Origin of the sequence: Kitasatospora sp. NPDC005748, from assembly GCF_040630735.1 — a bacterium.
Lineage (GTDB): Bacteria > Actinomycetota > Actinomycetes > Streptomycetales > Streptomycetaceae > Kitasatospora.
The window spans coordinates 168,676-223,744 of record NZ_JBEXYD010000006.1; the positions used below are offsets into that span (position 1 = coordinate 168,676).

The following is a 55,069-nucleotide window of genomic DNA, read 5'->3' on the forward strand; positions in this document are numbered from 1 at the left end:
CCAGCGAGACCTTCCTCCGCGCCCTGCGCCGGATCGGCACCTTCACCTGGCAGGGCCGCGACTTCGGCGCCTGGCTGGTGACCATCGCCCGCAACCTGGTGGCCGACCACTTCAAGTCCAGCCGGTTCCGGCTGGAGGTCACCACCGGGGAGATGCTCGACTCCAACGAGTGCGAACGCAGCCCGGAGGACTCGGTGCTGGAGTCGCTCTCCAACGCGGCGCTGCTGGACGCGGTGCGGCGGCTCAACCCGCAGCAGCAGGAGTGCGTCACGCTCCGCTTCCTGCAGGGACTCTCGGTGGCCGAGACGGCCCGGATCATGGGCAAGAACGAGGGCGCCATCAAGACGCTCCAGTACCGCGCGGTACGGACGCTGGCCCGGCTGCTGCCGCCCGACGCGCGGTGAGCGGCGCGAAGACCGGGGGCGGTGCCGCGGACGGCACCGGCGAGATATCCGGCGGGCCGTCACCGACGGCGGCGGTCCGACACGTCCGGGTGAACGGTCGATCCGATGATCAGCCGTGCGTAACCGACCGCCCGCACCGCTCGTTGGCCAGCGTGCAAGCCTCCACCAGGCGTACGGTCAAGTCGAATTGCGACCTCTCACCCGATGGAGTGGCTTTGGCCCGCCGAGGCAACCGTCCGGCAGGCCGGGGTGTCGACAACGACGAAGGGAGGTGTGGCCCGTGACGGCAAACGTGCTGGAGCACCGGCGGGCGAAGGCCTTCGCCGAGGCGCTGGAGGCCCACCAGGCAGAGGAACACGGCGCCGCCGGTTCCGCGGCGGCCAACGCCGCTTCCACCGGCGCCGGTTCGGCCGCGATGGCGGAGCTGGTCGGCATGGTCGGCGCACTCGGCGCGCTGCCCGGACCGGCACTGGACCAGGAGGTCCGAACGGTCCAACGCGCTCAGCTGATGGCCGCGTTCGAGCAGGTCTTCGCCGGTGGGCCGGGTGCCGCGGTGCCCCGCCAGCGCGGCCACCGGGCAGTCCGGACCGCCCCGCGCGGCCGCTGGAGCCGCCGGTTCGCGATCGGCGGCCTGGTCGCCGGGCTCGCCGTCGGCAGCCTCGCCGGCGCGGCCGCCGCGAGCGCCAACGCCCTCCCCGGGGACACGCTGTACGGCATGAAGCGCGGTCTGGAAGGGCTCCGGCTCGACCTCGCGGACACCGACAGCGAGCGCGGCGAGCTGCTGCTGGACAACGCGGCCACCCGGCTCGGCGAGGCGAAGAGCCTGGTCGGCCGGACGGACCCGGGCGGCTCGCTCAGCCCGGGCACCGTCGACCAGGTCCGCAGGGCGCTCGACGACATGCACGCCGACGCCCTCAAGGGCCGCGACCTGCTGCGCTCGGTCTACCGCAGCAACGGCTCGCTGGACCCGATGCGGGCCCTGGCCGGTTTCGCCCAGGACGAGGACGGCCACTGGACGGAGCTGCAGAGCAAGCTGCCCGTCCAGCTGACCTCGCAGGCCCACCTGGTGGACCAGCTGTTCGACGACATAAGCGAGGACGTCGCGCCCCTGCGACTGGCCCAGCCTCCCGCCAAGAGCGGTGGACCGGCCGGCAGCGGGGCGGGCGGCGGCGCGGGCCATCCGGCCGACGGCGGCTCGCAGGGCGACGCCCCGGCCGTCGGCGGCAACGCCGCACCGGGCGCCGGGACGGCCCAGGGCGGCGCGGGCAGCGCGAACGGTGGCAAGCCCGGCAGCACCGAGCGGGCACCGTCCGCCGGGGCGAGCACGCCCGGTGGCGGCGCCGGTGCGCCCAGCAGCGCACCGAGCAACGCGGCGGGCGCGGTCGGCGGGCTGGTCGACAACCTCACCAACGGGCTGACCGGTCCGAAGCCCTCGCCGAGCGCGGACCCGGCACCGGACCAGGCGGCCCCGCAGCCGTCCGGCTCGCCCAGTGCCGCGCCCGGCACGGCACCGCAGGGTGTCGACGTGCCGCCGCTGATCCCCGGGCTGCTGCCCGGTCTGCGGATCCTCGGCGGCTGAACGGGCTGCATCGGCTGCATCAGCTCGACCGGCCGGACGGGCCGATCCGGCCGGTCGACCGGATGGTCGACGGGCCGGTGGTGCGGTACGGCGTGAGCCGCCCCGCACCACCGGCCCGTCGACGCGGGAGGGGTCCGGCGGTATCCGCCGGGCCCCTCCCGCGTCCGTGCCTCACGGGCACCGGCGGACAACCTCAGAAGAACACCGAACGCCGCTGCACCAGCAGCTTGTAGAGGGTGTGCTGGATGGTCTCGCGCACCTCGTCGGCGAGGTCGAAGGTCAGCATCGGATCGTCCGCCGCCTCCACCGGGTGGCCGTCGGTGGCGATCGGCTCGCCGAACTGGATCGTCCACTTGGTCGGCAGCGGCACCGCGCCGAGCGGCCCGAGCCACGGGAAGGTCGGCGTCACCGGCACGTACGGCAGCCCCAGCAGCCGGGCCAGCGTCCGGAAGTTGCCGATCATCGGATAGGTCTCCTCCGCCCCGACGATCGCGCAGGGGACGATCGGCACCCGGGCCCGCAGCGCCGAGGAGACGAAGCCGCCGCGCCCGAAGCGCTGCAGCTTGTACCGCTCGGAGAACGGCTTGCCGATGCCCTTGAAGCCCTCCGGCCAGACCCCGACCAGCTCGCCGCGCTCCAGCAGCGCCTGGGCGTCCTCGTTGCAGGCCAGCGTGTGACCGGCCTTGCGGGCCAGCTCGTTGATGCCGGGCAGCACGAACACCAGGTCGGCGGCGAGCATCCGCAGGTACCGCCGGCTCGGGTGGTGGTCGTGGATGGCGACCTGGGTCATCAGGGCGTCCAACGGGATCGTCCCGGAGTGGTTGGCGACGATCAGCGCGCCGCCCTCGGCCGGGATGTTCTCGATCCCGCGCACCTCGACCCGGAAGTACTTCTCGGCGAGCGGGCGCAGCAGCGAGAGCAGCACCTCCTCGGTGAGCTCGCGGTCGAAGCCGAACTCGTCCACCTCGTAGTCACCGGTGACCCGGCGGCGCAGGAAGGCGAGGCGCTCGGCGGCCCGGCCCTCCCAGCCCTTGCCGAACAGCCGGGTGGCGGCCGGGCCGAGCCGGCCGGCCAGCGCCCCGCCGACGGCGTCGGCGAGCTGGTCGGCCAGGCCGGCGGGGCGGTCGGGCTCGCTCCAGCTCGGCGCGGACTCGATCGGGATGACCTTGGCCTGGCCCGGCGCGTTCTCGGCAGCGGCACTCATCGCGGGTTCAGCTCCTGGGTCGGCTGGCATGGGAACGGGCGGCCCGCGCGTACTCCGGCCCGAGCAGCGCGGCCAGCCCGTCGGTGACGGCGGCGAGCCGCGCGGGCGGCAGCAGGCCGGCCGACTGGGCGGCGGCGAAGTCGGCGAAGGCCTCGGCGGTGGTGAACCGCGGCCGGTAGCCGAAGGTCTCGCGCAGCCGGGCGGTGTCCACCACCCGGCCGTGGGTGAGCAGCCGCAGCTGCTCCGGCGAGAAGTCGACCATCCTGGTCTGCCGGGCCAGCGCCGCCATCCAGCTGATCGCGGGCCGCAGCAGCGGCAGGGTCGGCCGGCCGAGCCGGCGGGCGCACTGGGAGAGCAGCAGGACGCCCTCCCCCGCCACGTTGAAGGTGCCGGTGTTGACGGTGCCCGGCTCCGGCGGCAGCGCCGCCCGGCAGAGCACCTCGACGACGTCGTCCTCGTGGGCGAACTGCAGCCGGGGGTCGTAGCCGAGGACGGTGGGCAGGACCGGCAGCGCGAAGTACTCGACGAGCGGGGTGTCCGCGCCGGGGCCGACGATGTTGGCGAACCGCAGGACGGTCACCGCGACGTCGGGGCGGCGGCGGGCGAAGCCGCGGACGTAGCCCTCGACCTCCACCGCGTCCTTGGCGAAGCCGCCGCCCGGCAGATTCTTGGGCTGGGTCCGCTCGGTGAACACGGCCGGGTCGCGCGGCGCCGAGCCGTACACGCCGGTGGTCGACTTCACCACCAGCCGGCGCACTCCGGGGGCCTTCTGGCAGGCACCGAGCAGCTGCATGGTGCCGATGACGTTGGACTCCTTGACCGAGGAGCGGTTCGTGGAGCCCAGTCCGGTGGCACTGACGGCGAGGTGGACGACGGTGTCGACCCGGTGCTCGGCGATCACCCGGGCGACCGCCGGGCGGCGCAGGTCCAGCTGGTGGAAGCGGTACGGGGCGGCGGGGCCGTCCGGTTCCTCGACGGGGTGCCGGGGCGGCTGCACGTCCACGCCGACCACCAGGTCGACGTCGGGCCGGCGGCGGAGCTCCGCGACGAACCGGGCTCCGAGGTGGCGCGCCACGCCGGTGACGAGCACGACCATGCCCACAGTGCTGCACCCCATTCCTCGGCCTCGGCGGGCCTGCGTGCACCGTACCGCGCCGCCGTGGCGGGCCGTGAGACGACACCGCCCGCCCGGGCCACGAGGGCCTGGACGGGCGGTGGAAGCACCGGGCGCGCAGGGCGCGGCGGGCGCTTACTTCTTGTTGCGACGCTGCACGCGGGTGCGCTTCAGAAGCTTGCGGTGCTTCTTCTTGGCCATACGCTTACGACGCTTCTTGATGACAGAGCCCACGGAACAACCCTCGCTCACTGAGACTCCCGTCCGTGAGAGACGGAGTCCATACGACTGACGGAGGGCCTAGCCTACCGTCCACGCGGCCAGGGCCGTAATCGTGCTCCCCGGACCGGGAAACTCGCGGGAAATCCGCGGCAAACGAGCGCGGGGGCCACCGGCTGTGACCCCCGCCCACGTCAGCCGAGTCCTACGCGCTTTCGAGCCGCACGTAGGACTCCTTGAGGTACTCGTGCACCGCCTGCTGGGGCACCCGGAAGGACCGACCGACCCGGATGGCCGGCAGCTCTCCGCTGTGCACCAATCGGTACACCGTCATCTTGGACACCCGCATGACCGCGGCCACTTCGGCCACGGTCAGGAAGACGACTTCCTGCAGGGGGCGTTCGCCGGAACTCATGACCATCACCCGACCCTTACCCGTGTGCAAGGCACCGGCTTCCCCTCCGGTGACTCCACCGGCACACGTGTATCCCCAGAGTAGTTATGGGTGGTACCAGTGGGAAGAGGGAGAAGCCCAGTCCTCGTACGGTGAGAGATAGTCCTGTTGCATTACGTAGTCACTCGGCGGTCTGTCGCAGGGGTCGTGCGCACCGCCCGGCGCCTCCACAACCGGGGGCCGGGATTCAGGGCAGCAGGCCGTGGTGCGGCAGCACGGCGCGGCGGCTGGCCAGGATCGCCTGGTCGAGGCGGTCGGCCGGATCGTATCCCGCGTCGAAGTCCCGCCAGACCGGCCGGGCGCCGTCGGTCATCCGCAGCGGGGCCGGCCGGCGGGTGCGCCGGTAGACCTCGGCGCGCCAGGCCTCCGGGGTCTCGGTGGCCGGGTCGACGGGCCGGCCGGCGGCGGTGGCGACCAGATGGGTCCAGGTCCGCGGGACGACGTCCACGACGGCGTACCCGCCGCCGCCCAGCGCGATCCAGCGGCCGTCGGCGTGCTCGTGGGCCAGGGCGTGCAGTTCCTCGGCGATCATCCGCTGGGCGTCCACGGTGACGGCGAGGTGGGCGAGCGGGTCCTCCAGGTGGGTGTCCGCGCCGTGCTGGGTGACCAGCACCTGCGGGCGGAAGGCGGCCAGCAGTTCGGGCACCAGGGCGTGGAAGGCGCGCAGCCAGCCGGAGTCACCGGTACCGGCCGGCAGCGGCAGGTTGGCCGCCGAGCCGGGCGCGGCCGGGCCGCCGGTCTCGGTGGCCCAGCCGGTCTGCGGGAAGAGCGTGGCGGGGTGCTCGTGCAGCGAGACGGTGAGCACCCGGGGGTCGTCCCAGAACGCCTGCTGGACGCCGTCCCCGTGGTGGACGTCCACGTCGACGTAGGCGACCCGCTCGGCGCCGAGTTCGAGCAGCCGGGCGATGGCGAGCGCGGGGTCGTTGTAGATGCAGAAGCCGGACGCCCGGGCGGGCATCGCGTGGTGCAGTCCGCCCGCGAAGTTGACGGCGTGCGGGGTCTCGCCGCGCCAGACCGCCTCGGCGGCGGCGACCGACTGCCCGGCGATCAGCGCGGAGGCGGAGTGGACGGCGGGGAAGGCCCAGTTGTCGTCGGTGCCGAGCCCGTGCCGCAGGTCCACCTCCTCGGGGTGGGCGGCCGCGTGCTTGACCGCCGCGACGTACTCCCGGGTGTGCACCAGCCGCAGGGTGGAGTCGCCGGCGGGCGGTGCGGACCGGACGGTGACGCCGGGCCCCGCGCTCAGCCCGAGGGACTCCACCAGGCGCATGGTGAGCGCCAGCCGGTCCGGGTCCATCGGGTGGCCGGGACCGAAGTCGTAGGCGGTGACGGCCTCGTCCCAGAAGAGGTGCAGGCCGCAGGGGGTGTCACGCTCGGCTTCGGGCATGGCGTCCACGGTAGTGCGTGCGCGCGCCGCGACCGCCGCCAGGTCACACCCCCGGGGGTCGGTGAACTGCCCGCCCGGGCGCGGGCCTACCTCCGGGAGAGCCGGGCGGCCGGGCCCGGCGCGGGTGTCGGTACGGGCGCGGCGGCGACGCCGGTGCGGCCCGCCAGCCGGCAGCCGAGGCAGTCGGCGTGGCCGGCCCGGGCGGCGGTGTCCCGGGTGCGCCAGTGCCGGCCGCCGGCCGGGCGGGGCCCGGTGGCCTTGCCCCAGCCCGCGAGGTGCAGCAGCCAGGCGGCGGGCGCCCCGGCCGCGGCGACGGCGAGGCCGGTCCAGAACGCGGCGGCCGAGCCCGCCGCGAAGGCCACCCCGGCGACCGCGCTGCCGGCGATCGCGATCGCGACACCCGTCCAGCCGGCGACGGTGTGACCCATGTCGTGCTCGTCGTGTGCGCCCATGTCTCCCTCTTTGGTGTGATGGGGTTCCGCTGTGATGGGCTTCGCGGACGGTCGGCGCGCCCGGGGAGCGGGCCGCGACCGATGTTTTATCTCGCGAGCTAAGTAACTTAGATACTAAGGAGATGCTCCGTGGAGGGCAAGCCGCGCCCGCGGGCGACGACCGAGCAGGCGCAGTACGCGATGGACCGGATGATCGCGCTCGCCCAGTTCGGACAGCAGGACGTCGCCGCCCGGCTCGGGCTGAACGTCACCGACCTCACCTGCCTCGGCTTCGTCATCGAGGCGGCCATGGCCGGGGAGCCGCTCGCCGCCGGCGACCTCGCCGAGCGGGCGCAGCTCACCACCGGCGCGGTGACGGGCGTGCTCAACCGGCTGGAGAAGTCCGGGTACGCCCGCCGCGAGGCCGACCCGGCCGACCGCCGCCGGGTACGGGTGGTGATGGAGGACTCCGCGCAGGCCCGCATCCTCCAGGTCTACGGCCCGATGTACGAGCGGTTCGGCCGCCTGTTCGCCGACTACACCCCGGACGAGATCGCCGTGCTCGCGGACTGGTTCACCCGCGCCAAGGCCCTGATGCGGGAGTCGCTGGACGAGATCCGCGAAGGCTGAGCGCCACGCGGCGCGGCGCCGCCGTCAGGCCCGCGCCGGGACGAGCGCCGGGGCGGGGGCGAAGCGGTCGGCCAGCGGGAGGACGGCGAGCACCAGGAGCATCGGGGCGAGCAGCGCCCAGCGGTACGAACTGGCGTCGGCGATCGCGCCCACCAGCGGCGAACCGATCAGGAAGCCCACGTAGTTGAAGAGGTTGAGCCGGGCCACGGCGGCGTCCGAGTCGTCCGGGAGGAGCCGCCCGCCGGCCGCGAAGACCTGCGGGATGATCGCGCAGATCCCGAAGCCGAGCACGGTGAACCCGGCGATGCCGGCGGCCGCACCGGGCGCGGCGGCGGCGATCGCGAAGCCCAGCGCGGCCAGCGCGGCGCCGCCGCGGACCACCGGGACGGCGCCCCAGCGCTGCACCGCGCGGTCGCCCAGCGCACGGCCGAGCAGCATCGCCACCATGTAGCCGAGGTAGGACAGCTTCGCCACGTCCTCGGCGCTGCCCAGGCCGTCGGTGAGGTACTTGACGCTGTAGTTGGAGACCGAGGCGTCGGCGATGTACGCGAAGGCCATCGCCAGGCAGAGCGGCAGCAGCGGCCGCCACGGGACGCTCCGGGCCGCGGCCTCGGCGGCCTCCCGGACGGCGTCACCGAGCTCGGCGGGCCCGGCGAACCGCGTCCCGGCCAGCACCGCGAGCGGGGCGATCACCACGGCGGCCGTCCCGAACAGCACGGGCAGGCCGAGGTGGTAGTGCGAACCGAGGCCGGTGACCACCGTGCCGAGGATGCCGCCGAGGCTGAACGCGGCGTGGAAGCCGAGCATGATCGAGCGCCCGTAGCGGCGCTGCAGGCCGACCCCGAGCATGTTCATACTGGCGTCCAGCGCGCCGACCAGCAGGCCGAACGCGCCGAGCGCGAGCGCGAGTTGCCAGAGCGTGCGGCCGAACCCGGCGCCGGCCAGGCTGAGGCAGACGGCGGGCTGGACGACCCGCAGCACCGCCCGCGCGCCGGCCCGCCGCACCAGCTGCTCGGAGACGATCGACCCGACGCCGGCCAGGATCGGCACGGCGGCCAGGAAGACCGGCAGCAGCGCGTCGCTCAGCCCGTACCGGTCCTGGATCTCGGGGATGCAGGTGACCAGCAGCGCGAAGGTGACGCCCTGGAGCAGGAAGCTCGCGGTGAGCGCGGCCCGGCCCGCCCGCAGCCGTGGCGGTGCCGCGGCACCGGGCGCCGTCCCGATCTTCACGCACACCTCGCTACTGGCCGGTACAACGATGTTGGCGAGAGCGTAGGGGGTGGCGCGGCTTTTGGGGAGGGGGTGCGCACGCCGGTACGGGCCCGGCCGCTCAGCCGAGCAGCGCGGCGGCCTCGGCGAGGTCCCCGATCAGCCCGGTGGCGCCCGCCGCCGTCAGCCGCGCCGGGTCGGTGAGCGCCGTGTAGCCGTAGACGTCCATCCCGGCCGCCCGGGCGGCCAGCACGCCGTTGACGCTGTCCTCCAGCACCAGGCAGCGGGCCGGGTCGACGCCGAGGGCGCGGGCGGCGTGCAGGAAGAGGTCGGGGGCCGGCTTGCCGACGCCGACGTCCTGCGCGCTGAAGATCCGCTCCTCGGCGAAGTACCCGCGCAGACCGGTGACGTCGAGGGCGGTGCGGATCCACGCGTGGTGCGCCGAGGAGGCCAGGCAGAACGGCACGGAGCGCTGCCCGAGTTCCTTCAGCAGCGTCTCCGCGCCCCGCACGGCGGTGAGTTCGGCGTCGAAGGCGGCGAACACCCGGCCGTGGAACAGCTCGTCGAAGCCCTCCGGCAGCTTCGCGCCGTCGTGCCGCTCGGCGATCACGTCGTGGATCCGGTGGGCCGCGGTGCCCATGAAGTCCCGGTAGGAGTCCTCGATCGTGGTCGGGTAGCCGAGTTCGGTGAGGTACTCGGCGAGCAACCGGTTGGAGAGCGGCTCGCTGTCCACCAGCACGCCGTCGTTGTCGAAGATCACCAGGTCGTAGGCCATGCGGCCGAGCCTACTGGGCGGCCTACCGGCCGCCGGAGGCCAGCTCCCGGGAGCGGTCCCGGGCCGCCTCCAGGGCGCCCAGCAGCGCGGCCCGCACCCCGTGGTTCTCCAGCTCGCGGATGGCCGCGATGGTGGTGCCGGCCGGCGAGGTGACCGCCTCGCGCAGCTTCACCGGGTGCTCGCCGGAGTCCCGCAGCATCACCGAGGCGCCGATCGCGGACTGCACGATCAGGTCGTGCGCCACGTGCCGGGGCAGGCCGAGCAGGATGCCGGCGTCCGTCATCGCCTCGACCAGGAAGTAGAAGTACGCCGGGCCCGAACCGGAGAGCGCGGTCGCCGCGTCCTGCTGGGACTCCGGCAGCCGCAGCGCCTTGCCGACCGAGCGGAAGATCTCCTCGGCCCGCTCCAGGTGCGCCTCGGTCGCGTGCGAGCCGCCGGAGATCACGCTCATGCCCTCGTCCACCAGGACGGGCGTGTTGGGCATCACCCGGACCACCGGGGTACCGGGCGCCAGTCGCTCCTCGAACCAGGCGGTGGGGATGCCGGCCGCGGCCGAGATGACCAGCCGGTCCGCGCCGACGTGCGGCGCCAGTTCGTCCAGCAGGGTGCCCATGTCCTGCGGCTTCACCGCGAGGATCAGGGTGTCGGCGAGCTTGGCGGCCTCGTGGTTGGCCACCACGCCGACGCCGTACTTCGCGGCCAGCTCGGCGGCCCGCTCCGGCCGGCGGGCGGTCACCAGGACGTCCGCCGGGTCCTTGCCGGCCCGCAGCAGACCGGAGAGCAGGGCCTCCCCGATCTTGCCCGTCCCGAGGAAAGCGATCTTCTGCCCGTGCGCCGCGCCGCTGCCCATGCCCGCTCCTTGCATCCGTTCCTGCCGCCATCCTCGCACCGCTCCCGCGCCCGCGGCGGGACCGTCCACCCTGCGGAAGTGCACGGCGGCGTCCGCCCCGGGACCGGGCCCGGGGGCGTCCGCCCTAGGGAGAAACTCGGGGTTCTCCCCTATGGCTTCGGGCCGTGCGCGGGCGCACCGTGGAGGCATGGCACACGGAGAGATGTCCCGACGTGAGAACCGGCAAGCCGCCGTCGCCGCCGCGACGCTGGGGCCGTGGCGGACGGCCGCGGGAGTCGGTGCGGTGGTGGGGGCGACCGCCCTGGGGATCGACGCGATCACCGGCGACTGGTCGCTGAGCATGCTGGCCGGACCGGCCGGCTGGGCCCTGTTCTTCTTCTTCCTGGTCGGCACGGTGGGCGGCCAGCTGCGCAAGGACACCACCGACCGGCGGCTGCGCCGGTGGGCGGACGCGCATCCGTGGAAGTCGGCGCTGCCGGCCGCGGGCGGGCTGCTGGTGCTGAACATGCTGGCGCAGACGATCCTCGGGGACGCGGGCCTGTTCGGCGCGTTCTTCCTCTCGCTGCTGCCGGCCGGTCTCCTGCTGGCCGTCGCGGGCGTGGTCGGCTCGGTGAAGCAGGCCCGCGGCAAGGGCTGAGCACCGGCCCGCGAGCCGGACAAAACGGGGTGATTCCCGCACGCCGCACCCGAGTTCACCACACGGTGTGCCCCCGATCGATTCCCTGTCACACCCCGTCGGCATACTGGCGCGATGCCGATAGCCGAAGATCCAGAACCGCGCCCGTCCGAGGGCCGGGCCCCGGACGGGGCGGACCCGTCCGGAGCGGGCGGGAAGGACCCGTTCGCCGACCTCGTCCTGGACGAGGAGTTCGTCCGCGGGGCCGCCGTCAAGGAGCCCGCGGGCCGCACCCGGATGCTCTCCGCCCGGTGGCAGCACACCCCGCCGGTCGACCCGGGCGGCCGGCGCTCGGTGAACGACGGCCCGAGGAAGGCCGGGCGCTTCGGGCGCGCCCCGAAGCCGGTCGACCCCTGGGGCAACGCCCGCCCGCGGCCGCGGTGGCAGGCGCCGCTGTACGTGCTGCTGACGGTGGTCGTGCTGCTGGGCGCGCTCAACGTCGACGGCGTGCGCTCCTGGTTCTCGACGACCTTCGGCGCCGCCCCGGACCGGTCCGGCACGTCCGCCGCGCCGGTCGCCCCGGAGACCGCGCGGCCGACCGGCGCGCCCTCACCGGTCGACGAGGAGCAGCCCACCGTCGACCGCCCGTGGGCCGGCTCCCCCGCCAAGGACTGGCCGACCACGATGGACGCCTTCGACCTGCCGCAGGCCCCCGGCGCCATCGGGGTGTTCGGCGCCGAGCAGGCGGCCGCCCAGGTCAAGCTGGTGAAGGACTACCTGGCGGCGGCCAACCTGGATCCGAAGGTGATCGCGGGCGGCCGGCCGGACGCCGCGCTGGCGATGCTGGAGCGGGAGAGCCGGGACAAGCTGGAGATCGCGCTGGCCCGCCCCAGCAAGGAGGACGACCCCACCTCGGCGTTCGACCGCTTCGATCCGCGCGAGGCGGTCCAGGTGGCCGACGGGGTCAGGCTGCAGGGCCGGATCAGCGTCGAGGGCGACGGCGAGAAGGGGGTGGTGGTGCACACCGACTTCACCTACGTCTACGCGCTGCGTCCCGGCCCGGAGGCGGCCCAGCGCGCCACGGCCCAGCGGCCGACGCCGGGCGCCCCGGCGCAGTCCCCGCGGTCGGCGCCGCCCGCGGCGCCCGCGCCCGGGGACGGCGCGGTCAAGCCGGTCGGCCTGCTGCTCCCGGTGGCCGACGTCCCCGGGGACACCCGGACCGCCCGCACCATCGTGCGCAAGACGGAGGACTTCCGGTTCTACGACCCGGGCAAGTACCAGAACAGCCCGAAGAAGATCAACTTCGGCAAGCGCCGGTCCGAGGTCGGCAACACCGCCTGCGAGGTCTACGACGGCTTCCTCCACCCGCGGTTCCCCCAGTTCGCCCAGCCGGACCCGGAGCGGACCGGACCGGCCACCGACCCGTACGACCGCTCCAAGGAGCTGACCGTGCGGGGCGAGTGCGGCACGATCACCCGCAGCTGACCGCTCAGCGCTTGCGCCCGCCCCGGCCCGGCGCCGCCTTCTTCGCGCCGGGCCGGCCGCCGCGGCCCGCCTGCCGCCGCCCGTACTGGGCGGTGGCGCGCTCGTACCGGGCGCGCTTGACGGCCTCGCCGGGGGCCTCGACCAGGCCGCGCAGGAAGTAGGCGAACAGCGCGCCGACCCCGCCGATGACCCAGACCACGCCGAGCGACTTGTCCTCGGCCATCCAGCCGGTCAGCTGGTCCCTGCCCTCGCTGAGCAGCTTCCAGTTGCGCAGCCCGGCCAGGCAGGAGCAGATCGCCACGGCGGCGACCAGCAGGCCGTTGACGAACCCGCCGTTGTCGGACAGCTGGACGCCCTCGACGGCGAAGCGCAGGACGAACGCCCCGGCCACCGCCGCGAGCAGGGCGCCGAGCGGCACCACGACCCGGCGCAGCCGGTAGTCGGTGCCACGGCCGACCCAGCTGGTGCCGAACCAGCGGATCGGTTCCGGCTCGGGGGCGCCGGCGGGCCTGGGGGTGGGGGTGGGGTCCTCGTTCACACGGCCGATTATCACCCGGCGCCCCGCCCGCGAGACAGCATCCGGCGGCCGACGCGGGAGGAGCCGTCCCGCCCGGGGCGGAACGGCTCCTCGTGGCGCGGGGGTGTCAGCCGAGCTTGGAGACGTCGCGGACGGCGCCCTTGTCGGCGGAGGTGGCCATCGCGGCGTAGGCCCGCAGCGCCTGGCTGACCTGGCGCTCGCGGTTCTTCGGACGGTAGCCGCCCGCGGCCTCCAGCTTCAGCCGGCGCTCGTGCAGCACCTCGGCGGGGACCTCCAGCGAGATCGTCCGGCCGGGGATGTCGATGGCGACGATGTCGCCGTCCTCGACCAGCGCGATGGTGCCGCCGGAGGCGGCCTCCGGGGAGGCGTGGCCGATCGACAGGCCCGAGGTGCCGCCCGAGAAGCGGCCGTCGGTGACCAGGGCGCAGGCCTTGCCGAGCCCCCGGCCCTTGAGGAACGAGGTCGGGTAGAGCATCTCCTGCATGCCGGGGCCGCCCTTGGGGCCCTCGTAGCGGATGACGACGACGTCGCCCTCCTTGATCCGCTTGGTGAGGATCGCGTCGACGGCGTCCTCCTGGGACTCGACGACGACCGCGGGGCCGCTGAAGGTCCAGATCGACTCGTCGACACCGGCGGTCTTCACGATGCAGCCGTCCTCGGCGAGGTTGCCGTACAGCACGGCCAGGCCGCCCTCGACCGAGTAGGCGTGCTCGACGCTGCGGATGCAGCCATTGGCGGCGTCGGTGTCCAGCGACTCCCAGCGCTCGGACTGGGAGAAGGCCTCGGCGGAGCGGACGCAGCCGGGGGCGGCGTGCCAGAGCTCGACGGCCTCGGCGGACGGCGAGCCGCCGCGGACGTCCCAGGTCTTCAGCCACTCGGCGAGCGAGTCAGAGTGGACGGTGGTCACGTCCTCGTGGAGCATGCCGCCGCGGTAGAGCTCGCCGAGGATGGCGGGGATGCCGCCGGCCCGGTGGACGTCCTCCATGTAGTAAGAGCCGTTGGGCGCGACCTTGGAGAGGCAGGGCACCCGGCGGGAGACCGCGTCGATGGCCCGCAGGTCGAAGTCCAGCTCGGCCTCCTGGGCGGCGGCGAGCAGGTGCAGGATGGTGTTGGTCGAGCCGCCCATCGCGATGTCCAGCGCCATGGCGTTCTCGAACGCGGACCGGGTGGCGATCGAGCGGGGCAGGACGCTGTAGTCGTCCTGCTGGTAGTGCCGGTTGGTGATCTCGACGACGGTCCGCCCGGCCTTCTCGTACAGCGCCCGGCGGGCGGTGTGGGTGGCGAGCACCGAGCCGTTGCCGGGCAGCGAGAGGCCGATCGCCTCGGTCAGGCAGTTCATCGAGTTGGCGGTGAACATGCCCGAGCAGGACCCGCAGGTCGGGCAGGCGTTCTCCTCGATGATCGCGATGTCCTCGTCGGAGACGTTCTCGTTGACCGCCTGGGAGATCGCGTCGACCAGGTCCAGCCTGCGCACGGTGCCGTCGACCAGGGTGGCCTTGCCGGCCTCCATCGGGCCGCCGGAGACGAAGACGGTCGGGATGTTGAGGCGCAGGGCGGCCATCAGCATGCCCGGGGTGATCTTGTCGCAGTTGGAGATGCAGATCAGGGCGTCCGCGCAGTGCGCGTTGACCATGTACTCCACCGAGTCGGCGATCAGGTCGCGCGAGGGCAGCGAGTAGAGCATGCCGCCGTGGCCCATCGCGATGCCGTCGTCCACCGCGATGGTGTTGAACTCGCGCGGGATGCCGCCCGCCTGCTTGATCGCCTCGGAGACGATCCGGCCGACCGGCTGGAGGTGGGTGTGCCCGGGGACGAACTCGGTGAAGGAGTTGGCGACCGCGATGATCGGCTTGCCGAAGTCCTCGCGGGCTACGCCGGCGGCCCGGAGAAGCGCCCGGGCGCCTGCCATGTTGCGACCGTGGGTGACCGTACGGGACTTCAGCTCGGGCACTGTGCTCCACTCCTTCGGAGGCTGCTGGCGGCCCCGCCGGTGAGGAGGGTGCGCGGCCGCTGTGTCTTTCGAGACTACGCCCGACGTCCGGCGGGCGGACACCGCGTCCGCGATGCGGTCAGGCCGTGGCGTCCGGGGTCCGGGCCACGGTGAGGTCCAGGACGTACGGCTCGACCACCCAGCCGTCCGGGAACTCCGCCAGCAGCGCCTCGCGCTCGACGGCCAGCAGCGGCGCCCGCTCCTCGGGGGCGAGGGAGGCCAGGTAGGAGCGCGAGACCAGGTCGGTGATCACGTGGTCGACGGTGACCCGGCGCTCCCAGCGCAGCGTGGCGGTGCCGATCCGCAGGTCGTGGGGGGCGAGGCGCGAGACGATCTCGTTGACCGCGCCGTAGCCGTGGTACGTCCCGGTGAGCGCCTTGGCGAGCCGCTCGCCCATCGCCGCCACCCAGGCGACGCCGCTGTCCTTCACGTTCCACCAGGTCGCGAGCGCGCCGCCGGGGCGCAGCACCCGGATCGCCTCGGGGACGGACCGCTCGGGGTGCGTCCAGTGGAAGGCCTGGGCGTAGGTGACGAAGTCGGCCGAGCCGTCGTGGAAGGGCAGGTCGTCGCCGTCGCCCCGGACCAGCGGCAGGCCCGGCGAGGAGGTGAGGAACTGGGCGCCCATGCCGGGGGTGGGCTCGACGGCGATCACGTCCGCGCCGCGGCCGGCCAGCAGCCGGGTGGCGATACCGGTACCGGCGCCGACGTCCAGCACCCGGGCGCCCTTCAGGGTGCGGCCGGCCAGGCGCTCCAGCGCGTCGAAGAGCTCGTCGGGGTACGAGGGACGGGCCCGGTCGTACTCGGCGGCCACCGCGCCGAACGAGCCGGCGAGCCGCCGGTAGTCCGTGCTGTCCGTCATATGTCCCCCTCGGTACGGCAGTTCGTGGTCAGCGTACCCGGGCGGGGGTGGCCAGGTGCAGACGGGTGAAGGCGAGCGCCTCGGCGAGATCGGCCTCGCGTTCGGCGGGGGACGCGGAGCGCCGGGTGTTGACCTCCAGCACCACGTGGCCGTCGAAGCCGGTCCGGGCGAGGTGCTCCAGCAGTTCGGCGCAGGGCTGCTTGCCCCGGCCGGGGATCAGGTGCTCGTCCTTGCCGGAGCCGCTGCCGTCGGCCAGGTGGATGTGCGCGAGCCGGTCGCCCATCCGGTCGACCATGGCGAGCGCGTCGATCCGGGAGGTCGCGGCGTGCGAGAGGTCGATGGTGAAGTGCCGGTACTCCTCCTCCGTGACGTCCCAGCCGGGTGCGTAGGCCAGCATCTCGCGGTCGCGGTAGCGCCAGGGGTACATGTTCTCGACGGCGAAGCGGACGTCGGTCTCGCCCGCCATCCGGTTGATGCCCTCGACGAAGTCCCGGGCGTACTGGCGCTGCCAGCGGAACGGCGGGTGGACGACGACGGCGCTCGCGCCGAGCTTCTCGGCCGCCGCGCGGGCCCGGACGAGCTTGGTCCACGGGTCGCTGGTCCAGACCCGCTGGGTGATCAGCAGGCAGGGCGCGTGCACGGCCAGGATCGGCATCCGGTGGGCGTCGGAGAGCCGGCGCAGCGCCTCGACGTCCTGGCTGACCGGGTCGTTCCAGACCATCACCTCGACGCCGTCGTAGCCGAGCCGCTCGGCCAGCTCGAAGGCGATGGCGGTGTTGGCCGGGTAGACCGAGGCGGTGGAGAGGGCGACCTTGGTGTCGGGGATGTGCAGGCCGGGGTGCGGGGGCAGGACCAGGCGGTCGGTGGTGCGCAGCAGCGGGGCCGGGTGGGCCGCGGCCTGCCGGGCAGCCTTGACGGACTTCACCGACTGGACGGCGGCCTTGGCGGCGCCGGCCGCCCGGGCGGTCCGGGTCCCGCGGGGCGCCGCGCCGGTCCCGCCGGTCGCGGTCCCCGCCGCGGGTGGCTGCCCGGGGGCCTTCTTCGTCGCCTTCTTGGCGGCCTTCTTCGCCGCCTTCTTCACCGCTCCGCCGGTGGCCTTCCGGGCCGCCCGGGCGGACTTCGCCGCGGCCGCCGCCCCAGAAGTACCAGAATCCCCGGAAGCCCCGGCCGGCCCGGCGCTCTTCGCGCTCTCGGCACTCCGCGCGCTCTTCGCGCCCTTGCCCAGCTTGCGGGCCCGTCCGGCACCGCCGGTCCCGGTCGGCTCGCCGCCGGCGGCCGCGGGCGGCGGGTCCGTGCGGCGCGGGGTGTCCGGCCGCGGCTGCCCGTCCCCGGGAGCGCGGCCCTCCCGCGTCCCGTCCTCGTCCGCTGGTTGCGCCACGGGAGACAGCGTAAGCGGACCGCGCCCGGAACGGGGAGCGGCCCTCCCGGCGCGGGCCGGCCGGACCGCCCCTCAGGTGGCGAGCGCGGGCCGGCGGCGGTCGACCGCGCCGTCCATGGTGTCCAGGCGGCGCAGGATGATGCCCTCGCGCAGCGCCCACGGGCAGATGTCGAGCTCGTCCAGGCCGAAGAGGTCCATCGCGGCGTCGGCGACCAGGGCGCCGGCCAGCAGTTGCTTGGCGCGGCCCTCGGAGACACCGGGGATCTGCGCCCGCTCGGCGACGGTCATCGCGGAGAGCCGGGGCAGCCAGGCGGAGAGGTTGCTGCGGGTCAGCCGGCGGTCGGCGTACGGGCCGGCGTCGGCGGGGGCCGCGCCGGTCATCCGGGCGAGCTGCTTGAAGGTCTTGGAGGTGGCGACCGCGTGGTCGGGGGAGCCCAGCCGGGCGATCTCGCCGACGACGGTGGCCATCTCGGCCCGGATGTGGCGTCTGAGTTCGCGCAGGCCCTCCGGGTCGGCGACGTCCCCGGGCAGCCAGCGGCCGGTGAGCCGGCCGGCGCCCAGCGGCAGCGAACAGGCCACGTCGGGCTGCTCGTCCAGCCCGCAGGCGATCTCCAGCGAGCCACCGCCGATGTCCAGGTTGAGCAGCCGGCCGGAGGACCAGCCGAACCAGCGGCGGACGGCGAGGAAGGTGAGCCGCGCCTCGTCCTGCCCGGAGAGCACCCGCAGTTCGACCCCGGTCTCCTCGGCGACCCGGCGCAGCACCTCCTCGCCGTTGGCGGCCTCCCGGACGGCGGAGGTGGCGAACGGCAGGATGTCGAGCACGCCCTTGTCCTCGGCGACCCGCAGCGAGGAGGCGACCATGCCGACCAGCTTCGCCACCCCGGGCTCACTTATCACGCCCCGGTCGTCGAGGAGTTCGGCGAGCCGCAGCTCCGCCTTGTGGGAGTAGGCGGGGACGGGGGCGGCACCGGGGTGCGCGTCCACCACGAGGAAGTGGACCGTGTTGGAACCTACGTCGAGAACACCGAGTCGCATAGCCCTTCACGCTACGCGATCCCGCCTCCGGACAGACCTGGCGCGTCGGTATTCGTGCTGGTCCGGCGGTCCGGGCCCGGTGACTTGGTCCGGACCAGCGGCGCCGGCTCAGGGCCCGTGGGTGCCCCGCGGCGCGGCCGGGTGGAGGGTGCGGCAGCCGGCGTCGGCCCAGCGGCGGGCCCGGCCGGGGGCGTTGGTGATCAGGCCGTCGGCGTCCCGGTCGGTCATCAGCTGCCAGGACGCCTCGTCGTCCAGCGTCCAGACGTAGACCTCGCGGCCGGCCGCGCGCTCGGCGGCGATCCGGTCGGCGGTGGCCAGCGCCCCCTCCAGGGCGATGCCGTGCAGCGGCAGGTCACCGGGGTCGTCGGCGAGCGAGGCGCCCTGGATGAGGACGACCGGCAGGGCGGGGGCGGCGGCGTGGGCCTGGCGCAGGTGCTCGGCGGAGAACGAGTACAGGTAGACCCGGGCGCCGCTGCCGGCGGCGATCCGGGCGATCCGGACGACGTCCTCGGCCCGCTGCCACTTGATCTCCATCAGCAGCGTCACGGGGCTGCCGGCGAGCCGCTTCAGCAGGTGCTCCAGCGTCGGCACGGCCTCGGCCGGGCCGGGGCCGACGGTCACCCGCAGCCCGGCGACCTGAGCGGCGGTCAGGTCCGCGACGGCGCCGTGGCCGTCGGTGGTGCGGTCCACGGTGGGGTCGTGCATCAGGACCGGCACGCCGTCCCGGGTGGTCTGGACGTCGGTCTCCAGCCAGTCGGCGCCCTGGTCGAGGGCCGTCTCGAAGGAGCCCATGGTGTTCTCGGGGGCGTCGAGCGGGGCGCCCCGGTGGCCGATCACCGTCGGGGCGTCGCAGCTCCGCTCGGCCGCGACCGGGTGGGCGCGGAGCTCGGGGGCGGGGGCGCAGCCGCCGGCCAGCACCGCGAGGGCGGCGAGGACGGCCGCGTGGGCGGTGCGGGGCGAGGCGGTCACGGCTCGGGCTCCAGCTCTGGTTCGGACGCCGGGCGGACGCGGGTGTCCGGCGGGGTGCCGGGCGTCCGGGACTTCGTCGACGCGTCGGCGGGGGATCAGCGAACCGGTCCGACAACCTGACCGTGCCGGCGGTCGCCTCCAGCGTGCGCCCGCCGCCCGCTCCGGCCCGGCGGCGGCGCACCGCGGGTCACCCGGACGCGCCGCCCCGGCGTCACAGCAGACCGTCCCACAGCTGCTCGACGATGACGGCCCACCAGTTCTCCGGGTCGTCGAAGACCGTCGGGTCGATCGCCGCCAGCGCGCGCTGCAGCTCGGCGACGGCGGTGCCGGCGGCCCGCGGGTCCAGCCCGGGCAGCCCGGGCAGCCACCCGGCGAACAGGGCCAGGCTGCGGACGAAGGCCGCCGGCCCGGCGTTGCAGTGCCGGGCGGTGGCGTAGTCGGGGTCGACGGCCCGGACGGCGCCGCAGGCGGTGTCCAGGGCGATCAGCGCCCAGCCGTCCGTCCCGAGCAGCAGTTGTGGGGCCAGTGCGAGGCGCTCCCGCTCGGCCACCCGGGTGCCGCGGCCGGTCTGCGCCAGGTGGGCGGCGAGCGACGGCAGCACCGTACCGGGCCGGGTGCCGTCGGCGATGGCGTCCGGCCGCGGGTGGTGCAGCGCGAAGAAGCCCTCGACCGCGACGGGCACGCCGACCGTCAGCAGTACCCGGGCGGTTTCCTCCGGCAGGTCGGCCCGGGCGACGTCGGCCGGGTCGAAGCGCCGGACGCCGCCGGCGCCGAAGCGTTCCACCAGCAGCGCCGCGAGCCCGTCGTCCGCTCCGGCGGCCGGGGCCGGGCCGCCGCGCGGGAAGGGCACCCGGTTGCGGACCGGTCCGCCGGGCTCGGCCGGGAGCGCGCGGACGGCTGCCGCCCGGTGGTCGAAGCGCGGTCCGTAGGACAGCTCGGCCTCCACCCGGGCGCCCGGCAGCTCGGCGGCCAGCGCGTACGCCCAGTAGCCGCCGGGCAGCGCGCTCAGCCGCAGGTCGGTGCGGACGGCCAGCACGTCCTCCGGGCGGACGCCCCGCTCGCGCAGCCACCACCAGCCGCGCAGCGCCGGGTGCGGCAGCCCGGGCGCCGAGCGCAGCGCCAGCGAGCGGACCTCGCCGAGGTCGTCACGGTAGGTCAGCTCGGCCCGGGTGCCCCGGCCGGTGGCCGGTGGCAGGGCCGGGTCGTGGGCGCCGGCGCCCACGAAGTCCCGGTAGAGCGCGGTCACCTCGTCCACCGGTACGGACGGCCAGACGGTGAACCGCCCGGTGATCCGGTCCACCACCGCACAGGCCGCCCCCACCTCCTCGGGTGCGCGCCGCTCCCCCGTCAGCGGGTCGACCCCCACCGGCGAGGGCTCCGCCCAGACCACCCAGCCGAGGTCGAACTCGTGCGAGTGCACCCGCCGGCTCCCGGTCGAGCCGTCGGCGGAGGCCCTCGGCAGCTCGCCGTTGATCCAGCGGTGGGCGGCCTCGACCGCCTGCGCGCGGGTGGTCACAGGGTGGTGCTCCTTGCATGGGCGCGGCCCGGGAGGGGCGCGCGGGCGGAGAGGGGCGGACGGAGGGTCACCGGGCACCGCCGGTCAGCGCCCCGACGCGGCGCCCGGTGGCGGGCCACCGGCCGGCGGTCGCCGCCGGCTCGGGACGGCTCAGGACGGCGGTCACCGGGCGCCGCTCGTCGCCGGCTCCGGACGGCGCGCGGCGAGGTCGAGCGGGCACCCGTCCGGGTCGAGGGCGATCGCCCAGAGGCCGTGGGCGGCGTCGTGCAGCGGCTCGGCCCCCCGGCGGCCGACCTGGTGGTCGAGGTAGGTCACGGTGTCCCGGTGGTTGACGGCGTTCCAGGCGTGCGGACGACCGAAGCCGTCCAGGGTGAGCAGCACGGCCTGGGCGCCGTGGCCGGCCCGCCGCAGTTCGCCGGTGAGACGGCCGAAGGCCGGGCCGCCGTCGCCGAGGTCGCGGAAGGGCGCGCCGAGTTCGCGTTCGGCACGGTCCCGGCCGCCGCGCTCCCCCGCGTCGCCCTCGGTGGGGATCCGGGGCGCGGCGCAGGTCGGGCGGCCGGTGAAGGTGTCGACGGCGGACAGCGCGATCTCCAGGCTGTTGTTCGCCCGGCCCGGGGCGTGCGGGCCGTCGGCGTTGACCACCTCCGTCCAGCCGCCGGCCGCCGGGTCGGGGTGGCGGACGGGCAGACCGGCCGCGTCCCGGGGCGCCCGGCGCTCGACCTCGCGCTGGTGCTCCGGGTCGACCGGGGCCAGGCCGCCGGGCAGTCCGTAGGGGCGGCTGTCGGCGATGGTCCGCAGGCGCGCCTGGAACTCCTCCTCGGCGCCGCCGCCGCGCAGGGCGCGCCGGGCCAGCTGGAGCGCCAGGGCGTGCGCGGTGGCGACCGGGACGGCGGCCCAGGCCAGGCTGTCCCCGCCCTCGGCCGGGGAGCCGCCGGGGCGCCGGCGGTGGTCCTCCGGGTGTTCCTCGGGGCGGCCGGGGCCGGCGACCGGCGGGGCCGACGGCGGCAGGACGGTCACCGGGCCGGGCGCGGCGACCGGGTGCGGGGTGCCGGTGGCCCCCCGCGGGGCGCCCGCGCCCACCCCGGCGCCCGGCCGGCCCTCGGCGGGCGCCTGCTGTCCGGAGGCGGGGGCGCCGGGCGTCCCGGACGTGCCCGGGGCCCCGGCCGCCGGGGTGCCCGGGCCGGGGACGACGACCGGGCCGACCGCGCCCACGGGCCCGGCCGGGACGGCGCCGGGGGCGCCCCCGGCGGCGGGCGGTCCGGCGCCGACCCCGCTGCCGAACGGCGCCGGACCGTGCCCGGCCGCCACCGGGCCCGGGTAGGAACCGCCGGACGGGCCGGCCAGCGGACCGGGGCCGGTCGGCCCGGCGGCCACCGGAACGGTGAACTGGGCGCCGTAGGAGGTGCCGTGCGGGCCGCCCTGGGCGGGTCCGCCGCCGGACGGCACGTCCGGCGCGCCGAGGTGCGAGGGCGCGGCGGGGGCCTGCGGTGCGGGCGGCGCGAGCACCGAGTCGGTCCGTACGGTCACGGGCGCGCCGCCGCCACCCGCCGGGTGGGCGGGCGGCAGGTGGTAGTCGTCGTCGGCCCGGCCGCCGTAGCCGACCGCGCCGCCACCGCCACCACCGTCGCCGCCACCACCGTCGCCGCCGCCACCACTGGCGAACTGTGCCGGGGCGGCCGGACGGCCCGGGCCGTCCGGCGTCCGGTCGCCGCCGGCCGAACCGGTCCGCAGCGGCCCCGTACCGCCCCCGTCCGGGGCCCGGTCCGGGTGCTCCCCCGGACCGCCCGGGCCGGGGCGGCCGGCGCCGTCCATCACGACCACGCCGTCCGGCCCGGCCCCGGGTGTGCCGGCCCCGGGGACGCCGGGCGCCCCGGGTGCGCCCGGCAGCACCGCGCCCGGCCCGTCGGCGAGCGGCCCGCCCGGTTTGCCGTCCAGTCCGTGGCCGTTCCCGCGACCCGCCGCGGGGTCGGTCAGCGGTATGCCGCGGACCTCCTTGCCGTCCTTGTCGGTCAGCACCGGCAGGCCGTCCCGGCCCAGCACCGGCCGCCCCTGCTCGTCCACCTTCACGGCGAGGTCCTCGACCCCCACCACCGGCTTGCCGTCCGGGCCCGGGACGACGAGCAGCCCGCTCGGGTCCGTCACCGTCGTGCCGTCGGCCCGGACGATGACCGGGTCTCCGTGCTCGTCGAGCACCGGTCGGCCGGCCTCGTCGAGCTTGACCGCCAGCCCCGGCACGCCGACCACGGGCCGGCCGTCCTGACCGAGCACCACCGCCAGGCCCGCGCCGTCCGCGCCCAGCACGCCCGGCTCGCCGAGCACGGCGGGCAGCCCGGCGGCGACCGGGTCGAAGGCCCCGCCGGTGAACGACGCCGGACGCACCCCGGGGACGCCGCCCGGCGCGAGGCGCAGCAGCGCGACCACGGCGGGCTCCTTGAGCGTGCCGTCCAGCCCGTCCTTCATCGCCCGGCCGAGCTCGTCCAGCAGGCCGCCGATCTTCAGCCCGGCGGACTCGACGGCGGCCGCCGCCACCGCTTCGGCGACGTGTTCGGTGGCAGCGTCGCGCACCCCGGCCGCCACCGCGCCGAGGCCCTGCCGCAGCCCGCCGAAGACCCCGCCGGGCGCCGCTCCGTCGCCGCGGGTGGCGGTGGCGACCTCGGCCGCGGCCGCCTTGGCCCGGGCCGCCTGCTCCTCGGCCTTCTTCAGCTCGGCGGCCAGCTCGGTGAGGGTGGCGACGAGGTCGGCCTTGCAGCTGTCGACGGCCCGGGCGGCCTTGTCGAAGGCGCCGGCCACCAGGATCGTGGCGCTGTGCGCGTCGTCCAGGTGGCCGGTGCCGCGGCCGCTGAACGCCCGCCAGTACTCGCCGAAGGCGTCCACCGCGCGGCCGGAGTTCTCCCCGGTGACGCGCTTGGCGGAGTCCCCGCCGCGCTTGCCGAGGCGCTCGGCCTCGACGCCGAAGTCGCGCCAGAGGCCGGCCGCCCTGCGCAGCCCGTCCTCGTCGGCCTGGGGCCACTGGTGGCCGGTCCTGGCCAGCAGCGGTGCCAGCTCCTCGGGCAGCTTGCGGGACATGCGCTTCCCCCTTCGACGTACGGACTTCGACGTACGGACCGCGGCGTGCGGACTTCGGTGTGCGGGCCACGACGTGCGGGCCACGGCGTGGCGGAGCACGGCGGCGACGGAACACGGGGTGCCGACCGCCGCGCACGGCCCGCGTCACCCGCGGTCCGCGTCCGGCGGACGGCCCCGGCCGTCAGGCCGACCTGTCCTTGGGGACGGTCGTACGGGCCCCCGGGGTTGCCGCGGGCGTCACCGGCCCGCCCTGCCCCGCCGCGCCGCCGAAGCCGGCGGCCGCCGCGGTCTCCGCGTCGACGGTCCGCTCGGCCATGGTGTGCAGCCCCGAGCCGACCTGCCCCAGCTGCCCGGCCAGCCCGCGCAGACCGCCGAGCAGACCGCCGCGCGCGTCCTTGTAGGCGGCGGCGAATCCGCTGCCCGGCCGGTCCTGCCCCCACGGGCTGCCGAGCGCCGCGAGCGACTGCTCCAAGGTGCTGACGGCCTTCCCGAAGTCCTCCGAGATCTTTTCGAACTCGCGCCCCTCACCGTGCAGTTCCCACGGTTTGAGGGCGAAGGTGCCGCCTCCGGCATCGCCGTTCCCACTGCCGCTCGCCATCCCCGTACCTCCCCGTAGCGGACCGGCCGCCATCCTAGAGGGGCGGCCGCGCCGGGCCGCAGCGCGCCGGAGACCTCTTCACCCCGCCTTCACCTCGCCCGACGGCGGCTCCGATGGCCGCCGCTCGGCGAAACCACCGCAAATGCCCCGCCCGCAGGCGGTTCGCACCGCCGTGAAGGCTCTACCCTTGCCGGGTGGCAGCAGCAGAGACCTCCAAGAAGAAGACCAAGGCCGGCGCGACCCCGGTCGACCTCGCGATGCCGACCCTGCGCGTCGAGGCCCCGCTCGACGCCCCGCGCCCCGAGGTCCCGCTCGACTTCCCCCGGGCCTGGGTCGAATTCGCCGACCCGGCCGACGAGGAGCAGGTCTTCCGTTGCGACCTCACCTGGCTGACCTCCCGCTGGACGTGCATCTTCGGCCGGGGCTGCCAGGGCATCCGCGAGGGCCGCGGCGAGTCGGACGGCTGCTGCACGCTCGGCGCGCACTACTCGGACGAGGACGACGAGCGGCGCGTGGCCGGCCACGCGGCCCGGCTGACGCCCGAGATCTGGGAGAACCACGCGCACGGCACCGACGCCAAGGGCCGGATCCGGCTCGACGGCGGCATCACCATGTTCGACGAGGACGGCGACCGGCAGACCCGCCGGGTCAACGGCGCCTGCCTCTTCCTCAACAGCCCCGGCTTCGCCGGCGGCGCCGGCTGCGCGCTGCACACCCTCGCCCTCAAGGAGGGCAAGGAGCCGCTGGAGACCAAGCCGGACGTCTGCTGGCAGCTCCCGGTGCGGCGCACCTACGACTGGATCGACCGCCCGGACGACACCCGCTACCTCCAGGTCACCATCGGCGAGTACGACCGCCGCGGCTGGGGCCCGGGCGGCCACGACCTGCACTGGTGGTGCACCGGCAGCCCGGACGCGCACACCGGCCCGGACCCGGTGTACATCAGCTACCGCCCCGAGCTCACCGAGCTGATGGGCAAGGCCGGGTACGAGGTGCTGGCCGGCCTCTGCGAGCAGCGGATCGCCACGAAGGGCGACCGCAAGGTGGCGCCGCACCCGGCCGACCCGGGCCGGAAGCCGGGCCGCAAGAAGTAGCCCGCCGGTGGTACGCCCTCGCCGCCGCCCGGCGCCCCACCGCCACGTGTCGATGCCGCCTACTTGTCGATGTCGCCGACGACGAAGAACATCGAGCCCAGGATGGCCACCATGTCGGCGACCAGGGTGCCGGGCAGCAGTTCGGTGAGCGCCTGGATGTTGTTGAAGGACGCCGAGCGCAGCTTCAGCCGCCATGGCGTCTTGTCGCCGCGCGAGACCAGGTAGTAGCCGTTGACGCCGAGCGGGTTCTCCGTCCAGGCGTAGGTGCTGCCCTCGGGGGCCTTGAGCACCTTGGGCAGCCGCAGGTTGACCGGGCCGGGCGCCAGCGTGGCGAGCTTGTCCAGGCAGGCGTCCGCGAGGTCCAGCGCGTTGACGGTCTGCTCCAGCAGGCACTCGAACCGGGCCAGGCAGTCACCCTCCTCACGGGTGACCACGGTCAGCACCGCGCGCAGCTCGTCCGAGCCGTACGCCAGGTAGGGCTCGTCGCGGCGCAGGTCGAAGTCGAGCCCGCTGGCACGCGCGATCGGGCCGCTGACCCCGTACGCCTCGGCGTGCGCCCGGCTGAGCACGCCGACGCCGGCGGTGCGGGCCCGGAAGATCTCGTTGCCGAGGACGAGGTCCTCGAAGACCGGCAGCTGCGAGCGGACGGTGGCGATCGCCGCCCGGACCCGGCCGAGCCAGCCGGCCGGCAGGTCCTCCTTGAGGCCGCCGACCCGGTTGAACATGTAGTGCATCCGGCCGCCGGAGGCCTCCTCCAGCACGTGCTGGAGGTCCTCACGGCCGGTGAAGGCATGGAAGATCGGGGTGATCCCGCCCAGCTCCAGCGGGTAGGAGCCGAGGAACATCAGGTGGTTGAGGACGCGGTTCAGCTCCGCGAGCAGGGTGCGGATCCAGACCGCGCGCTCGGGCACCTCCATGCCGAGCATCCGCTCGACGCCGAGCACCACGCCCAGCTCGTTGGCGAACGCGGAGAGCCAGTCGTGCCGGTTGGCCAGCATGATGATCTGCCGGTAGTCACGGGCCTCGAAGAGCTTCTCCGCGCCGCGGTGCATGTAGCCGATCACCGGCTCCGCGGTGACGATCCGCTCGCCGTCCAGCACCAGCTTCAGCCGCAGCACACCGTGGGTCGCCGGGTGCTGCGGGCCGATGTTGAGCACCATGTCGGTGCTGCCCGCCGCGCCGGTGAAGTTCTCGGCTCCCGCCCCGATGCCGACCGTGGTCTCCCTCATGACCCGAGAGTCTGCCATCCCCCGAGGCCGGCGAGGGTCTCCGGTACCGGCATGCGGACGGCCTGGGCGAGCCAGCCGAACGCGCCCAGGCCCGCCGGGTCGGTCAGCTCGGCGGCCTCCCCGGCACCGCCGAGCGCCCGCAGGTAGGCCGCCGGGTCGGTGGACGCCAGCGCCAGCGGCGGTCGGGCACCGCTCACGCCGAGCGCCCGCAGCGCCTCGCGCTGCGTTGTCCACAGGCTGTGGACGGCGGGCGCGGCCGCCGCGTCCAGCGCCACGTGCGCGGTGAGGTCGCAGGAGCCGTCCGGCACCGGGCGCACCTCCCGGCCCGCCCGGAACCCGGTCAGGGTGGCGAGGGGCGGGCGGCTCGCGGCGGTGTGCCCGTAGTCCGCCGCGACCGCGAGACCGCGCTCCAGCCCGGCGACGGCCGAGGCCCAGACGGCGTCGCGCGGGGCGCCGAACTCCACGACGTCACCCGGCTCGGCGGCCGGCCACCAGCGCGCGGCCCAGGCGGCGTCGGCCGCGTCCACCGCGGACCCGAGCCGCTCCTCGCCGGTCGCGGTGTCCACCTCGACGTAGCGCAGCACCCCGTCCTCGTCCACCTCGCCGAGGTCCAGCGGCACGTTGTCCAGCCACTCGTTGGCGAACAGCAGCCCGCTGACGCCGCGCGGCACCTCGTCCGTCCACAGGGCTGTGGACGGCAGTCCCGCCGGGCGGTCCGCCGCGATCTCCACCCCGTACGGCCGCAGCCGGGCCAGCACGCCGTCCGGCAGCTCGGCCAGCACCCCGGTCAGCAGCTCGCCGCGGCCCGCCCCGACGTCCACGAAGGCCAGCTCCTCCGGACGGCCGAGGGCCGCGTCCACGTCCAGCAGCAGCCGGGCCACCGCGCGGGCGAACAGCGGGGAGGCGTGCACCGAGGTGCGGAAGTGCCCGGCCGGCCCCTCCGGCCTGCGGTAGAAGCCGCCGACGGGGGCGTAGAGGGCCTCTTCCATGGCGGGCCGCCACCGCATCCAAGTCATGCGGCGGGACGCTACCGGCGCCGGGGTTCCCCTCCCAACCGGAGTCCGGGCTTCTCCGACCTAGGGAGTAGGACGGATCGCCCTCCCGGCGGACCTGACCACGCTCCGCGACTGCCTACGCTTGAGACGTGCAACGACTCAACGCCTGGCTCCGCCGTCACCCCATGGTGGTCGACTCCGCCTGGGCGGCGATCGTGCTGTTCCTGGGGCTCCTGCCGGACGGCGGCGACAACAGCGCCTGGCGGGCCCCCGCCCAGTTCGCCATCGCCCTGCTCATCCCGCTGCTGATGGTCTTCCGGCGCCGCTACCCCGACGCCACCGTGGCCGCCGCCACCGCGCTGGGGATCGGTCAGATCACGCTGGGCATCCTGCCCGCCGGCTCCAGCATCGGGTACCTGGTCTTCGCCTACACCGGCGCCGCCTTCGGCTCCGCCTGGATCTCCCGGCTGGCCCTGGCCGCCGGGCTGGCGGCCGGACCGCTGACGTACTGGCAGCTCCACCTCAGCAAGACCGTGATCGACCCGAACGGCGACGCCCAGCAGCGCTCGTACAGCCTGGGCGAGTTCCTGCTGCTCACCGCGGCGATGAGCAGCCCGTTCATCCTCTGCTGGGCCTGGGGCCGGCTCACCCGGGTGCGCCGCGCCTACCTGGTCGAGCTGGAGGACCGCGCCGCCCGGCTGGAGCGCGAGCGCGACGCCCAGGCCAAGGTGGCGGTCGCCGCCGAGCGCGCCCGGATCGCCCGCGAGCTGCACGACGTGGTCGCGCACAACGTCTCCGTCATGATCGTCCAGGCCGACGGCGCCGCCTACGTGCTGGACAACTCGCCCCAGCAGGCCAGGGAGGCGCTGGGCACGATCGCCTCCACCGGGCGCCAGGCGCTCGTCGAGATGCGCCGGCTGCTGGGTGTGCTGCGCACCGCGGACACCGCCGAGGAGTACGTGCCGCAGCCCGGCGTCGAGGAGCTGCCCGAGCTGCTGGACCAGGTCCGCACGGCCGGCCTCCAGGTGGACTTCGCCACCTCCGGCGACCCGCGCGAACTGCCGCGCGGCGTCGAGCTGACCGTCTACCGGATCGTCCAGGAAGCACTGACCAACGTCCGCAAGCACGGCGGCCCCGATGTGCACGCCCGGGTCGCGGTCGACTTCGGCGAGCGCGAGCTGGCCGTCCTGATCGAGGACGACGGCCGCGGCTCGACGGACGAGCAGCTCGCCGCCGGCGGGACGGACGGCCAGGGGCACGGCCTGATCGGCATGCGCGAGCGGGTCGGCATGGTCAGTGGCAGCCTCGACGTCGGGCCGCGCCCCGGCGGCGGCTTCCGGATCCGCGCCGTCCTGCCCCTCAAGGCAGCACACTGACCCCGTTGCCGCCCACGAACTAGGAGCCACCTTGACCATCCGCGTGATGCTCGTCGACGACCAGGAGCTGCTGCGCACCGGCTTCCGGATGATCCTGCAGTCCCAGGGCGACATCGAGATCGTCGCCGAGGCCGGCGACGGCGCGCAGGCCCTGGAGCGGCTGCGGCACACGCAGGTGGACGTGATCCTGATGGACGTCCGGATGCCCCGCCTGGACGGGGTGCAGACCACCCGCCGGATCTGCCTCGCCGAGGACGGCAGCCCACTGCCGAACGCGCCGCACGTGCTCATCCTCACCACCTTCGACCTGGACGAGTACGCCTTCGCCGCGCTCAAGGCCGGGGCCAGCGGGTTCCTGCTGAAGGACGTGCCGCCGACCGAGCTGGTGGCCGCGATCCGCGCGGTGCACGGCGGCGACGCGGTGGTCGCGCCGACCACCACCCGCCGCATGATCGACCGCTTCGCCGAGGTGCTGCCCACCGCGGCGAGCACGCCGGGACCGGACACCCTGGGCCCGCTCACCGAGCGCGAGCGCGAGGTGTTCCTGCTGGTCGCCCAGGGCCTCTCGAACGGTGAGATCGCCGCCCGGCTGGTCCTGTCCGAGGCCACCGTGAAGACCCACGTCGGCCGGATCCTGGCCAAGCTCGGCCTGCGCGACCGGGTCCAGGCCGTCGTCCTCGCCTACGAGGCGGGCCTGATCCGGGCCGGCGCCGCGGATTAATCCGCCGTCCGCCCCGGCCGTAGAATGGGCCGGTGCGTCCGGTACCCGCAGAGGACCGGAACGGTAAGAGTGAGGACCAGGGCCGAGCTGTGAGCGAGCGAACCGGGCTCACCGTCGAGAGGTGCGCCATGGCGATTGCCCCCGCCGAGCGCCGGGGTGCCCCCCGGCCCGGGAACGACCCGGAGGTGGCCGCGTGAGCGCCTCCGACAGCGTCGGCCCCGGCCCGCTCGACGACGGTTTCGGCGACCCGGCCGACCCCGGCAACCGGCCGGCCCGGCTCGCCGTCGGGGTGGTCGGCACCGGCCGGGTCGGCCCCGCGCTGGGCGCCGCCCTGCAGCTCGCCGGGCACCGGGTGGTCGCCGCCTCCGGGGTGTCCGCCGCCTCCCGCCGCCGCGCCGAACAGCTGCTGCCGGGCGTGCGGATCGTCACCCCGCCGCAGGTGCTCGCCGCCGCCGACCTGGTGCTGCTCACCGTCCCCGACGACGCGCTGGCCGACCTGGTGGCCGGCCTCGTCGCGACCGGCTCGGTCCGCCCCGGCCAGCTGGTGGTGCACACCTCGGGCGCGCACGGCGTCGCCGTCCTGGAGCCCGCCACCCGGGCCGGGGCGCTGCCGCTGGCACTGCACCCCGCGATGACCTTCACCGGCACCACGGTCGACCTCGCCCGGCTGGCCGGCTGCCCGTTCGGGGTGACCGCCCCCGAGGAGCTGCGCCCCGTGGCCGAGGCCCTGGTGGTCGAGATGGGCGGCGAGCCCGAGTGGGTGCCGGAGGGCGTCCGCCCGCTCTACCACACGGCCCTCGCGCACGGCGCGAACCACCTGGTCACCCTGGTCTCCCAGGCGCTGGAGCTGCTGCGCACGGCCGGGGTCGCCGAGCCCGGCCGACTGCTCGGCCCGCTGCTGGGCGCCGCCCTGGACAACAGCCTGCGCTCCGGCGACGCGGCCCTCACCGGCCCGGTCGCGCGGGGCGACGCGGGCACCGTTCGGCGCCACCTGGCGCAGCTCAGTACGGTGTCCCCGGACATCCCGGCCGCCTACCGGGCGATGGCCCGCGCCACCGCCCAGCGGGCGCTCGCCCACGGGACGATCGACGAAGCGTCGGCGGCGGCGCTGCTGGACGTACTGAACGAGGAGAACTGATGGCAGCACGCGGCAAGCAGGCCGGCAAGGCCCAGCGGGCACCCAAGGTCCACCGGGCCGTCGTCACCCGGAGCGTCACCGACTTCGAGGCGGCCTTCTGGCCGGACGAGCAGCCGGTGGACAACGCGGTCGTGATGACGATGGGCGCGCTGCACGAGGGCCACGGCGCGCTGATCCGGGCCGCCCGCAAGCAGGTCGGCCGGGAGGGCCGGGTCGCCGTGACCGTCTTCGTCAATCCGCTGCAGTTCGGCGCCGGCGAGGACCTCGAACGCTACCCGCGCGACCTGGAGGCGGACGTCCGGCTGGCCGAGGAGAACGGTGCCGACGTCGTCTTCGCGCCGTCCGTCGAGGAGGTCTACCCGAACGGCGAGCCGCAGGTGCGCCTGGCGGCCGGCCCGATGGGCGAGCGCTTCGAGGGCACCACCCGGCCCGGGCACTTCGACGGGGTGCTGACCGTGGTGGCCAAGCTGCTGCACATCACCGACCCGGACTTCGCCTTCTTCGGCGAGAAGGACGCCCAGCAGCTGGCGCTCGTCCAGCGGATGGTCGCCGACCTGGACTTCGACGTCGAGATCGTCGGCGTGCCGACCGTCCGCGAGGAGGACGGGCTGGCGCTCTCCTCCCGCAACCGCTTCCTGTCCGCCGAGGACCGCGAGCACGCGCTCGTGCTGTCCCGGGCCCTGTTCGCCGGCCGCGACGTGGCCGCGCAGGGTCCGCAGGCCGTGCGCGAGGCCGCCGCGGCCGCCCTCGACGCCGCCGAAGGTGTCACCCTGGACTACCTCGCCCTGATCGACCCGCACGACTTCACCGAAGCGGCGGACGACTTCCGGGGCGAGGCGGTGCTGGCCGTCGCCGCGAAGGTGGGCTCCACCCGCCTGATCGACAACGTCCGCATCATCTGCCGCTGACGCGGCGACGCACCACCCGCGGGCCCCCGCAGTCGCACCACCCGCGGTCGCACCACCCGCAGGACCGTCCGGCAGCACATTCCCTCAGGCATGCACTCACTGGAGGCGTGACCCCATGCTCCGCACCATGCTCAAGTCCAAGATCCACCGGGCCACCGTGACCCAGGCCGACCTGCACTACGTCGGCTCCGTCACGGTGGACGAGGACCTGCTCGACGCCGCCGACCTGCTCCCCGGCGAGCTGGTCCACATCGTCGACATCAATAACGGCGCCCGGCTGGAGACCTACACCATCGCCGGCCCGCGCGGCTCCGGCGTGATCGGCATCAACGGCGCCGCCGCCCGCCTGGTCCACCCCGGCGACCTCGTCATACTCATCGCCTACGGGCAGATGGACACCGCCGAGGCCAAGGGCTACCTGCCGAAGGTGGTCTTCGTGGACGCCGACAACCGGATCACCGGCATGGGCGGCGACCCCGCCGAGGCCGGGGAGGGCACCGGGCTGCTCCGCGGCGACGCGGCGTACCGTGACGGCAACGGCGCGGCCCCGACCGCCGCGCGCTGAAGGAGCCACTGAACGCCATGCCCGTCACGCACCGCCTCACCGCCCCCGCCCCCGGCTGGACGGCCACCACCGACATCGTCGTGGTCGGCTCCGGCGTGGCCGGACTCACCGTCGCCCTCAACGTCCGCAAGGCCGGCCTGCGGGCCATGGTGGTCACCAAGGCGATGCTCGACGACGGGTCGACCCGCTGGGCCCAGGGCGGCATCGCCGCCGCCCTGGGCGAGGGCGACACCCCCGAGCAGCACCTGGCCGACACCCTGGTGGCCGGTGTCGGGCTCTGCGACGAGGAGGCCGTCCGCACGCTCGTCACCGAGGGCCCGGAGGCCGTCCGCCACCTGATCGCCACCGGCGCCGCCTTCGACCGCGGCGACGACGGCGAGATCCAGCTCACCCGCGAGGGCGGCCACCACCGCCGCCGGATCGCGCACGCCGGCGGGGACGCCACCGGCGCCGAGATATCGCGCGCCCTGGTCACCGCCGTCCGGTCCGACCCGGGTCTGGAGCTGATCGAGCACGCCCTCGTCCTCGACCTGCTCACCGACGCCGACGGCCACGCCGCCGGCCTCACCCTGCACGTGATGGGCGAGGGCCAGCGCGACGGCGTCGGCGCCATCCGGGCCCGCGCGGTGGTCCTCGCCACCGGCGGCATGGGCCAGGTCTACTCCGCCACCACCAACCCGGCGGTCTCCACCGGCGACGGCGTGGCGCTCGCGCTGCGGGCCGGCGCCGAGGTCACCGACCTGGAGTTCGTGCAGTTCCACCCGACCGTGCTCTGGCTCGGCCCGGACGCCGAGGGCCAGCAGCCGCTGGTCTCCGAGGCGGTCCGCGGCGAGGGCGCGCACCTGGTCGACGGGGACGGCACCCGCTTCATGCTCGGGCAGCACGAGCTGGCCGAACTGGCCCCGCGCGACATCGTCGCCAAGGCCATCACCCAGCGGATGCAGCTCCTGGACACCGACCACATGTACCTGGACGGGCGGCACTTCGGCGCCGGGATGTGGGAGGAGCGGTTCCCGACCATCCTCGCCACCTGCCGCGCGCACGGCATCGACCCGGTCACCGAGCCGATCCCGATCGCCCCGGCCGCGCACTACGCCTCCGGCGGCATCCGCACCGACCCGACCGGCCGCACCACCGTCCCCGGGCTGTACGCCTGCGGCGAGGTGGCCTGCACCGGGGTGCACGGCGCCAACCGGCTGGCCTCCAACTCCCTGCTGGAGGGCCTGGTCTTCGCCGAGCGGATCGCCGCCGACCTGACCGCCCGGCACCGCGCGGACGAACTGCCCGAGCGCTCGGTGGACGTCGCCGCCGCGCGGGCCGCCCGCCCGGTGCCGCTGCCCGCCCCCGAGGCGCGGGCCGAGATCCAGCGGCTGATGTCGCGCGGCACGGGCGTCCTGCGCTCGGCCTCGTCGATGGCCGGCACGGCCGCCGGACTCGCCCTGATCGCCGAGCAGGCCCTGGCGCACGTCGCCGAGGAGAAGCCGGCCGACCCCCGGGTGGAGACCTGGGAGGCCGCCAACCTGCTGCTGGTCGGCACCGCCCTGGTGACGGCCGCCGCCCGGCGCGCCGAGACCCGCGGCTGCCACTGGCGCGAGGACTTCCCCGAGCGGGACGACGCCCACTGGCAGCGCCACCTGATCACCACCCTCACCGCCTCCGGCGACCTTGTCAGCACCCCTGAGGAGCAGTAGAACCATGACCCACTCCCACGAGGAACTCCCGATGGCCGGCGGTTGCGGCGACGGCTGCGCGTGCGGGGACGGCGAGGGCTACGAGACCGGCCTGGACCCGCGGCTCGCCGAGCTGCTGGAGGAGGCCGGCCTCGACCCGATCGAGGTCGAGGACATCGCCACCCTGGCGCTGGCCGAGGACCTGGCCGGCGGCGAGGACGTCACCTCGGTCGCCACGGTGCCCGCCGACGCCGTCGCCACCGCCGACTTCACCGCCCGCGAGGCCGGTGTGGTCGCGGGCCTGCGGATCGCCGAGGCGGTCGTCTCGCTGGTCTGCGAGGAGGAGTTCGAGGTCGAGCGGCACGTCGAGGACGGCGACCGCGTCGAGGCCGGCCAGGTGCTGCTCTCCGTCCGCAGCCGCACCCGCGACCTGCTGACCGCCGAGCGCAGCGCGCTCAACCTGCTCTGCCACCTCTCCGGCATCGCCACCGCGACCCGTGCCTGGGCGGACGCCCTGGAGGGCACCGGCGCGGTGGTCCGCGACACCCGCAAGACCACCCCGGGCCTGCGGGCGCTGCAGAAGTACGCGGTCCGCTGCGGCGGCGGCGCCAACCACCGGATGGCGCTCTCCGACGCCGCCCTGGTCAAGGACAACCACGTGGTCGCGGCCGGCGGTGTCGCCGAGGCGTTCCGGGCCGTCCGGGCCGCCTACCCCGACCTGGCGGTGGAGGTCGAGGTGGACACCCTGGAGCAGATCCCGCCGGTGCTGGAGGCCGGGGCCGACCTCGTCCTGCTGGACAACTTCACCGTGCCGCAGCTGAAGGAGGCCGTCGAGCTGGTGGCCGGGCGCGCCCGGCTGGAGGCGTCCGGCGGACTGACCCTGGCCAGCGCGCGCGAGGTCGCCCAGACTGGGGTCGACTACCTGGCCGTGGGCGCGCTCACGCACTCCTCGCCGATCCTGGACATCGGCCTGGACCTGCGCGCCTGATCACCTCTGATCACCCCTCACGCAGAAGGCACCCCATGCTGCTCACCATCGACGTCGGCAACACCCAGACCACGCTCGGCCTGTTCGACGGCGAGGACGTGGTCGAGCACTGGCGGATCTCCACCGATCCGCGCCGCACGGCCGACGAGCTGGCGGTGCTCCTGCAGGGCCTGATGGGCTCGCACACCGCGGTCAACGAGGCCGCGGTGGAGGGCCTGGCGATCTGCTCGTCCGTCCCCTCCGTGCTCCACGAGTTCCGCGAGGTGACCCGCCGTTACTACGGCGACGTCCCCGCGGTGATCGTGGAGCCGGGGGTGAAGACGGGCGTGCACGTCCTGATGGACCACCCCAAGGAGGTCGGCGCCGACCGGATCGTCAACGCGCTGGCCGCCAACCACCTGTACGGGGGCCCGTGCATCGTGGTCGACTTCGGCACCGCCACCACCTTCGACGCGATCAACGCCCGCGGCGACTACGTGGGCGGCGCGATCGCCCCCGGCATCGAGATCTCGGTCGAGGCGCTCGGCGCGCGCGGCGCCCAGCTGCGCAAGATCGAGCTGGCCCGCCCGCGCAACGTGATCGGCAAGAACACCGTCGAGGGCATGCAGTCCGGCATCCTCTACGGCTTCGCCGGCCAGGTCGACGGCCTGGTCGACCGGATGGCCAAGGAGCTCGCCAAGGACCCGGACGACGTCCAGGTCATCGCCACCGGCGGACTGGCCCCGCTGGTGCTCGGCGAGGCCGGCACCATCGACGTCCACGAGCCCTGGCTGACGCTGATCGGCCTGCGCCTGGTGTACGAGCGCAACCGGCCCAGCTGAGCCGGGAGTTCGCCGCACCCACCCGGCGCCGCACGGCCCGAACGGGACATTCCCCCGCAGTTCCCCGCAGCCGCCCCGCCGTTGCGGGCGAACCCGGCCGGCGGGCCCCCGCGCTGTGTTAGTTTCACGCCCCGGGACGGGGCAGCACGCCCGTCCCGCGGCCGGGGGGACCGGCGGGCACCGGGGGGTGCGGGCGCGCGTCCGGCCCGCCCGACGAGCCCGCCCGCCCAGGCCGAGGCACTGCCGCCCCGTCACGTACGGGGCGGGCGAACCGTACGGGGCCACTCGGTCGGGCGGCCCGGAAGCCGGATCGAGGGTGGGGCGTGTCGATCGTCGAAGGGTCCGGGGCCGCTCAGGACGACGGCCCGGCCACCGGCCCCGGGGCGCCGCCGCCGGGCCCCGGCGGGTCGGTGCTGCGCCGCCGCGGGCGGCTGCTGCTGGCCGTCACGCTGGTCGCCGCGGCCGTCTCGGGGGCCGGGCTGGCCGCCTCACTGGTGATCAGGTCGCCCGCGCAGGCCGCCGCCGAGAGCGAGCCCCCGCCGCCCGACGTCCTGACGGCCGCCGTGGAGCAGCGCGTGCTGACCGACTCGGTGGTGCTCCGCGGCCAGGTCGGCGCCGGCCAGACGGTCGAGGTGGCCCCGGCCGGGAGCGGCGGTCCGGCCGGCGCCAAGCCGGTGGTCACCAAGCTCCCGGTGCGGACCGGCGACCAGGTCGCGGCCGGGCAGTCGGTGCTGGAGGTCTCGGGGCGGCCGGTGTTCGCCCTCCGCGGCGGCCTCCCGGTGTACCGGGACCTCCGGCCGGGCGCCACCGGGCAGGACGTCGAGCAGCTCCAACAGGCCCTGAAGGAGCTCGGGTTCGGCTCGGACGGCGACCCCGCGGGGCGCTACGGCGCGGCCACCGGGGCGGCGGTGACGGCCTTCTACGCCGCCCGCGGCTACGACCCGCGGCCGGCCTCGCCGGACGGCGACGCCCAGGTGTCGGCCGCCCAGGACGCGGTGACGGGCGGCGAGCGGGCCCTGGCGGACGGCAGGGACGCGTTGAAGGCCGCGCAGAAGCGGCTCGACGACGCGCTGGCCGCCGAGCGGGCCCGGTCCGCCGCGCCGACGCCCGGCGCCCCGGCCGGCGAACCGGCCGGCGCCCCGGTAGGCGAGAGCCCGGTGGACGCGGCCCGCACCGCCGTCGAGACCGCCCGCAAACAGGTGACCCGGGCCGGCGAGGACCTCACCGGGCTCCGGAAGAAGGCCGCCGACGTCCGGGCCACCGTCGGCCCGATGGTCCCCGCCGCCGAACTGCTCTTCCTCACCGGCTTCCCGGCCCGGGTGGACGGCGTCGCCGGCCGGGTCGGTGGCGAGGTCACCGGCACCGTGCTGACCGTCTCGGCCGGGGCGCTGGTCGTGAAGGGCAGCCTGACCGCCCCCGACAAGGGTCTGGTCCGCCCGGGCCAGCAGGTGGAGATCCTCTCCGAGGTGACCGGCACCACCGCGACCGCGACGGTGACCGCGGTGGCCGACACCCCCGGCGAGGGACCCCCGTCCGGCAGCGGCACCGGCACCGCGCCCGGCGGCGGCGCCCGGCAGCCCGGCACGGACCGGACCGGCTACCCGCTGGTGGTCGAACCGGACGCCCCGCTCGACCCGAGGCTGGCCGGCCAGGACGTCCGCCTCACCGTCCGGGCCGCCTCCTCGGCCGGTCCGGTGCTGGTCGTCCCGCTCTCCGCCGTCTCCGCGACGGCGGACGGCCGGACGGTGGTGACGGTGTACGAGGGCGGAGGGCGCCGACGGGTCGAGGTGACCCCGGGCATGGTCGGCGGCGGCAGCACCGAGGTCCGCCCGCTGGCCGGGGGCGCGCTCGGGCCCGGCGACCAGGTGATCGTCGGGGTCCGGGCGGGCACCCGGTGAGCGCCCCGCTGGTCGAGTTCCGCCGGGTCGGCCTGACCTACCCCGGACCGCCGCCGGTCACCGCCCTGGCCCCCTGCGACCTGGCCGTCGACCCGGGCGACTACGTCACGGTGACCGGCCCGTCCGGCTCCGGCAAGTCCACCTTCCTCAACATCGCCGGCCTGCTGGACGCCCCCACCACCGGCCGGTACCTGCTGGACGGCGTCGACACCGGCCCGCTCGCCGACGGCGACCGCACCGCCCTGCGCGGGCGCCGGATCGGCTTCGTCTTCCAGTCCTTCCACCTGCTCCCGCACCGCAGCGCGGCGGAGAACGTCGCGCTCGCCCTGCTGTACACCGCCGCCCGGGGCCGCCGGGCAGCGGCCGAGCGGCGCGAGCGGGCCCGCGAGGCGCTGGTCCGGGTGGGCCTCGGCCACCGGGCGGACGCCCTGCCGTCCCGCCTCTCCGGCGGCGAGCGCCAGCGGGTCGCGATCGCCCGCGCGCTGGTCGGCCGGCCGGCGCTGCTGCTCTGCGACGAACCGACCGGCAACCTGGACACCGCCACCGCCCGGTCCGTCCTCACCCTGCTGGACGACCTGCACGCGCAGGGCCTGACCCTCCTGCTGATCACCCACGACCCGCAGGTGGCCGCCCGCGGCCGGCGGACGGTGGCGATCCGCGACGGGATGCTGCGGGAGGTGGGCGCCGGATGAGGCGGCGCGGCCGCCCCCGCCCCGTCGAGCCCACCCGGCTGCTTCCGCGGGACCTGCTCGCCGAGGCCCTCGCCGGCGTGCTCCAGCGGCCCGCCCGCTCGGCGCTGACCGCGCTCGGCACCGTCCTCGGGGTCGGCGCCTTCGTCGCCGTGCTCGGGCTGACGGCCACCGCCTCGGCCCGGATCGACTCCCGTTTCAGCGTGCTCACCGCGACCGAGGTGAGCGTCGAGGACACCGGCGGCCCGCGACCGGACCTCACCCCGCTCTCCTTCCCCGCCGACGCCGACGCCCGGATCCAGCGGCTGAACGGGGTCGAGGCGGCCGGCGTCTACTGGCCGGTCCAGCTGCCCGCCGGGTCGGTCCGGGCCGCGCCGGTGGGCCGGCCCTCCGGCGGCGAGCAGGCGACCGTGATCGCGGCCTCGGCCGGCGTCCTCACGGCGGCCGAGCCGCACCTGGCCGAGGGCCGCACCTTCGACGCCTGGCACGACACCACCGGGCGGCAGGTCGCGGTGCTCGGCTCCGCCCTGGCCGCCCGGCTCGGGATCGGCACGCTCGACACCCAGCCCGCGGTGTTCCTGGCCGGCCGGCCGTTCACCGTCATCGGCATCGTCGACGACGTCCGGCGCCGGCCCGACCTGCTGCTCTCGGTGGTCGTGCCGCGCGGGGCCGCCACCCGGCTCTGGGGCGGCCCCACCGGGGACCGCGCGAAGATGCTCGTCGCCACCAGGATCGGCGCCGCCCGGCAGATCGCCGACGAGGCCGCGCTGGCGCTGGACCCGGCCCACCCGCAGAACTTCACCGTGACGCCGCCCCCGGACCCGCGCACCCTGCGCTCGGGCGTCACCTCCGACCTCGACCGGCTCTTCCTGCTGCTCGCCGGGATCTGCCTGGTGATCGGGGCCGTCGGGATCGCCAACACCACCCTGGTCGCGGTGCTGGAGCGGACCGGTGAGATCGGGCTGCGCCGCGCGCTGGGCGCCCGCGGCCGGCACATCACCGGCCAGTTCCTCTGCGAGTCCGGCTCGCTGGGGCTGCTGGGCGGCCTGGTCGGCAGCTCGCTGGGGGTGCTGACGGTGCTCGGCGTGGCGCTGGCCCGGGACTGGACCCCGGTGGTGTCCCCGGCGACGGTGGCCGCCGCCCCGGTCGCCGGGCTGGCCACCGGGCTGCTGGCCGGTGCCTACCCGGCCTGGCGCGCGGCCCGGATCCAGCCCGCCGAGGCCCTGCGGCGCTGAACGGGCGGTCGTTCGTCCACCGGACATTCACCGGGCCAAACGTGGGGGATCGGCGCGACGTTACCGACAAATCGGATATTCCTCACGTAGTGTCAGCCCATGCCTACGCCACACGGATCGCGCGGCGGCATGGCCTTCAGCGCCGACGAAGTCCGCGTGCTGCGCCGCGCCCTCGCCCAAGCCCTGCACCCCGCCGTCCCCGTCCACTTCCAGGTCTCCGACCGGCTGCCGTTCGCCGGCGCGGGCGCCGAGCTGTGGGCGGAGGACGTCCAGGACGCCCTGCGCCTGACCGAGGCGATCGACGAAGCCGTCCAGGAGGGCGGCCGGCTGCGCGCCTTCCTGCTCGCCGACCTCGGCCGCTACCGGGCGGCGCTGCCCGGCAGCGCCGCCGGCTACCTGGAACGCCTGGAGGAGGCGGTGGCCGACGGCTACCTCCCCGCGCCCGAGGACCTCACCGCGCTGCGCGGGCTGACCCGTCAGCCGTGCGGCCAGACCGAGCGGGCCCGCCGCTCGCGGCTGGCCGGGCGCTGCCACGCACTGGCCGAGGCGGCCGTCCGCGAGCGGCTCGCCCTCACCACCGGCCAGCGCCACCTCGTCGCCGTACCGAGCCCCGCCGCACCCCCGAGCAGTCTCCCCACCCCTGTTGGAGGACGGATCCCGATGAGCAGCACCGAGCCCGGCGCAGAGCAGCCCGACGCCCCCCAGCCCCGTCCGCACCGGATGCCGACCCCCGCCGAGCTCTTCGGCCGTCGCCCCCGGCCGCCGGCCCGGCCCGCCCCGCCCGCCACTCCCGACGAGGAGCTGGAGCTGGCCACCGGCACCGGCTGACCGCCCCGCCCCCGGAGGGGGAGACCGCACCGGCGGTCTCCCCCTCCGGCGTGCGGCCGACGCCGCGAGCGGCACGGCCAACCCGTGGCGGAGCGGCGGTCCGGGGCTGGCTACCCTGGGGGGGTGAGCGATCAGAGCCCCATCCCCGCGACCGACGACCTCCCCGAGCAGATGCGCGTCCGGCGCGAGAAGCTGGACCGGCTCCGGGCGGCCGGCGTCGACCCGTACCCGGTCGGCTTCCCCCGGACCAGCACCATCGCCGACCTCCGGGCCAAGCACCCGGACCTGGCGCCGGACACGGCGACCGGCGAGCGGGTCGGCATCACCGGCCGGGTGATCCTCTCCCGCACCGGCGGCAAGCTCTGCTTCGCCACCCTGCGCGACGGCAGCGGCGACCTCCAGGTGATGTTCTCCCTGGACAAGCTGGGCGAGGAGCGGCTGGCGGCCTGGAAGTCCGACATCGACCTCGGCGACCAGGTCGGCGTCGAGGGTGAGGTGATCACCTCCCGCCGCGGCGAGCTGTCGGTCATGGTGGACGCCTGGGCGCTCACCGCCAAGTGCCTGCGCCCGCTGCCGGACAAGCACAAGGGCCTGACCGACCCGGAGGCCCGGGTCCGCCAGCGGTACGTCGACCTGATCGTCAACCCCGAGGCCCGCGAGATCCTGCACCTGCGCAGCAAGGTGGTCCGCTCGATCCGCCGCACCTACGAGGAGCGCGGCTACATCGAGGTCGAGACCCCGATGCTGCAGCCGGTGCACGGCGGCGCCAACGCGCGTCCGTTCAAGACCCACATCAACGCGTACGACATCGACCTGTTCATGCGCATCGCCCCCGAGCTGTACCTCAAGCGGCTGGTGGTCGGCGGCGCGGAGAAGGTCTTCGAGATCAACCGCAACTTCCGCAACGAGGGCGCGGACTCCACCCACAACCCGGAGTTCACCTCGCTGGAGTCCTACGAGGCCTACGGCGACTACGACACCCAGGCCGAGCTGATCCGGGCGACGATCATCAACGCCGCCCGGGACGCGCTGGGCACCACGGTGATCCGCGGCCTCGACCCGCACGGCGTGGAGCACGAGATCGACCTGGCCGAGCCGTGGGCGGAGGTCAGCGTGTACCCCGGCATCTCGGCGCACCTGGGCACCGAGGTGACCCCGGAGACCGGCGTCGAGGAGCTGCGCGAGCTGGCCGCCGCGCACGGCATCCCGTTCGAGAAGGACTGGGGCCACGGCCAGATCGTGCTGGAGATGGTCGAGCGCCTGCTGGAGGAGAACGCCGTCGCGCCGACCTTCATCAAGGACTACCCGACCGAGGTCTCGCCGCTGACCCGCCAGCACCGCTCGGTCGCGGGCGTGGCCGAGAAGTGGGACCTGGTGATCTTCGGCACCGAGATCGGCACCGCATACTCCGAGCTGGTCGACCCGGTCGAGCAGCGCGCCCGGCTGACCGCGCAGTCCCTGCTGGCCGCCGGCGGCGACGTCGAGGCGATGCAGGTCGACGAGGACTTCCTGCGGGCCCTGGAGTACGCGATGCCGCCCACCGGCGGCCTCGGCCTCGGGGTGGACCGCCTGATCATGCTGCTCACCGGCAAGAACATCCGGGAGACCGTGCTCTTCCCGCTCGTGAAGCCGGAGCCCAAGGCGTCCGCCGCCACCGCGGCGGCGGACAGGACCGAGGAGGAGTGACCTGATGGACTACGTCAGCGCGATCGTCCCGCCGCTGGTCATGGCGATCGGCTTCGGCTTCCTGGTGCGGGCCATCATCCGCAGCCAGGGCGGGGCCCAGAAGGCCAAGGAGGACGCGGTCGACTGACCCCGTCCCCGCCCGCGAGCACCGGCGCGCCGCCATTCCCGATTCCCGGGGTGGCGGCGCGCCGGTTTGCCGCACTTCACAAGATTTGCCCCATTCACTCCCTATCCTGGCCGCACTATGGTCCGGCAACTCGGCGAACTTGAGAACGCCATCATGACCCGGGTGTGGCGGTGGAACCGACCGGTCACGGTTCGCGAGGTTCTGCTGGATCTGCGGTCGGAACGGGAAATCGCGTACACCACCGTGATGACCGTCCTGGACAAGCTCCACAGAAAGGGCTGGCTGCGCCGGGACCGCGCCGGGCGGGCCTATCGATATGAACCGGTCTCGTCCCGCGAGGCCTACACGGCGGCTCTGATGAACGACGCCTGGGCCACCAGCGACAATCCCGCGGCCGCCCTGGTGCACTTCTTCGGCCTCATGTCGCCCGAGCAACGGGAGGCGCTGCGCGACGCGTTGCGGGTGGCCGCTCTGTTCCCGACCGATCCGGCCGGGCCGGATTCCGCGGAGTCCGGGCCGGATACCGGGGGGACCGGACCGGCGCCGGCACGATAACGTCCCGCCATGGAGGTCACCATCCGCCGGGCGCGGACCACGGACGTGCGGGCAGTGCGCGGGCTCATCGACGCCTACTCCCGTGACGGCATTCTGCTCGACAAGCCCACCGTCACCCTGTTCGAATCCGTGCAGGAGTTCTGGGTCGCCGAACGCGACGACACCGGGGCGGTCGTGGCCTGCGGCGCGCTGCACGTCATGTGGGAGGACCTCGCCGAGGTGCGCACCCTCGCGGTCGACCCGTCCTGCCGCGGCCACGGGGTCGGCCACCTGCTGCTGGAGAAGCTGCTGCAGACCGCGCGGTGGCTCGGCGTCCGTCGGATTTTCTGCTTGACGTTCGAGGTGCCCTTCTTCGCGAAACACGGTTTCGTCGAGATCGGCGAGGTCCAGGAAACCGATGATGGTACGACAGACCCGGCGGCGATCGCTACGGATGTCTATGAAGAACTTCTCCGCTCGTACGATGAAGGTGTCGCCGAGTTCCTCGACCTGGAGCGGGTGAAGCCCAACACACTGGGCAACTCGCGCATGCTGCTGCACCTGTGAGCGGCTCCCGACCCGGGCAGGGGTTTGTGTTTTCCGGAGAAAGGCGCTTTCCTTTCCTTAGGCAATGGGTCGTTTAGCGGAAAGGGAAGCCCGTGGCACAGAGGGTGCAGGTCATTCTTGAAGACGATCTCGACGGCGGTTCGGCGGACGAGACGGTGACGTTCGCGCTCGACGGCGTTGCCTACGAGATCGATCTGAAGAGCGCCAACGCGGACAAGCTGCGCGGTCTGCTGGCGCCGTACGTGGAGAAGGGCCGCAAGCAGAGCGGCCGGCTCGCCGGCGCCCGGCGCCCGGGCCGCGGCGCGGCTCCGCGCCCGTCCGGCAGCGCGCCGGACACCGCGAAGGTCCGCGCGTGGGCCAAGGAGCAGGGCCTGGAGGTCAACGACCGCGGCCGGGTGCCGAGCACCGTCCGCGAGGCCTACGACAAGGCCAACGCGGCCTGATCCCGGCAGCGCCGGACCGCCGGAGCGGATGCGGGGCCCCGGTGGTCACCGGAGGCGCACCTGGCACATGCGCGGGGCGCGGAGGAACTTTCTCCGCGCCCTGCGGCGCGTGCCCGCCCGGCCCGCCCGGCCGATCCGGGCCGTCCGCCCGGCTCCGCGGGCATGCCAGCGGACCGGGGCACGGGCGCCCCTTCGGGCACCCGCCCGGGCAGCACCGGATCGGGCGGCGGAACAATCACGAGCTGTGCAACGCTGTAGGGGCGAAGCGGTAACGCCGACACCACCGGGATGGCCTACCGACCCCGAGGGCCGGAGCTGACCCGCCGTCACCGCCGGCCGACTTCTCGCCAGGCGAACACCGCCACCGCGGAAACTGCGCGAGAACCATCCCAATACCGGGTATGAATGCAGGTGGACGGCGCCCCGCGCACCGTCCGGGGCAGTACGTGCGACCCGCCGGAGACCCTCCGGATCCGCCGGGGCCGGTGTTGTTCGCCGATGGCGTAGCGGTATCTGGTGCATCCGGCCCACCTGTGGGAACACCGTCTCCCAGCATCAGGTTGGGATTGGTGTCGGCTGGTCGCGCAGCATCTCGCTCCCGTACCGGGGAGTGAATCCGTGGGCCGCGCCGCTGAGCGGGACTAGCATGCGGAAGGACAGGGCGGGGACCGACCCCGAACTGCCCGACCGCTCTGAGGAGCGATAAACGATGTTCGAGAGGTTCACCGACCGCGCGCGGCGGGTTGTCGTCCTGGCTCAGGAAGAAGCCCGGATGCTCAACCACAACTACATCGGCACCGAGCACATCCTCCTGGGTCTGATCCACGAGGGTGAGGGTGTCGCCGCTAAGGCCCTGGAGAGCCTCGGGATTTCTCTTGAGGCCGTTCGCCAGCAGGTCGAGGAGATCATCGGCCAGGGCCAGCAGGCCCCGTCCGGTCACATTCCCTTCACCCCCCGGGCGAAGAAGGTCCTGGAGCTGTCGCTCCGGGAGGCCCTGCAGCTCGGCCACAACTACATCGGCACCGAGCACATCCTGCTCGGCCTGATCCGCGAGGGCGAGGGCGTCGCCGCCCAGGTCCTGGTGAAGCTCGGCGCCGACCTCAACCGGGTGCGCCAGCAGGTCATCCAGCTGCTCTCCGGGTACCAGACCGGCGGCGGCAAGGAGTCGGCCACGGCCGGCGGGCCCGCCGAGGGCACCCCGTCGACCTCGCTGGTCCTCGACCAGTTCGGCCGCAACCTGACCCAGGCCGCCCGCGAGGCCAAGCTCGACCCGGTGATCGGGCGCGAGAAGGAGATCGAGCGGGTCATGCAGGTGCTGTCCCGCCGCACCAAGAACAACCCCGTGCTGATCGGTGAGCCCGGCGTCGGCAAGACGGCCGTGGTCGAGGGCCTGGCCCAGGCGATCGTCAAGGGCGAGGTCCCGGAGACGCTCAAGGACAAGCAGCTCTACACGCTGGACCTGGGCGCCCTGGTGGCCGGCTCGCGCTACCGCGGTGACTTCGAGGAGCGCCTGAAGAAGGTCCTCAAGGAGATCCGCACCCGCGGCGACATCATCCTGTTCATCGACGAGCTGCACACCCTGGTCGGCGCTGGCGCCGCCGAGGGCGCCATCGACGCCGCCAGCATCCTCAAGCCGATGCTGGCCCGTGGTGAGCTGCAGACCATCGGTGCCACCACGCTCGACGAGTACCGCAAGCACCTGGAGAAGGACGCCGCGCTGGAGCGCCGCTTCCAGCCGATCCAGGTCGCCGAGCCGTCGCTGCCGCACACCATCGAGATCCTCAAGGGCCTGCGCGACCGCTACGAGGCCCACCACCGGGTCTCCATCACGGACGCCGCCCTGGTCGCCGCCGCCACCCTGGCCGACCGCTACATCTCGGACCGCTTCCTGCCGGACAAGGCGATCGACCTGATCGACGAGGCCGGCTCCCGGATGCGCATCCGCCGGATGACCGCGCCGCCGGACCTGCGCGAGTTCGACGAGAAGATCGCCGACGTGCGCCGCGAGAAGGAGAGCGCGATCGACGCGCAGGACTTCGAGAAGGCCGCGTCCCTGCGCGACGACGAGAAGCAGCTCCTGCAGGCCAAGGCCAAGCGCGAGAAGGAGTGGAAGGCCGGCGACATGGACGTCGTCGCGGAGGTGGACGAGGAACTCATCGCCGAGGTCCTGGCCACCGCCACCGGCATCCCGGTCTTCAAGCTGACCGAGGAGGAGTCCTCCCGGCTGCTGCGCATGGAGGACGAGCTGCACAAGCGCGTCATCGGCCAGAAGGACGCCATCAAGGCGCTCTCCCAGGCCATCCGGCGCACCCGTGCGGGCCTCAAGGACCCGAAGCGCCCCGGCGGCTCGTTCATCTTCGCCGGCCCGTCCGGTGTCGGTAAGACCGAGCTGTCCAAGACGCTCGCCGAGTTCCTCTTCGGCGACGAGGACGCGCTGATCTCGCTCGACATGTCCGAGTTCTCGGAGAAGCACACCGTCTCCCGGCTCTTCGGTTCGCCCCCCGGCTACGTGGGCTACGAGGAGGGCGGCCAGCTGACCGAGAAGGTCCGCCGCAAGCCGTTCTCCGTCGTCCTCTTCGACGAGGTCGAGAAGGCCCACCCGGACATCTTCAACTCGCTGCTGCAGATCCTGGAGGACGGTCGCCTGACCGACTCCCAGGGCCGCGTGGTCGACTTCAAGAACACCGTCATCATCATGACGACCAACCTCGGCACCCGGGACATCTCCAAGGGGTTCAACCTGGGCTTCGCGGCCACGGGCGACTCCACCACCGGGTACGAGCGGATGAAGGCGAAGGTCGGCGAGGAGCTCAAGCAGCACTTCCGCCCCGAGTTCCTGAACCGCGTCGACGACATCGTGGTCTTCCACCAGCTGTCCGAGGAAGACATCATCCAGATCGTCGACCTGATGATCGACAAGGTGGACGGCCGGCTGCGGGACCGCGACATGGGCCTGGAGCTCAGCATCGAGGCCAAGAAGCTGCTCGCCAAGCGCGGCTACGACCCGCTGCTCGGTGCCCGCCCGCTGCGCCGCACCATCCAGCGCGAGATCGAGGACCACCTCTCCGAGAAGATCCTCTTCGGCGAGCTGCGAGCCGGTCACATCGTGGTCGTCGGTGTCGAGGGCGAGGGCAAGGAAGCGAAGTTCACCTTCCGCGGCGAGGAGAAGTCCGCGGTCGCGGACACTCCGGCGGCCGTTGCCTCGTCCGGTCCGGACCTGACGAAGTAGTAACAGTTAACAGATAACAGCACACCGTCTGAGCCCCCGGCGTTCGCGCCGGGGGCTCAGTCCGTTTACGTGCCGTTACGAAAACTGTGATCCACCCCACGGGCTCGCAGGTGGGAGGCCTGGTCGGGCGGTGGTGCGAGTGCGACCCAGTAAGCACGCATCTTTAATGCCAATGTTGTTGACGGATCGTCAGTTGATAGCGAGTCGCGGAGCATAGCGGTGTGGCCATGTAACGGTCAAGGTCTATCTTTTCCGTCCACGCTTGGATCAAATGTCGTCCACCTGTCTTTCATTGGTTTACCGGAAGGCCAAGAGCCGGACCGGTTTGGGGAGGACGTCACAACGTTGAAGATGACCAGGAAAGCCGCCGCGGCCGCCACGGCCGGGGCGGTCATAGCCGCTCTGGGCGCGGGTCTGTTCCCGAGCACGGCCCTCGCGGCCGGCTCGGCGCCCACGCCGAAGGACCCCGCTGACGCCGTTCAGTCGGTCAAGACGGACCACAACCTGCCGGGCCCGCTGACCGAGAAGGTCGAGGCCGAGCAGAAGGCCGCCACCGAGCAGCTGCTCGCCGGCACCGCGAAGGTCGAGGAGCACGGCGGCAGCTCCAGCATCAAGCTGGGCAAGGACAAGTACGTCGAGCTCGCCCGCGAGCGCACGGACAAGATCTTCACCATCCTGGTCGACTTCAGCGACCAGGTGGACAACACCACGAAGACCCCGGACGGCAAGATCAAGTTCGGTGGGGACCCCGGTCCGCAGCACAACCAGATCGAGAAGCCCGACGCGGCGACCAACAACTCGACGCTCTGGCAGGCTGACTACAACCAGCAGCACTACCAGGACATGTACTTCAGCAAGACCCAGGACTCGCTGAAGACCTTCTACGAGAAGCAGTCCTCGGGCCGCTACTCCGTCGACGGCCAGGTCACCGACTGGGTGAAGGTCCCGTGGAACGAGGCCCGTTACGGCTCGGACTACTGCGGCCAGCACGTCTGCAACAACGCGCAGGACCTGATCCGCGACGGCATCAACGCCTGGGTCGCCGACCAGAAGGCCAAGGGCCAGACGGACGCTCAGATCAAGGCCACCATCGCGCAGTACGACCAGTGGGACCGGTACGACTTCGACCACGACGGCAACTTCAACGAGCCCGACGGTTACATCGACCACTTCCAGATCGTGCACGCCGGTGAGGACCAGTCGGCGGGCGGCGGCAAGCAGGGCGACAACGCGCTGTGGGCCCACCGCTCGTACGTCTACGGCACCCAGGCCGGCTCCACCGGCCCCGCCAACAACCTGCTCGGCGGCACCCCGGTCGGCTCCACCGGCATCTGGATCGGTGACTACACCATGCAGCCGGAGAACGGCGGCCTCGGTGTCTTCGCCCACGAGTACGGCCACGACCTCGGCCTGCCGGACCTGTACGACACCTCGGGCAGCGGGATCGACAACTCGGTCGGCTTCTGGTCGCTGATGTCCTCCGGCTCCTGGCTCGGCGAGGGCAAGAACTCGATCGGCGACATGCCGAACGACCTCGACGCCTGGAGCAAGCTCCAGCTCGGCTGGCTGAAGTACGACAAGGCCAAGGCCGGCACCGAGACGACCCACCACATCGGCCCGGTCGAGTACAACTCGAACCTGCCGCAGGCCCTGGTCGTCGACCTGCCGAAGAAGACCGTCACCACCGAGATCAACACCCCGTTCGCGGGTGCCAACGAGTGGTGGAGCGGCAGCGCCGACGACCTCAACGTGTCGCTGGCCCGTGACGTCGACCTGACCGGCAAGACCAGCGCCGCGCTGACGGCCAAGGCCTGGTACGACATCGAGCAGGACTTCGACTACGGCTACGCCGAGGTCTCCACCGACGGTGGCGCCAACTGGACCGCCCTGGACGGCACCTTCAACGGGGTCGCGATCCCGAAGAACGCCGCCGACAAGGCCGGCCTGACCGGCAACTCGGGCAACAAGTGGGGCGACCTGTCGTTCTCGCTCGACGCCTACGCGGGCAAGGCCGTCAAGGTCCGCTTCCACTACACCACCGACGGCGGTCTGCACCTCAAGGGCCTGGCCCTGGACGACATCGCCATCGCCGCCAACGGCGCCACCGTCTTCACCGACGGTGCCGAGAACGGCGACAACGGCTGGACGGCCAACGGCTTCTCCCGCATCACCGGCAAGTTCTCGAACGACTACGCGCAGTACTACATCGCCGAGAACCGCCAGCACATCTCGTACGACCGGACCCTGAAGACCGGCCCGTACAACTTCGGCTTCTCCAACACCAAGCCGAACTGGGTGGAGCACTACCCCTACCAGGCCGGTCTGCTGATCTGGCTGTGGGACACCTCCCAGAGCGACAACAACGTCACCAACCACCCGGGTTCCGGCCTGATCCTCCCGGTCGACTCGCACCCGACCCCGATCAAGTGGACCGACGGCACCCTGATGCGCCCGCGCATCCAGGGCTACGACTCGACCTTCGGCTCGCGCAAGGTCGACAGCCTGACCCTGCACAAGAGCGGCGTCGAGACGGTCGTCCCGAAGGCCAAGGGCGTCGACGAGTTCAGCGACCTCAAGTCGTACTGGTCGAAGGACAACCCGTACAGCAGCGTCATCGTCCCGAAGACCGGCACCAGCATCGAGGTCGAGAACGAGTCCTCGAACTACCTCGAGACCTGGATCCGCGTCCGCCCGGTCGACAACTGATCGAAACGAGCAGTGACGATCAGCCTCTGACCAGGCACTGATTCACCGGTCCGGCCCGTCCCCGCAGCTGCGGGGGCGGGCCGGACGCTTGTCCGCGAGAGGTCCGCGCGGCCGCCGGAGTCCGCCCGTCCGGCGGGGTCCGCGCGGCACTTCCGGTCGGACCTACCGGTCCGGCAGCAGGGCGAGGAAAGCGTCCACCGCCTCGGTGACGTCCTTGCCGGTCCACTCCAGCGCGTCCGCGGCCACCGTGACCTCCGTCATCGACAGCCCCGGCAGGCCCTGCTCGCGCCAGCCGCCGAACAGGGCCGTCCCCGACTCCTCCGCCAGCCGGAGTCCCGCGAGGTCCAGCTCCTGCGGGGGGTAGGGAAGCCAGAGCTGGAACTGGTGGGTGTGCGGCGGGGCCGGGTGGACCCGGGCGCCCGGAACGCCCGCGAACCCCTCGGCGAGCGCCGCCGCGACCGTCCCGGCGTGCGCGACGTACTGCCCCAGGCGCGGCAGTTCGCGGTCCAGGCCGGCCAGCGCGGCGAGCGCCGCCGGCCACTGCTGGAACAGCTGGCCGCCGTAGCGGTGCCGCCAGGCCTTGGCGGTCCGCACGAAGCGGGCCCGGCCGGCCAGCGCCGCGCCGCTGATCCCGCCGAGCGTCTTGTAGAAGGAGACGTAGACCGAGTCGGCCTGGGCGGCGATCTCCGGCAGCGGGCGGTCGAAGTGCACCACCGACTCCCAGATCCGGGCCCCGTCCAGGTGCAGCGCGGCGCCGTGCTCCTCCCGGACCACCGCGGCCACGGCCAGCAGGTCCGCCCAGGACGGCAGGACGAACCCGGCCTCGCGCAGCGGCAGCTCCAGGATCATCGCCGCGTACGGCTCGTCGAAGGCCCGCAGCTCGGCCACGGTGGGGAGCCGCGGCGCGACCGTGGGCCAGACGCTGCGCAGACCGCTGAGCCGCCCCAGCGCGTGCCGCTCGTGCAGTTCGGTGTGCCCGAGCGGGTGGGTGGCCACGGTCGGCAGCGCGGCGGCCTCGGCGTGGATCCGCAGCGCGACCTGCTGGGCCATCGTGCCGGTGGGGAAGAACGCGGCGTCCTCGGTGCCGAGCAGCTCGGCGACCCGGTTCTCCAGGGCCCGCACCACGCCGTCGCCGTACATGTCCGGCCGCCGGTCCAGGTCGTAGGCGCCCTCGCCCTCCTCGGCCAGGGCGGCGAGCCGCTCGCGCAGGCTTCGCGGCCGGGTGCCGGAGAGCAGCCGCTCGCAGCCGCGCAGCGCGGTGTACCGGCGCTCCTGGACGCCGGGCCCGCGGTCGGCTTCGGTCTCTTCGCTCCTGTTGGGATACATGCGTCGATGGTCCCGCAGGGACGGCGCGGGGTCAGCGGTGCGGACACCACGGGCGCCGCGGGCCCGGCCGGAGCCCGGCGCCGGGTGGCACTGGTCACAAGCACCCCCCGTGGTACGAGCGGCGGTAGTAGCGCGACGCGGCGGGGCCCCGGGAGACGCGGGCCGTGACCCTACTGTCGGATCACATGATCGTTACTCCGTCGGCTTGAATCTCCGGCCGGACGGTGACTACACGCCGTAGTACGTCACACCGTTTGGGAGTCCGCTCGGTGACGGTTACACCTGAGTGGTCCCTGCTCAGCACGCCCGAACGGGCTCGTTGCGCTGTCCCCGTACGTCCGTGAGGTCGAGCTACCGATGTCTTCCGTCCCGCCCATGGGGCCGGCCCTGCGCCGCCTCGCCGCCGACGCGGCGAACCGGGCGGCCGCCTGGCAGCCCCGGCTCGGCCAGGCCGTCCGCACCCACGCCGCCCCGCTCCGCACGCTCACCGCGCCCCGCCACGTGCTCCCCGGGGGCCCGCTGCGGGCCGACCGGCACCGCACCGTCACCGCGATCGGCGCGAGCGCGGTGATACTGTCCGGCGCCCTGCTGGTCGCCGCCCCCGGCAGCGCCTCGGCGCAGACGGTCGTACCCACCACCCCCGGCAGCTCCGCCTTCACCTCCTCGCCCGCCGCGGTGCCCGCCCCCACGCCGGTGCAGGTCGCCGGCCCGAGCGCCTACAAGCTGCCGCACGAGCACGGCTCGGCGCAGGAGTACGTGGCGGTCGCCGCCAACCTGCTGCCCCCGGAGCCGCCCGCCCCGGCCGCCCCGGCCGCCCCGGCCGCGCCGTCCACCGACCAGGCTCCGGCCGCCGAGCCCGCCCCGGCTCCCGCTCCGGCCCCCGCACCCGCACCCGCCCCGGCCCCCGCGCCCGAGTGGTCCGCGCCGGTGCCGGGCGCGCCGACCAGCAACCCGTACGGCGTGGCCAACCCCGAGTACGCGGCCGGCTACCACACCGGCGTGGACTTCGCGGTGTCCCCGGGCACCGCGCTGCTGGCGGTCGGCAACGCCACCGTCGTGTCGGCCGGCTGGGACGGCGCCTACGGCAAGGAGGTCGTGCTGCGGCTGGCCGACGGGCGGTACGCGCAGTACGCGCACATGTCGTCGATCTCGGTGTCGGCGGGCGACCGGGTCTCGGCCGCCGAGCAGATCGGCCGCTCCGGGAACACCGGCAACTCGACCGGGCCCCACCTGCACTTCGAGATCCGCTCCAGCAACCACTACGGCGCGGTGGTCAACCCGATCGCCTACCTCTCCGGGCACGGGGTCACCGGCTTCTGAGGCCGCGGCACACGACGAGGGGCGGACCGGTCCACGCGACCGGTCCGCCCCTCGGGCGTTCGTGGGCGGGCGCCGGGCCGCTCAGACCCGGACCGGGGGGCTGATCAGGGCGCCGATCTCCAGCGCGACCCGCTGCGCGGCCGCCATCGCCTCCTCCACGGTGGCCACCGGTACGGCGTGCTCCGGGACGTGCCCGGGCTCCTGGCACTCGGCGGCGTCCTGCTTGATCAGGAACAGGGCCGAGTTGATGGTGAACAGCGACATCGCGGCGCGCAGCCGGTCCTCGAAGGTGGCCTCCGGGCCGTGCACCAGCCGGACCATCGCGATCATGCGGTCCTTGAACTCCACCCCGGCGGGCGAGTCGCGCAGCGCGGGCTGGTTCTCGTGGAAGAAGCGCAGCAGCGGGGCCCGCTCCGACATGCCCGCCGCGAACCGGCGGATCAGCTCGTCGCGCAGCGCGGGCGTCCACTCCTGCTCGCGGCCCCAGGCGATGGTGTCGTCGATCGGCGCGGCCATGCTCTGCACGATGCCGTGGACGATGTCGTCCTTGGTCTTGAAGTGGTAGTAGAGCGCGGCCTTGGTGACGCCCAGGCGGTCGGCGATCTCGCGGAGCGAGGTCTGCTCGTACCCCTGTTCGGAGAAGAGCTCCAGTGCGACCGCGACGATACGGGCCCGGGTGTCGCTGCGGGGGCTGTGCGTCGTACCCATGGCCTGCCTCGTTGACTGCGTCGGTGACTGCTGTGGCTGCGTTCGGCCGGCGCCGGTCGACGCCTGCCCGTCCGAACTCATTCTCCCCGTTCCGGTGGTCGACCTGGAAACTGGCTTGACGACCGGCTAGTGCACAACTTACCGTGCCGACGGTCCACAAACTAGCCGGGCGACAAGTAAGTAAGCCTTCCGCAGGCCAGATCGGTCGTCCGCCTCCAGTCCGGGAGACACCACCCCATGTCACAACCCAAGGCCGCCACCCCGGCACCGGAAACGACGACGCCCGAGGAGCAGCAGACGCGCTCCCCCCGGGAGATCCGCCTGGTCATGATCGGCCTGGTGGTCACCATGCTGCTGGCCATGCTCGACAACCTGATCGTCGGCACCGCGATGCCGACGATCGTCGGCGACCTCGGCGGCGCCGAGCACCTGTCCTGGGTGGTGACCGCCTACACCCTGGCCACCGCCGCCTCCACCCCGATCTGGGGCAAGCTCGGCGACCTCTACGGCCGCAAGGGCATCTTCCTCACCTCGATCGTGATCTTCCTCGTGGGTTCGGCGCTGTCCGGCCTCTCGCAGAACATGAACGAGCTGATCGGCTTCCGCGCCCTCCAGGGCCTGGGCGCCGGCGGTCTGATGGTCGGCGTGATGTCGATCATGGGCGCGCTGGTCCCGCCGCGTGACCGCGGCAAGTACCAGGGCATGTTCGCCGCGGTGATGGCGCTCGCCACCATCGGCGGCCCGCTGGTCGGCGGCTTCATCACCGACCACCTGAGCTGGCACTGGACCTTCTACATCAACCTGCCGCTCGGCGTGATCGCGCTCGCCGTCGTCGTGGTCACCCTGAAGCTGCCGAAGGTCCGCAGCAAGGCCCGCATCGACTACGTCGGCGCGCTCCTGCTCACCACCGGCATCACCGCGCTCACCCTGATCACCACCTGGGGCGGCCAGGAGTACGCCTGGGGCTCCAAGCAGATCCTGGGCCTGGGCGCGCTCGCCGCCGCCACGCTGATCGCCTTCTGCTACGTCGAGCAGCGGGTCGAGGAGCCGATGCTCCCGCTCGACCTGTTCAAGAACCTGAACTTCACCCTGGTCTCGCTGATCGGCTTCATCGTCGGCTTCGTGATGTTCGGCTCGACCGTCTTCCTGCCGCTCTACCAGCAGACCGTGCAGGGCGCCTCGGCGACCAACTCCGGCCTGCTGCTGATGCCGATGATGTTCGGCATGCTGGTCGTCTCGCTGGTGGTCGGCCAGGCGGTCACCAAGACCGGCAAGTACCGGATCTACCCGATCATCGGCACCATCGTGATGACCGGCGGCATGCTGCTGCTGTCCATGCTCTCCACCGACACCAGCAGCTTCGCCTCGGCCTGCTACATGGTGGTGCTCGGCGCCGGCATGGGCTTCCTGATGCAGATCACCATGCTGGTCGCGCAGAACAGCGTGGAGCTCAAGGACATGGGCGTGGCCAGCTCCACCGCCACGCTGTTCCGCACCATCGGCGGTTCCTTCGGCGTGGCGCTGTTCGGGGCCCTGTTCAACAACCGGGTGACCGAGACCATGAAGGAGCGGCTCGGCGACGCGGCCGCCAACGGCGGTGGCAAGGGCGACCCGAGCTCCCTGAGCCCGGCCGCGCTGCGGGCGCTGCCCGCCCCGGTCCAGGACGCGTACCACCACGCCGTGGCCAACGGCATGCACACCGTCTTCCTCTGGGGCGCCGCGGCCGCGGTGATCTCGATCGCCGCGGCGGTGTTCCTGCGCGAGGTGCCGCTGCGCGGCGCCGGCTCGCCGGCGAAGGACGACGCCAAGGGCACCGAGCCCAACATCGAGGCCGTCGCGATCTGACGCCCGGAAAGCCCCCCTCCCGCCCCTTGGGTTTTAAGGGTCGTTGCAACACCCCAGCTGAGGGGTTGCGATGGACTTCGAGATTCGTGGGGACCGGAAGCCGCAGGGGCCCAGGAAGCT

The 55,069-nt window shown here is 74.1% G+C and carries 49 protein-coding genes (1 of these 49 cut by a window edge); 27 read left to right on the forward strand and 22 right to left on the reverse strand.

Annotation, left to right across the window (positions count from 1 at the left end; translation table 11 throughout):
* Positions 1–404: the 3' portion of an ECF subfamily RNA polymerase sigma factor, BldN family gene (locus tag ABZ495_RS07620; RefSeq protein WP_359805131.1), read on the forward strand. Its footprint begins 481 nt before the window's first position; the window shows 404 of its 885 coding nt (coding positions 482–885); the start codon falls outside the window, past its left edge; its stop codon occupies positions 402–404.
* Positions 405–684: 280 nt separating this feature from the next.
* Positions 685–1,983 (forward strand): DUF5667 domain-containing protein, encoded by a 1,299-nt coding sequence (locus ABZ495_RS07625; RefSeq protein ID WP_359834888.1) that lies wholly within the window; start codon positions 685–687, stop codon positions 1,981–1,983.
* 193 nt (positions 1,984–2,176) lie between these two features.
* Here ABZ495_RS07625 and ABZ495_RS07630 read toward each other — a convergent pair whose 3' ends face one another.
* From ABZ495_RS07630 to ABZ495_RS07655, 6 genes are all read right to left on the reverse strand, one after another.
* Positions 2,177–3,187: a lysophospholipid acyltransferase family protein gene (locus ABZ495_RS07630; RefSeq protein ID WP_352286180.1), complete on the reverse strand. Its 1,011-nt coding sequence runs from the start codon at positions 3,185–3,187 to the stop codon at positions 2,177–2,179.
* A 7-nt stretch (positions 3,188–3,194) separates the two neighbouring features.
* The gene (locus tag ABZ495_RS07635) at positions 3,195–4,289 is read right to left on the reverse strand and encodes an NAD-dependent epimerase/dehydratase family protein (protein ID WP_359805274.1); all 1,095 of its coding nucleotides are present in this window, start codon (positions 4,287–4,289) and stop codon (positions 3,195–3,197) included.
* Between the two features lie 147 nt (positions 4,290–4,436).
* Entirely contained in the window at positions 4,437–4,535 is a 99-nt protein-coding gene (locus ABZ495_RS07640; protein ID WP_003948845.1) for an AURKAIP1/COX24 domain-containing protein, read from the reverse strand.
* Positions 4,536–4,725: 190 nt separating this feature from the next.
* Positions 4,726–4,935, reverse strand: a complete 210-nt coding sequence (locus ABZ495_RS07645) for a helix-turn-helix domain-containing protein (RefSeq protein WP_148644250.1) — start codon at positions 4,933–4,935, stop codon at positions 4,726–4,728.
* A gap of 226 nt (positions 4,936–5,161) precedes the next feature.
* Complete coding sequence (locus tag ABZ495_RS07650) at positions 5,162–6,358, reverse strand: acetoin utilization protein AcuC (protein ID WP_359834890.1); 1,197 nt, start codon at positions 6,356–6,358, stop codon at positions 5,162–5,164.
* 86 nt (positions 6,359–6,444) lie between these two features.
* A complete protein-coding gene (locus ABZ495_RS07655; protein WP_359834892.1) occupies positions 6,445–6,810 on the reverse strand; it encodes an HGxxPAAW family protein in 366 nt (121 codons plus the stop codon).
* Between the two features lie 129 nt (positions 6,811–6,939).
* Between ABZ495_RS07655 and ABZ495_RS07660 the strand changes: the two genes are divergently transcribed.
* Positions 6,940–7,419, forward strand: a complete 480-nt coding sequence (locus tag ABZ495_RS07660; RefSeq protein ID WP_352286174.1) for a MarR family transcriptional regulator — start codon at positions 6,940–6,942, stop codon at positions 7,417–7,419.
* A gap of 24 nt (positions 7,420–7,443) precedes the next feature.
* Here ABZ495_RS07660 and ABZ495_RS07665 read toward each other — a convergent pair whose 3' ends face one another.
* The 3 genes from ABZ495_RS07665 to proC all read right to left on the reverse strand — a co-directional run bounded on the left by ABZ495_RS07665 (position 7,444) and on the right by proC (position 10,253).
* Positions 7,444–8,649, reverse strand: a complete 1,206-nt coding sequence (locus ABZ495_RS07665) for an MFS transporter (RefSeq protein ID WP_329488316.1) — start codon at positions 8,647–8,649, stop codon at positions 7,444–7,446.
* Positions 8,650–8,749: 100 nt separating this feature from the next.
* Positions 8,750–9,403: an HAD family hydrolase gene (locus tag ABZ495_RS07670; protein WP_329488317.1), complete on the reverse strand. Its 654-nt coding sequence runs from the start codon at positions 9,401–9,403 to the stop codon at positions 8,750–8,752.
* Between the two features lie 22 nt (positions 9,404–9,425).
* The gene (gene proC / locus ABZ495_RS07675; RefSeq protein ID WP_329488318.1) at positions 9,426–10,253 is read right to left on the reverse strand and encodes a pyrroline-5-carboxylate reductase; all 828 of its coding nucleotides are present in this window, start codon (positions 10,251–10,253) and stop codon (positions 9,426–9,428) included.
* Positions 10,254–10,455: 202 nt separating this feature from the next.
* Between proC and ABZ495_RS07680 the strand changes: the two genes are divergently transcribed.
* Both ABZ495_RS07680 and ABZ495_RS07685 read left to right on the forward strand, forming a co-directional pair.
* The gene (locus ABZ495_RS07680) at positions 10,456–10,890 is read left to right on the forward strand and encodes a hypothetical protein (protein WP_359834893.1); all 435 of its coding nucleotides are present in this window, start codon (positions 10,456–10,458) and stop codon (positions 10,888–10,890) included.
* Between the two features lie 114 nt (positions 10,891–11,004).
* Entirely contained in the window at positions 11,005–12,354 is a 1,350-nt protein-coding gene (locus ABZ495_RS07685) for a hypothetical protein (RefSeq protein WP_359834895.1), read from the forward strand.
* A gap of 4 nt (positions 12,355–12,358) precedes the next feature.
* Here ABZ495_RS07685 and ABZ495_RS07690 read toward each other — a convergent pair whose 3' ends face one another.
* The 9 genes from ABZ495_RS07690 to ABZ495_RS07730 all read right to left on the reverse strand — a co-directional run bounded on the left by ABZ495_RS07690 (position 12,359) and on the right by ABZ495_RS07730 (position 24,303).
* Positions 12,359–12,892, reverse strand: coding sequence for a hypothetical protein (locus tag ABZ495_RS07690; RefSeq protein WP_329488322.1), 534 nt, complete (start codon positions 12,890–12,892; stop codon positions 12,359–12,361).
* A gap of 106 nt (positions 12,893–12,998) precedes the next feature.
* The gene (ilvD, locus tag ABZ495_RS07695; protein WP_359834897.1) at positions 12,999–14,843 is read right to left on the reverse strand and encodes a dihydroxy-acid dehydratase; all 1,845 of its coding nucleotides are present in this window, start codon (positions 14,841–14,843) and stop codon (positions 12,999–13,001) included.
* 118 nt (positions 14,844–14,961) lie between these two features.
* Entirely contained in the window at positions 14,962–15,741 is a 780-nt protein-coding gene (locus ABZ495_RS07700; RefSeq protein WP_359834899.1) for a class I SAM-dependent methyltransferase, read from the reverse strand.
* A gap of 28 nt (positions 15,742–15,769) precedes the next feature.
* Positions 15,770–16,573, reverse strand: a complete 804-nt coding sequence (locus ABZ495_RS07705; RefSeq protein WP_359805276.1) for a sugar phosphate isomerase/epimerase — start codon at positions 16,571–16,573, stop codon at positions 15,770–15,772.
* Between the two features lie 618 nt (positions 16,574–17,191).
* Complete coding sequence (locus ABZ495_RS07710) at positions 17,192–18,154, reverse strand: Ppx/GppA phosphatase family protein (protein WP_359834902.1); 963 nt, start codon at positions 18,152–18,154, stop codon at positions 17,192–17,194.
* Positions 18,155–18,262: 108 nt separating this feature from the next.
* On the reverse strand, positions 18,263–19,123 hold the full coding sequence (locus ABZ495_RS07715) for a glycerophosphodiester phosphodiesterase (protein WP_359834904.1): 861 nt from the start codon (positions 19,121–19,123) through the stop codon (positions 18,263–18,265).
* 211 nt (positions 19,124–19,334) lie between these two features.
* Positions 19,335–20,639 (reverse strand): SUKH-4 family immunity protein, encoded by a 1,305-nt coding sequence (locus ABZ495_RS07720; RefSeq protein WP_359805152.1) that lies wholly within the window; start codon positions 20,637–20,639, stop codon positions 19,335–19,337.
* A gap of 162 nt (positions 20,640–20,801) precedes the next feature.
* Entirely contained in the window at positions 20,802–23,705 is a 2,904-nt protein-coding gene (locus tag ABZ495_RS07725) for a toxin glutamine deamidase domain-containing protein (protein ID WP_359834906.1), read from the reverse strand.
* A 181-nt stretch (positions 23,706–23,886) separates the two neighbouring features.
* Positions 23,887–24,303 (reverse strand): hypothetical protein, encoded by a 417-nt coding sequence (locus ABZ495_RS07730; RefSeq protein WP_359834908.1) that lies wholly within the window; start codon positions 24,301–24,303, stop codon positions 23,887–23,889.
* A 257-nt stretch (positions 24,304–24,560) separates the two neighbouring features.
* On the opposite strand from ABZ495_RS07730, the gene ABZ495_RS07735 reads away from it, so the two are divergent.
* Positions 24,561–25,397, forward strand: coding sequence for a hypothetical protein (locus tag ABZ495_RS07735; RefSeq protein WP_359805278.1), 837 nt, complete (start codon positions 24,561–24,563; stop codon positions 25,395–25,397).
* A 59-nt stretch (positions 25,398–25,456) separates the two neighbouring features.
* On the opposite strand, the gene ABZ495_RS07740 is transcribed toward ABZ495_RS07735, so the two are convergent.
* Together ABZ495_RS07740 and ABZ495_RS07745 are read right to left on the reverse strand one after the other, a co-directional pair.
* Entirely contained in the window at positions 25,457–26,626 is a 1,170-nt protein-coding gene (locus ABZ495_RS07740; protein WP_329488331.1) for an NADH-quinone oxidoreductase subunit D, read from the reverse strand.
* The gene (locus ABZ495_RS07745) at positions 26,623–27,642 is read right to left on the reverse strand and encodes an SAM-dependent methyltransferase (RefSeq protein WP_359805156.1); all 1,020 of its coding nucleotides are present in this window, start codon (positions 27,640–27,642) and stop codon (positions 26,623–26,625) included. Before ABZ495_RS07745 ends, ABZ495_RS07740 begins: the two co-directional genes overlap by 4 nt.
* 128 nt (positions 27,643–27,770) lie before the next feature.
* On the opposite strand from ABZ495_RS07745, the gene ABZ495_RS07750 reads away from it, so the two are divergent.
* The 19 genes from ABZ495_RS07750 (at position 27,771) to ABZ495_RS07840 (ending at position 49,750) form a co-directional block, all read left to right on the forward strand.
* Positions 27,771–28,997, forward strand: a complete 1,227-nt coding sequence (locus ABZ495_RS07750) for a sensor histidine kinase (RefSeq protein WP_359834910.1) — start codon at positions 27,771–27,773, stop codon at positions 28,995–28,997.
* 31 nt (positions 28,998–29,028) lie between these two features.
* Complete coding sequence (locus ABZ495_RS07755; RefSeq protein WP_329488334.1) at positions 29,029–29,718, forward strand: response regulator transcription factor; 690 nt, start codon at positions 29,029–29,031, stop codon at positions 29,716–29,718.
* Between the two features lie 193 nt (positions 29,719–29,911).
* Complete coding sequence (locus ABZ495_RS07760) at positions 29,912–30,856, forward strand: DUF2520 domain-containing protein (RefSeq protein WP_352286152.1); 945 nt, start codon at positions 29,912–29,914, stop codon at positions 30,854–30,856.
* Positions 30,856–31,764: a pantoate--beta-alanine ligase gene (panC, locus tag ABZ495_RS07765; RefSeq protein ID WP_329488336.1), complete on the forward strand. Its 909-nt coding sequence runs from the start codon at positions 30,856–30,858 to the stop codon at positions 31,762–31,764. The genes ABZ495_RS07760 and panC overlap by 1 nt, the downstream gene beginning before the upstream one ends.
* Before the next feature lie 115 nt (positions 31,765–31,879).
* The gene (gene panD, locus ABZ495_RS07770) at positions 31,880–32,329 is read left to right on the forward strand and encodes an aspartate 1-decarboxylase (RefSeq protein ID WP_329488337.1); all 450 of its coding nucleotides are present in this window, start codon (positions 31,880–31,882) and stop codon (positions 32,327–32,329) included.
* Positions 32,330–32,346: 17 nt separating this feature from the next.
* Positions 32,347–34,020: an L-aspartate oxidase gene (locus ABZ495_RS07775; RefSeq protein WP_359834912.1), complete on the forward strand. Its 1,674-nt coding sequence runs from the start codon at positions 32,347–32,349 to the stop codon at positions 34,018–34,020.
* Between the two features lie 4 nt (positions 34,021–34,024).
* Complete coding sequence (gene nadC / locus ABZ495_RS07780) at positions 34,025–34,987, forward strand: carboxylating nicotinate-nucleotide diphosphorylase (protein WP_329488339.1); 963 nt, start codon at positions 34,025–34,027, stop codon at positions 34,985–34,987.
* A gap of 35 nt (positions 34,988–35,022) precedes the next feature.
* Entirely contained in the window at positions 35,023–35,808 is a 786-nt protein-coding gene (locus ABZ495_RS07785; RefSeq protein WP_352286146.1) for a type III pantothenate kinase, read from the forward strand.
* A gap of 323 nt (positions 35,809–36,131) precedes the next feature.
* Positions 36,132–37,706, forward strand: coding sequence for a peptidoglycan-binding protein (locus ABZ495_RS07790; protein ID WP_359834914.1), 1,575 nt, complete (start codon positions 36,132–36,134; stop codon positions 37,704–37,706).
* Positions 37,703–38,398 carry an ABC transporter ATP-binding protein gene (locus tag ABZ495_RS07795; protein WP_359834916.1) on the forward strand — a complete coding sequence of 232 codons (696 nt, stop codon included), beginning with the start codon at positions 37,703–37,705 and terminating at the stop codon, positions 38,396–38,398. The genes ABZ495_RS07790 and ABZ495_RS07795 overlap by 4 nt, the downstream gene beginning before the upstream one ends.
* Positions 38,395–39,630 carry an ABC transporter permease gene (locus ABZ495_RS07800; RefSeq protein WP_359834918.1) on the forward strand — a complete coding sequence of 412 codons (1,236 nt, stop codon included), beginning with the start codon at positions 38,395–38,397 and terminating at the stop codon, positions 39,628–39,630. Before ABZ495_RS07795 ends, ABZ495_RS07800 begins: the two co-directional genes overlap by 4 nt.
* 99 nt (positions 39,631–39,729) lie before the next feature.
* Entirely contained in the window at positions 39,730–40,458 is a 729-nt protein-coding gene (locus ABZ495_RS07805) for a hypothetical protein (RefSeq protein WP_359805166.1), read from the forward strand.
* Positions 40,459–40,581: 123 nt separating this feature from the next.
* Positions 40,582–42,144, forward strand: a complete 1,563-nt coding sequence (gene lysX / locus ABZ495_RS07810) for a bifunctional lysylphosphatidylglycerol synthetase/lysine--tRNA ligase LysX (protein ID WP_329488347.1) — start codon at positions 40,582–40,584, stop codon at positions 42,142–42,144.
* A 4-nt stretch (positions 42,145–42,148) separates the two neighbouring features.
* Positions 42,149–42,271: a hypothetical protein gene (locus ABZ495_RS07815; protein WP_329488349.1), complete on the forward strand. Its 123-nt coding sequence runs from the start codon at positions 42,149–42,151 to the stop codon at positions 42,269–42,271.
* 117 nt (positions 42,272–42,388) lie between these two features.
* Complete coding sequence (locus ABZ495_RS07820; protein WP_329488350.1) at positions 42,389–42,826, forward strand: BlaI/MecI/CopY family transcriptional regulator; 438 nt, start codon at positions 42,389–42,391, stop codon at positions 42,824–42,826.
* Between the two features lie 9 nt (positions 42,827–42,835).
* Positions 42,836–43,372: an amino-acid N-acetyltransferase gene (locus ABZ495_RS07825; protein ID WP_329488351.1), complete on the forward strand. Its 537-nt coding sequence runs from the start codon at positions 42,836–42,838 to the stop codon at positions 43,370–43,372.
* Between the two features lie 92 nt (positions 43,373–43,464).
* Positions 43,465–43,815, forward strand: a complete 351-nt coding sequence (locus tag ABZ495_RS07830) for an Lsr2 family protein (protein ID WP_329488352.1) — start codon at positions 43,465–43,467, stop codon at positions 43,813–43,815.
* A gap of 709 nt (positions 43,816–44,524) precedes the next feature.
* Positions 44,525–47,044: an ATP-dependent Clp protease ATP-binding subunit gene (locus tag ABZ495_RS07835; RefSeq protein ID WP_329488353.1), complete on the forward strand. Its 2,520-nt coding sequence runs from the start codon at positions 44,525–44,527 to the stop codon at positions 47,042–47,044.
* A 351-nt stretch (positions 47,045–47,395) separates the two neighbouring features.
* Positions 47,396–49,750, forward strand: coding sequence for an immune inhibitor A domain-containing protein (locus ABZ495_RS07840; RefSeq protein WP_359834920.1), 2,355 nt, complete (start codon positions 47,396–47,398; stop codon positions 49,748–49,750).
* Between the two features lie 162 nt (positions 49,751–49,912).
* Here the strand turns inward: ABZ495_RS07840 and ABZ495_RS07845 are convergent, their stop codons facing one another.
* Positions 49,913–51,076, reverse strand: coding sequence for a beta-eliminating lyase-related protein (locus tag ABZ495_RS07845; protein WP_359805170.1), 1,164 nt, complete (start codon positions 51,074–51,076; stop codon positions 49,913–49,915).
* 357 nt (positions 51,077–51,433) lie between these two features.
* On the opposite strand from ABZ495_RS07845, the gene ABZ495_RS07850 reads away from it, so the two are divergent.
* Entirely contained in the window at positions 51,434–52,396 is a 963-nt protein-coding gene (locus ABZ495_RS07850; RefSeq protein WP_359834922.1) for a M23 family metallopeptidase, read from the forward strand.
* 81 nt (positions 52,397–52,477) lie between these two features.
* Here ABZ495_RS07850 and ABZ495_RS07855 read toward each other — a convergent pair whose 3' ends face one another.
* Complete coding sequence (locus tag ABZ495_RS07855) at positions 52,478–53,104, reverse strand: helix-turn-helix domain-containing protein (protein WP_352286128.1); 627 nt, start codon at positions 53,102–53,104, stop codon at positions 52,478–52,480.
* A gap of 237 nt (positions 53,105–53,341) precedes the next feature.
* Between ABZ495_RS07855 and ABZ495_RS07860 the strand changes: the two genes are divergently transcribed.
* Positions 53,342–54,949: an MDR family MFS transporter gene (locus ABZ495_RS07860; RefSeq protein WP_359805174.1), complete on the forward strand. Its 1,608-nt coding sequence runs from the start codon at positions 53,342–53,344 to the stop codon at positions 54,947–54,949.
* The last annotated feature ends 120 nt before the right edge of the window (positions 54,950–55,069 follow it).

Excerpts from the sequence above, each read along its gene's own strand:
- ABZ495_RS07800 (WP_359834918.1), top strand. The coding sequence starts at position 38,395 with ATGAGGCGGCGCGGCCGCCCCCGCCCCGTCGAGCCCACCCGGCTGCTT.
- ABZ495_RS07700 (WP_359834899.1), bottom strand. The coding sequence starts at position 15,741 with ATGACGGACAGCACGGACTACCGGCGGCTCGCCGGCTCGTTCGGCGCG.
- nadC (WP_329488339.1), top strand. The coding sequence starts at position 34,025 with ATGACCCACTCCCACGAGGAACTCCCGATGGCCGGCGGTTGCGGCGAC.
- ABZ495_RS07710 (WP_359834902.1), bottom strand. The coding sequence starts at position 18,154 with ATGCGACTCGGTGTTCTCGACGTAGGTTCCAACACGGTCCACTTCCTC.
- ABZ495_RS07805 (WP_359805166.1), top strand. The coding sequence starts at position 39,730 with ATGCCTACGCCACACGGATCGCGCGGCGGCATGGCCTTCAGCGCCGAC.
- ABZ495_RS07630 (WP_352286180.1), bottom strand. The coding sequence starts at position 3,187 with ATGAGTGCCGCTGCCGAGAACGCGCCGGGCCAGGCCAAGGTCATCCCG.
- proC (WP_329488318.1), bottom strand. The coding sequence starts at position 10,253 with ATGGGCAGCGGCGCGGCGCACGGGCAGAAGATCGCTTTCCTCGGGACG.
- ABZ495_RS07725 (WP_359834906.1), bottom strand. The coding sequence starts at position 23,705 with ATGTCCCGCAAGCTGCCCGAGGAGCTGGCACCGCTGCTGGCCAGGACC.
- ABZ495_RS07730 (WP_359834908.1), bottom strand. The coding sequence starts at position 24,303 with ATGGCGAGCGGCAGTGGGAACGGCGATGCCGGAGGCGGCACCTTCGCC.
- ABZ495_RS07835 (WP_329488353.1), top strand. The coding sequence starts at position 44,525 with ATGTTCGAGAGGTTCACCGACCGCGCGCGGCGGGTTGTCGTCCTGGCT.
- ABZ495_RS07815 (WP_329488349.1), top strand. The coding sequence starts at position 42,149 with ATGGACTACGTCAGCGCGATCGTCCCGCCGCTGGTCATGGCGATCGGC.
- ABZ495_RS07785 (WP_352286146.1), top strand. The coding sequence starts at position 35,023 with ATGCTGCTCACCATCGACGTCGGCAACACCCAGACCACGCTCGGCCTG.
- ABZ495_RS07740 (WP_329488331.1), bottom strand. The coding sequence starts at position 26,626 with ATGAGGGAGACCACGGTCGGCATCGGGGCGGGAGCCGAGAACTTCACC.
- panC (WP_329488336.1), top strand. The coding sequence starts at position 30,856 with ATGGCAGCACGCGGCAAGCAGGCCGGCAAGGCCCAGCGGGCACCCAAG.
- ABZ495_RS07825 (WP_329488351.1), top strand. The coding sequence starts at position 42,836 with ATGGAGGTCACCATCCGCCGGGCGCGGACCACGGACGTGCGGGCAGTG.
- ABZ495_RS07850 (WP_359834922.1), top strand. The coding sequence starts at position 51,434 with ATGTCTTCCGTCCCGCCCATGGGGCCGGCCCTGCGCCGCCTCGCCGCC.
- ABZ495_RS07745 (WP_359805156.1), bottom strand. The coding sequence starts at position 27,642 with ATGACTTGGATGCGGTGGCGGCCCGCCATGGAAGAGGCCCTCTACGCC.
- ABZ495_RS07680 (WP_359834893.1), top strand. The coding sequence starts at position 10,456 with ATGTCCCGACGTGAGAACCGGCAAGCCGCCGTCGCCGCCGCGACGCTG.
- ABZ495_RS07855 (WP_352286128.1), bottom strand. The coding sequence starts at position 53,104 with ATGGGTACGACGCACAGCCCCCGCAGCGACACCCGGGCCCGTATCGTC.
- ABZ495_RS07735 (WP_359805278.1), top strand. The coding sequence starts at position 24,561 with ATGCCGACCCTGCGCGTCGAGGCCCCGCTCGACGCCCCGCGCCCCGAG.
- ABZ495_RS07840 (WP_359834920.1), top strand. The coding sequence starts at position 47,396 with ATGACCAGGAAAGCCGCCGCGGCCGCCACGGCCGGGGCGGTCATAGCC.
- ABZ495_RS07645 (WP_148644250.1), bottom strand. The coding sequence starts at position 4,935 with ATGAGTTCCGGCGAACGCCCCCTGCAGGAAGTCGTCTTCCTGACCGTG.
- ABZ495_RS07685 (WP_359834895.1), top strand. The coding sequence starts at position 11,005 with ATGCCGATAGCCGAAGATCCAGAACCGCGCCCGTCCGAGGGCCGGGCC.
- ABZ495_RS07650 (WP_359834890.1), bottom strand. The coding sequence starts at position 6,358 with ATGCCCGAAGCCGAGCGTGACACCCCCTGCGGCCTGCACCTCTTCTGG.
- ABZ495_RS07860 (WP_359805174.1), top strand. The coding sequence starts at position 53,342 with ATGTCACAACCCAAGGCCGCCACCCCGGCACCGGAAACGACGACGCCC.
- ABZ495_RS07845 (WP_359805170.1), bottom strand. The coding sequence starts at position 51,076 with ATGTATCCCAACAGGAGCGAAGAGACCGAAGCCGACCGCGGGCCCGGC.
- panD (WP_329488337.1), top strand. The coding sequence starts at position 31,880 with ATGCTCCGCACCATGCTCAAGTCCAAGATCCACCGGGCCACCGTGACC.
- ABZ495_RS07775 (WP_359834912.1), top strand. The coding sequence starts at position 32,347 with ATGCCCGTCACGCACCGCCTCACCGCCCCCGCCCCCGGCTGGACGGCC.
- ABZ495_RS07670 (WP_329488317.1), bottom strand. The coding sequence starts at position 9,403 with ATGGCCTACGACCTGGTGATCTTCGACAACGACGGCGTGCTGGTGGAC.
- ABZ495_RS07655 (WP_359834892.1), bottom strand. The coding sequence starts at position 6,810 with ATGGGCGCACACGACGAGCACGACATGGGTCACACCGTCGCCGGCTGG.
- ABZ495_RS07820 (WP_329488350.1), top strand. The coding sequence starts at position 42,389 with ATGGTCCGGCAACTCGGCGAACTTGAGAACGCCATCATGACCCGGGTG.